General features: G+C 61.9%; 34 protein-coding genes and 3 tRNA genes (1 of these 37 cut by a window edge). 12 read left to right on the top strand and 25 right to left on the bottom strand.

Annotated elements, in window-relative coordinates; genetic code table 11:
- The 4 genes from EBS11_RS10525 to EBS11_RS10510 all read right to left on the bottom strand — a co-directional run bounded on the left by EBS11_RS10525 (position 1) and on the right by EBS11_RS10510 (position 2,843).
- Positions 1-76 (bottom strand) — tRNA-Val (locus tag EBS11_RS10525).
- Positions 77-279: 203 nt separating this feature from the next.
- A tRNA-Asp gene (locus EBS11_RS10520) sits at positions 280-356 on the bottom strand.
- A 54-nt stretch (positions 357-410) separates the two neighbouring features.
- A tRNA-Val gene (locus EBS11_RS10515) sits at positions 411-486 on the bottom strand.
- A gap of 182 nt (positions 487-668) precedes the next feature.
- Positions 669-2,843, bottom strand: coding sequence for a S9 family peptidase (locus EBS11_RS10510; protein WP_290602586.1), 2,175 nt, complete (start codon positions 2,841-2,843; stop codon positions 669-671).
- 128 nt (positions 2,844-2,971) lie between these two features.
- On the opposite strand from EBS11_RS10510, the gene dinB reads away from it, so the two are divergent.
- Positions 2,972-4,198: a DNA polymerase IV gene (gene dinB / locus EBS11_RS10505; protein WP_290602585.1), complete on the top strand. Its 1,227-nt coding sequence runs from the start codon at positions 2,972-2,974 to the stop codon at positions 4,196-4,198.
- Between the two features lie 116 nt (positions 4,199-4,314).
- On the top strand, positions 4,315-5,211 hold the full coding sequence (locus EBS11_RS10500; RefSeq protein ID WP_290602584.1) for a recombination-associated protein RdgC: 897 nt from the start codon (positions 4,315-4,317) through the stop codon (positions 5,209-5,211).
- Between the two features lie 135 nt (positions 5,212-5,346).
- Here the strand turns inward: EBS11_RS10500 and EBS11_RS10495 are convergent, their stop codons facing one another.
- The 3 genes from EBS11_RS10495 to EBS11_RS10485 form a co-directional block, all read right to left on the bottom strand.
- The gene (locus tag EBS11_RS10495) at positions 5,347-7,998 is read right to left on the bottom strand and encodes a TonB-dependent receptor (RefSeq protein WP_290602582.1); all 2,652 of its coding nucleotides are present in this window, start codon (positions 7,996-7,998) and stop codon (positions 5,347-5,349) included.
- A gap of 563 nt (positions 7,999-8,561) precedes the next feature.
- Positions 8,562-9,239: an FxDxF family PEP-CTERM protein gene (locus EBS11_RS10490; protein WP_290602580.1), complete on the bottom strand. Its 678-nt coding sequence runs from the start codon at positions 9,237-9,239 to the stop codon at positions 8,562-8,564.
- Positions 9,240-9,451: 212 nt separating this feature from the next.
- Positions 9,452-9,937: an asparaginase domain-containing protein gene (locus EBS11_RS10485; RefSeq protein WP_076569350.1), complete on the bottom strand. Its 486-nt coding sequence runs from the start codon at positions 9,935-9,937 to the stop codon at positions 9,452-9,454.
- A gap of 155 nt (positions 9,938-10,092) precedes the next feature.
- Between EBS11_RS10485 and EBS11_RS10480 the strand changes: the two genes are divergently transcribed.
- Positions 10,093-10,866, top strand: coding sequence for an L-asparaginase (locus tag EBS11_RS10480; protein WP_290602578.1), 774 nt, complete (start codon positions 10,093-10,095; stop codon positions 10,864-10,866).
- Here the strand turns inward: EBS11_RS10480 and EBS11_RS10475 are convergent.
- Complete coding sequence (locus EBS11_RS10475) at positions 10,854-11,867, bottom strand: D-2-hydroxyacid dehydrogenase family protein (RefSeq protein ID WP_290602576.1); 1,014 nt, start codon at positions 11,865-11,867, stop codon at positions 10,854-10,856. The genes EBS11_RS10480 and EBS11_RS10475 overlap by 13 nt on opposite strands.
- A gap of 367 nt (positions 11,868-12,234) precedes the next feature.
- Between EBS11_RS10475 and EBS11_RS10470 the strand changes: the two genes are divergently transcribed.
- On the top strand, positions 12,235-14,106 hold the full coding sequence (locus EBS11_RS10470) for a phosphoenolpyruvate carboxykinase (GTP) (protein WP_290602575.1): 1,872 nt from the start codon (positions 12,235-12,237) through the stop codon (positions 14,104-14,106).
- A 210-nt stretch (positions 14,107-14,316) separates the two neighbouring features.
- Here the strand turns inward: EBS11_RS10470 and EBS11_RS10465 are convergent, their stop codons facing one another.
- From EBS11_RS10465 to uvrA, 3 genes are all read right to left on the bottom strand, one after another.
- Positions 14,317-15,495 (bottom strand): hypothetical protein, encoded by a 1,179-nt coding sequence (locus EBS11_RS10465; RefSeq protein WP_290602573.1) that lies wholly within the window; start codon positions 15,493-15,495, stop codon positions 14,317-14,319.
- Positions 15,496-15,909: 414 nt separating this feature from the next.
- The gene (locus EBS11_RS10460; protein ID WP_290602571.1) at positions 15,910-17,124 is read right to left on the bottom strand and encodes a hypothetical protein; all 1,215 of its coding nucleotides are present in this window, start codon (positions 17,122-17,124) and stop codon (positions 15,910-15,912) included.
- Positions 17,125-17,192: 68 nt separating this feature from the next.
- A complete protein-coding gene (gene uvrA / locus EBS11_RS10455) occupies positions 17,193-20,042 on the bottom strand; it encodes an excinuclease ABC subunit UvrA (RefSeq protein WP_290602569.1) in 2,850 nt (949 codons plus the stop codon).
- A 381-nt stretch (positions 20,043-20,423) separates the two neighbouring features.
- Here uvrA and ssb point away from each other — a divergent pair, with 381 nt between their 5' ends.
- On the top strand, positions 20,424-20,933 hold the full coding sequence (ssb, locus tag EBS11_RS10450) for a single-stranded DNA-binding protein (protein ID WP_076569341.1): 510 nt from the start codon (positions 20,424-20,426) through the stop codon (positions 20,931-20,933).
- 82 nt (positions 20,934-21,015) lie between these two features.
- Here ssb and EBS11_RS10445 read toward each other — a convergent pair whose 3' ends face one another.
- Positions 21,016-21,321: a hypothetical protein gene (locus EBS11_RS10445; protein ID WP_290602567.1), complete on the bottom strand. Its 306-nt coding sequence runs from the start codon at positions 21,319-21,321 to the stop codon at positions 21,016-21,018.
- A 114-nt stretch (positions 21,322-21,435) separates the two neighbouring features.
- Positions 21,436-21,852 carry a hypothetical protein gene (locus tag EBS11_RS10440; protein WP_290602565.1) on the bottom strand — a complete coding sequence of 139 codons (417 nt, stop codon included), beginning with the start codon at positions 21,850-21,852 and terminating at the stop codon, positions 21,436-21,438.
- A 184-nt stretch (positions 21,853-22,036) separates the two neighbouring features.
- On the opposite strand from EBS11_RS10440, the gene EBS11_RS10435 reads away from it, so the two are divergent.
- Entirely contained in the window at positions 22,037-22,522 is a 486-nt protein-coding gene (locus EBS11_RS10435) for a hypothetical protein (protein ID WP_290602563.1), read from the top strand.
- Positions 22,523-22,540: 18 nt separating this feature from the next.
- On the opposite strand, the gene EBS11_RS10430 is transcribed toward EBS11_RS10435, so the two are convergent.
- From EBS11_RS10430 to EBS11_RS10420, 3 genes are read right to left on the bottom strand one after another with little or no spacing between them, the layout of a single operon-like run.
- Entirely contained in the window at positions 22,541-23,782 is a 1,242-nt protein-coding gene (locus EBS11_RS10430; protein ID WP_290602562.1) for an MFS transporter, read from the bottom strand.
- Complete coding sequence (locus EBS11_RS10425; RefSeq protein WP_290602560.1) at positions 23,779-24,114, bottom strand: hypothetical protein; 336 nt, start codon at positions 24,112-24,114, stop codon at positions 23,779-23,781. The genes EBS11_RS10430 and EBS11_RS10425 overlap by 4 nt, the downstream gene beginning before the upstream one ends.
- A 15-nt stretch (positions 24,115-24,129) precedes the next feature.
- Positions 24,130-24,696, bottom strand: a complete 567-nt coding sequence (locus EBS11_RS10420) for a sigma-70 family RNA polymerase sigma factor (protein WP_290602558.1) — start codon at positions 24,694-24,696, stop codon at positions 24,130-24,132.
- Between the two features lie 242 nt (positions 24,697-24,938).
- On the opposite strand from EBS11_RS10420, the gene EBS11_RS10415 reads away from it, so the two are divergent.
- A complete protein-coding gene (locus tag EBS11_RS10415) occupies positions 24,939-25,718 on the top strand; it encodes an acetoin reductase (RefSeq protein ID WP_290602556.1) in 780 nt (259 codons plus the stop codon).
- A gap of 72 nt (positions 25,719-25,790) precedes the next feature.
- Here the strand turns inward: EBS11_RS10415 and EBS11_RS10410 are convergent, their stop codons facing one another.
- Positions 25,791-29,372 carry a M1 family aminopeptidase gene (locus EBS11_RS10410; RefSeq protein ID WP_290602554.1) on the bottom strand — a complete coding sequence of 1,194 codons (3,582 nt, stop codon included), beginning with the start codon at positions 29,370-29,372 and terminating at the stop codon, positions 25,791-25,793.
- 9 nt (positions 29,373-29,381) lie between these two features.
- Positions 29,382-30,299 carry an ABC transporter ATP-binding protein gene (locus tag EBS11_RS10405; protein WP_290602553.1) on the bottom strand — a complete coding sequence of 306 codons (918 nt, stop codon included), beginning with the start codon at positions 30,297-30,299 and terminating at the stop codon, positions 29,382-29,384.
- 261 nt (positions 30,300-30,560) lie between these two features.
- Between EBS11_RS10405 and EBS11_RS10400 the strand changes: the two genes are divergently transcribed.
- Positions 30,561-31,118 carry a hypothetical protein gene (locus EBS11_RS10400; RefSeq protein ID WP_290602551.1) on the top strand — a complete coding sequence of 186 codons (558 nt, stop codon included), beginning with the start codon at positions 30,561-30,563 and terminating at the stop codon, positions 31,116-31,118.
- Positions 31,119-31,256: 138 nt separating this feature from the next.
- Here EBS11_RS10400 and EBS11_RS10395 read toward each other — a convergent pair whose 3' ends face one another.
- Positions 31,257-32,105, bottom strand: a complete 849-nt coding sequence (locus tag EBS11_RS10395; protein ID WP_290602549.1) for a hypothetical protein — start codon at positions 32,103-32,105, stop codon at positions 31,257-31,259.
- Positions 32,106-32,278: 173 nt separating this feature from the next.
- Here EBS11_RS10395 and EBS11_RS10390 point away from each other — a divergent pair, with 173 nt between their 5' ends.
- Complete coding sequence (locus tag EBS11_RS10390) at positions 32,279-32,854, top strand: GNAT family N-acetyltransferase (RefSeq protein ID WP_290602548.1); 576 nt, start codon at positions 32,279-32,281, stop codon at positions 32,852-32,854.
- The gene (locus tag EBS11_RS10385; RefSeq protein ID WP_290602547.1) at positions 32,851-33,588 is read left to right on the top strand and encodes a metallophosphoesterase family protein; all 738 of its coding nucleotides are present in this window, start codon (positions 32,851-32,853) and stop codon (positions 33,586-33,588) included. The genes EBS11_RS10390 and EBS11_RS10385 overlap by 4 nt, the downstream gene beginning before the upstream one ends.
- Here EBS11_RS10385 and EBS11_RS10380 read toward each other — a convergent pair whose 3' ends face one another.
- The 5 genes from EBS11_RS10380 to EBS11_RS10360 all read right to left on the bottom strand — a co-directional run bounded on the left by EBS11_RS10380 (position 33,589) and on the right by EBS11_RS10360 (position 42,223).
- Positions 33,589-34,932 (bottom strand): sigma-54 dependent transcriptional regulator, encoded by a 1,344-nt coding sequence (locus EBS11_RS10380; RefSeq protein WP_290602545.1) that lies wholly within the window; start codon positions 34,930-34,932, stop codon positions 33,589-33,591.
- On the bottom strand, positions 34,925-36,832 hold the full coding sequence (locus tag EBS11_RS10375; RefSeq protein WP_290602544.1) for an ATP-binding protein: 1,908 nt from the start codon (positions 36,830-36,832) through the stop codon (positions 34,925-34,927). The genes EBS11_RS10380 and EBS11_RS10375 overlap by 8 nt, the downstream gene beginning before the upstream one ends.
- Before the next feature lie 261 nt (positions 36,833-37,093).
- Positions 37,094-38,086, bottom strand: coding sequence for a porin (locus EBS11_RS10370; protein ID WP_290602542.1), 993 nt, complete (start codon positions 38,084-38,086; stop codon positions 37,094-37,096).
- A gap of 106 nt (positions 38,087-38,192) precedes the next feature.
- Positions 38,193-39,506 carry a dicarboxylate/amino acid:cation symporter gene (locus EBS11_RS10365; protein WP_290602541.1) on the bottom strand — a complete coding sequence of 438 codons (1,314 nt, stop codon included), beginning with the start codon at positions 39,504-39,506 and terminating at the stop codon, positions 38,193-38,195.
- Between the two features lie 386 nt (positions 39,507-39,892).
- Positions 39,893-42,223, bottom strand: coding sequence for a catecholate siderophore receptor Fiu (locus EBS11_RS10360; protein ID WP_290602539.1), 2,331 nt, complete (start codon positions 42,221-42,223; stop codon positions 39,893-39,895).
- Between the two features lie 292 nt (positions 42,224-42,515).
- Between EBS11_RS10360 and nudC the strand changes: the two genes are divergently transcribed.
- The gene (gene nudC / locus EBS11_RS10355; RefSeq protein ID WP_290602538.1) at positions 42,516-43,352 is read left to right on the top strand and encodes an NAD(+) diphosphatase; all 837 of its coding nucleotides are present in this window, start codon (positions 42,516-42,518) and stop codon (positions 43,350-43,352) included.
- 78 nt (positions 43,353-43,430) lie between these two features.
- Entirely contained in the window at positions 43,431-43,997 is a 567-nt protein-coding gene (gene folE, locus EBS11_RS10350) for a GTP cyclohydrolase I FolE (RefSeq protein ID WP_290602537.1), read from the top strand.
- Positions 43,998-44,051: 54 nt separating this feature from the next.
- On the opposite strand, the gene EBS11_RS10345 is transcribed toward folE, so the two are convergent.
- Positions 44,052-44,152: the final stretch of a helix-turn-helix transcriptional regulator gene (locus EBS11_RS10345; protein ID WP_290602536.1), read on the bottom strand. Its footprint extends 742 nt past the window's final position; the window shows 101 of its 843 coding nt (coding positions 743-843); its start codon lies off the right edge, out of view; it ends in the stop codon at positions 44,052-44,054.

Here is a 44,152-nt window from a genome sequence, read left to right as displayed (position 1 = left end):
TGGTGGGTGCTGAGAGGCTCGAACTCCCGACCTACGCCTTGTAAGGGCGCCGCTCTACCAACTGAGCTAAGCACCCGCATACCCAGAAAACTATCCCGACGTTTGTCACCACGTCTGGAAGAGGCACTATTATAGGGGGCGCTCTGCCGCTTGTGCAACTATTCTTGGCGATAAAAGCGGTTTTTTTGCTGAAAAGCGCAAAAATGTTCATGCGGGGGAGGGGCGACGTGTTTTTCGACGCTGAAATGGGAAAAGCCCTTCGGTTCAGAGAACCTTTATTGGCGGAGCGGACGGGACTCGAACCCGCGACCCCCGACGTGACAGGCCGGTATTCTAACCAACTGAACTACCACTCCAAGCTCGTATGATCTGTATTGCTGATCCATGAAGCACTGGACAGTTTTCTGATTTGGTGGGTGCTGAGAGGCTCGAACTCCCGACCTACGCCTTGTAAGGGCGCCGCTCTACCAACTGAGCTAAGCACCCATTGCTTGTCTCAGAAAACCATCCCGACGTTTGTCACCACGTCTGGAAGAGGCGCTATTATAGGACGGGAAAAATCCTTCTGCAAGCGCTTTTTTCACATTATTGCCTGAACGCGGTCGGGAGCGTCTGCAAAAAGGCCAGGGCGAGGCACGGTCACGCTGCCCTGGGGTGTCTTCGGACGCCTATTCCGTGATATTCCACTGCGACAACATCCACGCCAGATTGAAGGCATTCTCGGCGATGGCGTTGTAGCGGCCCGAGGCGCCGCCGTGGCCGGCGCCCATATTCGTTTTCAGCAGCAGGGGATTGCTGTCCGTCTTGTAGGCGCGCAGCTTGGCCACATATTTCGCCGGTTCCCAGTACATGACCTGGCTGTCGTTGAGGCCCGTCGTCACCAGCATGGCAGGATAATTCTTGCGCGCAATGTTGTCGTAGGGCGAGTAGCTGAGCATGTAGTCGTAGGCCGCCTTCTGGTTCGGGTCGCCCCATTCCAGGTATTCGCCCGTCGTCAGCGGCAGGCTGGCGTCCATCATGGTATTCATCACGTCGACGAAGGGCACGGCCGCGTGCACGGCGTGAAACAGCTCGGGACGCATGTTGACGACGGCGCCCATCAGCAGGCCGCCGGCGCTGCCGCCCTGGATGATGAGGCGGTTCGGGCTCGTCCATTTTTCGCGCACCAGGTAGTCGGCGCTGTCGATGAAGTCATTGAAGGTGTTTTTCTTCTTCATCAGCATGCCGTCTTCATGCCACGCTTCGCCCATGTCCGTGCCGCCGCGGATGTGCGCCTGGGCATAGATGACGCCCCGGTCCAGCAGGCTCAGGCGGGCCAGGCCAAAGCTCGCTTCCGTCGAGATGCCGTACGAGCCATACGAGTACAGCAGCAGCGGCGCGGAGCCGTCCAGCTTGACGCCTTTCTTGTAGACGACCCACAGCGGCACCTGCACGCCGTCGCGCGCCTTCACCCACAGGCGCTGCGTCGTGTAGCGGCTGCCGTCGAAGCCGCCGACGATTTCCTGCTGTTTCAGCACCGTGCGCTTGCCATCTTGCATGTTGACGTCGATGACGGTGGGCGGCGTGACGGGCGACTGGTAGGACATGCGAAATTGCGTGGCGGAATACTCCGGTGTGCCGGCCGCCGTGGCCAGGTAGACGGCATCGTCGAACTGCACGGTTTTCCAGTTCTTGTGCGCAAAATCAAAGATGCGCGCGCGGTTCAGGGCGCGCGTCTTTTCCATCACCACCAGGTAGCCCTGGAAGAGATCGATGGACTGGATGACGGCATCCTTGTTGTGCGGCACGACGCTCTTCCAGTGCTTCGGCTGGGGCGTGGACAGGGGTGCGCTGACGATGCGGAAATTCTTCGCGTCCTTGTTGGTGACGATGTACAGCAGGCCGTCGCGGTGCTCGACGCTGTAGCGGTGGCCTTTTTCGCGCGGCAGCACGCTGCGGAAACTGCCTTCGGGCGTACTGGTCGGCAACAGCAGCACTTCGCTCGTATCCGTGCTGCCCGAGGTGAGCACGAAGAAGCGCTTGTCCTGCGTGCGGCCCACGTTGATGGCGAACTGCTCCACCGGCTCGTGGTACACCTGTTGCGGCGTGCCGCCCAGGGCCAGGCGGAACAGGCGGTCCGAGCGCTTGGTGGTGGCGTCTTCCTGGGCCAGCATCAGGGTGGCGTTGTCCGCCGCCCAGGCAAGCGACGTGACGCGCGGCATGGCATCGGCGAGCAGCTTGCCCGTCTTCAGATCCTTGACATGCAGCTCGTACTGGCGGAAACCCGTCGTGTCGGTGGTGTAGGCCAGCAGCTGCTCGTTCGGGCTGACGCTGAAGGCGCGCACGGCAAAGAACTTGTGGCCGTCGGCCAGCTGGTTCTGGTCCAGCAGGATTTCCTCGGCGGCGCCGGCATCATAGGCGCCGTTCGCGCCGACGGGGCGGCGGCAGTTGAGCGGGTACTGCTTGCCCGCTTCCGTGCGCGTGTAATAGTAAAAGTTGCCTATGCGCACAGGCACGGACAGGTCCACTTCCTGCATGCGGCCCTTGATTTCCGCAGTCAGCTTGTCGGCCAGCGGCTGGATCGGGGCCGTGACGGCCGCCGTGTAGGCGTTTTCCGCATTCAGGTAGTCGATCACGGCAGGATCGGTCTTTTTTTGCAGCCAGCGGTAGTCGTCCGTGACGACCGTGCCATGGCGGGTTTCCTGCCAGGCGGTCCTGGCGGCCACCGGCGCGACGGGCGCGGTGGCGAGGGTGGTGGCGGCGTCGGCGGCCAGCGCGGATGGCGCCAGCGTGGGCAGCAGCAGGGCCGGCAGGATGGATGAGCAGACGGCCAGGCGGCGCAAGGCATGATGTGCTGTAGACAAGGCAACTCCTTTGAATAGTTGTGTCAGGATTGTAATCTTGCTATTGAGAAAAGCAACCGCCGTGTCCCATCACGGCAGCCCATGCGTTTCACCTTGCATCCGGGCGCATTTCCGGTAATACTGTATGCATGCACAGTATCTTGCCCAATCCAGGCAAGCCGACCCGCCGCGAGGTGTTTTTGACTCCATCTGCCCCTACCCCCACTGAAGCGCGCCGCTGGATTGCGCACCTGGACATGGATGCCTTTTTTGCCTCGGTGGAGCTGCTGAAATATCCGGAATTGCGCGGCGAAGCCGTCGTCATCGGCGGCGGCCGCCTGCAGCAGCCCGTGCTGCAGATGGACGGCACGCGGCAGTTTGCGCGCATGCGCGACTACGTGGGACGCGGCGTCGTCACCACGTCCACCTACGCGGCGCGCGCCTTCGGCGTGTTTTCCGCCATGGGCATCATGAAGGCGGCGAAACTGGCGCCGGACAGCATCTTGCTGCCCGCCGATTTCGAGGCGTACCGCGAGTATTCGGCCCGCTTCAAGCAAGCCGTGGCCCATCTGTGCCCCATCATCCAGAACGTCGGCATCGACGAGATCTATGTCGACCTGACGGAACACGGCGAGCAGGCGCCGGCCATGGCGGCGCGCCTGAAGGCGGCCGTGTTCGAGGCGACGGGCCTGTCGTGCTCGATCGGCCTGGCGCCCAACAAATTGCTGGCGAAAATCTGTTCCGACCTGGAAAAGCCGGACGGCCTGACCATTTTGTCGCCCGAGGATATCGCCACGCGCGTGTGGCCCTTGCCGGCCAAAAAGATCAACGGCATCGGCCCGAAGGCGACGGCCAAGCTGGAAGCCTTGGGCATCATCACCATCGGCGAACTGGCGCAAGCCGACCCGGCCATGCTGCGCACGCAGTTCGGCGACCTGTACACGGGCTGGCTGCGCCAGGCGGCGCTGGGCATTGACGAGCGTCCCGTGCAGACGAGCCGGGAAACCAAGTCCGTCAGCCGCGAAACGACGTTCGAGCGCGACTTGCAGGTGGTGCGCGACCGCGCCACCCTGTCGGAAAAGCTGGAAAGCCTGTGCACGCGCGTGGCGGGCGACCTGGATAAACAGTCGCTGGCGGGGCGCACGGTGGGCATCAAGTTGCGCTTCGAGGATTTCAGCACCGTCACGCGCGACGTCACCCTGCCCAGCGCCACGGCGGATGCGGCCGCCATCCTGCGCGCCAGCCGCGACTGCCTGCGTCGCGTGCCGTTCGAGAAAAAAATCCGCCTGCTGGGCGTGCGCATCTCGACCTTGTCCGACCCGGCCGTCGTCACGCGGCAGCCACCGGCCCAGGCGGAGCTGTTCCCCGCCCTGTAGCTTCACCCCTTGCAAGACACACACCGCGCCAGAGCGCGCTTTTGACGGCAATTGCATGTCGAAAGTGTAGAATGGCGTTCCCCTGGCACTACTGAAACAAACGGAAGACAAAAACTATGTGGTTCAAGAATCTTCAGATTTACCGCCTGCCCGCACCGTGGGCTTACACGCCAGAACAACTGGAAGAGGCCTTGTCCTCGAACAAATTTACGCCGGCGACCAGCATGGATCTGATGCGCCAGGGCTGGGATACGCCACGCCCGAACGGCGGCCTGGTCCACGTGGTCAACAAGCAGATGCTGATCCTGCTGGGCACGGAAAAGAAATTGCTGCCAGCCACCGTCATCAACCAGGTGGCCAAGGCCCGCGCGGCCGAGATGGAAGAAGCGCAAGGCTTTGCGCCCGGCAAGAAAGCCATGAAGGAATTGAAGGAGCGCGTGGCCGACGAGCTGCTGCCGCGCGCCTTCAGTATCCGCAGCAACGTCTGGACGTGGATCGACCCCGTCAATGGCTGGCTGGTGATCGATGCGGCCAGCCCTGCGAAAGCCGATGAAGTCATCAAGCTGCTGTTGAAAGCCGTGGACAAGCTGCCGCTGGAAAGCCTGCGCGTGCAGCGCTCGCCCGTGGCGGTGATGACGGAGTGGCTGCAGGCGGACGACGCGCCGGCCGGCTTCACGGTCGACATGGACACGGAATTGCGCGCCACGGGCGAGAGCAAGGCCACCGTGCGCTACGTGCGCCACACCCTGGAAGCGGACGACGTGCGCCGCCACATCGCGGCCGGCAAGCAGTGCACGCGCCTGGCCATGACGTGGAACGATAAAATTTCCTTCGTGCTGACGGAGTCGCTGGCCATCAAGAGCGTCAAGCCGCTGGACGTGATCAAGGAAACGGAATCGAGCACGAAGAACGACGAAGAGCGTTTCGACGGCGACCTGATGCTGATGACGGGCGAGCTGAGCAAGCTGATGGCCGACGTGGTGGAAGCGCTGGGCGGCGAAGCGACTGCGTAAACGTAGTCATATCGGTACGAAAAAGGAGCTTCGGCTCCTTTTTTTTCGCCTACCGCCTGGCGAGAGGCAGAAAAAAAGCGCCTTGCACGGTGAAGTGCAAGGCGCTTTCAGGACAAGCTAATTTATGACGTCAAATTAGAACTTGTAGCTGCCGGTGAAGTAAACCGAACGCATCATTGGATCTGCGTAGCGTGGATCGAAGCCGACCTGGTGGCCCGACGAAGCGCGCAGCGACAGCGGCGGTTCACGGTCAAACAGGTTCTTGATGCCAGCGCGCAGGGTCAGCGCCGAGCTGAAGGCATAGCGGCCTTGCAGGTCGACGGTGGTGTACGACGGCACTTGCAGGCGGATCGTTTCCAGTTTCTTGGTATCGACGTTCAGTACCGACGCGGCTGCATCGGTGTAGCCGTTGCGATAGCTGACAACCATGGTGCTGGTCAGTTTGCCCGATTCCAGGCTCATGTTCAGCTTGATCAAGTTACGGAACGTGACGGCATCGGTGATGCCGAAGTAGTTCATGTTGGTCGTCCACTGATTCTTGGTGCCTGGCACGGTGTAGTCAGCCTTGAGCATGTGGGTGCCGCTCAGGTTGGCCGTGAAGTTACCGAAGTCAAAGCGGTGGCGACCCGTCATGTCCCAGTCGATACCACGGTTATGCGTCTGGCCGATGTTCATCGACAGCGACTTGAACGCAAAGTAGGTATTGCCGGTCGATGGCTCGGTGTAGGTGCCGAACAGGTCTTTGTACAGCGTCGGGTTGCCGAACGCCTGGGTTTCGCTCACTGCCGAAACCGCGTCGGTGATCTTCACGTCCCACAGGTCGGCGCCGAACGAGAATGCCGAGCTAGGTTCGATACGGAAACCAACGGTGTACTGCTTCGATTTTTCCGGTTTCAGGTTTTCGTTACCGCCTGCCAACTGGTTGTACTGCTGGGCTTTGCCGCGGCACAGATCGCTGCCTGGGAATGGGCAATCCCATGGTTTGGCCGTGAAGCCGTTGTTAACCAGGGGCTGGCCGATGTCCAGCATGCTCGGTGCCTTGAAGCCCGTGCCGTAGGAACCGCGCAGCAGTACTTGCTGCACTGGCTGCCAGCGTGCCGTCACTTTGTAGGTGCTGGCGCTCTGGTCCTTGCCGATGGTCTTGTTCACAACACCATTGTCGATCTTGGTGATGGTGTCGTAACGGCCGGCCAGGCTAACTTCCACGGTTTTGGTGATCGGTGCCAGCAACTCGGCGAAGACGCCGTAGGTTTCGCGGCTCAGATCGTAGCGTGCAGCCGTGTTGTAGTTGTAGATCGTGTCGCTGGTCGCGCCGTTCGATGGCGTTTGCTCATATTTGTATTCGCGGTAGTCGCCGCCGATACCGATATTGGCCTTGCCGCCTGGCAGGGTGAACAGTTCACGCGAACCGTGCGCATCGATACCGCGCATGGTGGTCGATGCCGTGCGGATCGAACCGTTGAATTGCGAATTGTTGATCAGGTTCTGCAGTGCTGGCGAAGCGTTGCCAGCCGGTACGAACGGGTTGAACAATGGGTTGTTTTGCATGGCCTTGAACTCGGCGTTCTTGGCATAGCCGCCCACATAGCGCTCGTCGATCGCGTTTTGCGACCAGGTCAGGGCCGATTCCACGTTCCAGTCGCCCACTTCGCCTTCCACGCCGACGACGAAATGCTTGGTGTCGGTGATGGTGTTGCTGGCGCGGGTGCCCCAGTCGACCATGCGGTAGTTGGCGGTGACGGTTTTCACATCGTCATGCTGTGCTTGCGTCAGGCCTGGGCGTACGTACTGGTTGTACAGCGCGCTATCCTTGGCGATGCTGATCGGCACCGGGTTGGCGGCGATACGTGCCGTCAGGTCGTAGCGCGACAGGGCAACTTCGGCAAACGCATTCAGGTTTTCCGTCAGTTTGTAGGTACCGCGCGAGAACAGGCTGTCGCGTTTCGATTCCGGAACGATTTCAACGGTCGAGCCGCCATCGAAGCCGCATACCGCAGCGTTGGTGGCCGTGACGTAGTTGGTCGGGCCGCAATTGCCGTTGGCCGCCAGGAAGGGGTTGAACTGCAGTTGCGGGTTGGCGGTGCTGTTCTTGAAGGCGACGGTGGCGTTGCCAGGTGCTGTCGACGGGCTGGTGCGGTCATAGATGTAGTTCTTGCCGCCGTAGCTGACAGGAATGTACGACGAACGGGCGAACGAGCGGTCCGTTGCCTTCAGTTTCGATTGCTCGTCGTGGCGGTACGATACCAGCACGTTGAAGCGGTCTTCGTCCAGGTCGCCGAAGCCGTAGGTCACGTTGGTGTTCCAGGCGTTGCCGCCCTTGTCTTCCGGACCGCCGTAGGTGGCTTCCAGGGTGCCGCCTTGGACGTTTTTCTTCAGGATGAAGTTGATGACGCCGGCAATGGCGTCCGAGCCGTACAGGGCCGAAGCGCCGTCGGTCAGGATCTCGACACGTTCAACCGCGCTCATCGGAATGGCGTTCAGGTTGACGGAGGTGCCCGAGCCTTGTGGCGCGATGCGGCGGCCGTTCAGCAGGACCAGGGTGTAGCTTTCGCCGATGTCATGGATCGACGCGCTGGTGCGGCCACCCGAGTTGGAACCGGCAGCAACGGCGCCGATGGTGAAACCTTGCATGGCTGGCAGGCTTTGTACCAGGTCAGCCACGGTATTGGCGCCCGTGCGGGCGATGGCTTCTTGCGTCAGGCGTTGCACAGGCAATGCGCCTTCCACAGCGATACGCTTGATGCTGGAACCGGTAATTTCCACTTTTTGAATTGCTTCTTCTGCCATGGATTGGCCAGAGAACAAGACGCTGCCTGCCAGTACGGTCAGGGCCAGGCGCACGCTACGCACGCCAATTTTTTCTTTGAATGCCATTGTAACAATTACTCCGTAGTAGTTTTAATAACGACAAGCGGTACACGAGCATCAGCATCGCCATCGGATAAATGACGTGCGGAGCTGTGTACGGTAGGCGGGACCACGTCTGGGGGAGGTGGAAGACTACTTAGCGCAATATTGTTATAAATGCACTTTTTACTTGTCGAGGCAAACATTATGTCGTCTCAGCAAGAAAAAATGGACGACAACCGTGTCGTATTTGGCAATAAATTGAAGATACTGAAGAATATTTATTTTAATTGTCAAATGACGATTTTTAATTTCTAAAAATCATCGTTTTTAAAAATGATTACTGGTGTTTTTTTACAACATAAAATTATTATGTTGGCAATTTCATGTTTTACCAATAATAATTTGCCGCAAAGAGTGGCCGTGCAGAATTTGTGCGACGTAAAAAAATGTAAAAAAAAGCCCGCTGAACGCGGGCTTGTCGAGGTGCTACAGAGTGGAAATCAGGCGGCGTGCTTGCCTGACTTTCTGCGGCGGGCCATGAAGCCGACCAGGCCGAGGCCGGCCAGCAGCATGGCGTATGTTTCCGGTTCAGGCACTGCGGCCACCGGTGAAGCGAAAGTACCGGTAAAGGTAGAGTAATTGCCATACTGGTTGCTGGCAGATTGGGCAGTAGCGGCGCCGTAGCCGAAGTAGGTGCTGACACCGACCGTATTGCTACCGACGGCAACATTGCTCAAGGTAATGCTGAAGTTGGCGGTCGAACCCGGGGTGTACACGGATTGCGTGTTCTGGCCCCACCAGGTGTAGGCGGCATAGCCTGCGGGCGCGACCAGGTTTTGCGAGCCGTTGCCGCCCAGGTCCAGCTGGCTGCTGCTGCCTTGCGACCAGAAGCCGGGTGCTCCGTTGAAGGGGGCGGGCGCGGTGGAGGCGACCAGGGTAGCGGACACGGGAACGAAAATCGTGAAGCCGTCGAGGCCGGTCTGGCCGCCGATGCCCTGATTATTGTTCAGGACGCTGTAATCGAAGGTCCACGTATTCGCGCCGGCAGCGGTGGTCGTGGCCGTGACCGTGTATTCATTTGTCAGGTCGGTCGTTGCGTGGGCAGCGCCGCTCAGGGCAAACGCGGCGGCAATGGCGCCCAGTTGGAACAGTGGTACAGCCGGTTTGCGCATGGTCATGATGGAATCCCAGGTGGGGTTGGTCGATGAGTCAAATATAGCATTGAAGCGCAGGAAAAAATTGCAATTATGAACAAATATATTGTTTTTTTACTTTTATAATTTCCACATGGAAATTAAGCGCCGGATTCTTGATCTTTCTATAAATATTGCCGCGCTCTTCTGTTGTAGCGCTGCGACATTGCCGCAGCGCAATTGCATTCTGACGGCCTTTACAGCGGCTGGAATACGCCGGCGGCGCGGTTCTTCTGCACATTGTCCCAGGCAAAGATCTGGCCATTCATGGCCACGTACACGCCGGCCGGCAAGGTTTGCGCCACGCCGCAGGCGAAGCCCAGGTTGAACAGGGCGTCGGAATTGTCGATTTCGTAGGGGATCATGGCGCCCGTCAGGATCACCGTCTGCTGCAGGTTGGCCGCGCCCAGCACTTGCGCCGTTTCGCGCATGGTGTCGGTGCCGTGGATGATGACGATGGCTTTTTCCTGCGCCGCGCGGCACGAGGCCAGCACGCGCTGGCGGTCGCCGTCCTGCATGTCGAGCGAGTCGAGCAGCGGCAATTGCTCCAGCGCCACGGGTGCCGTCATGCGTGCACGGGCGATGGCGGCCGGCAAATGACTGTCGGAAAAGCCCAGGGTGCCGTTCAATTCGTTGTAGTGTTTGTCGAAGGTGCCGCCGGTGGCGAGTATGCGCAAAGTCATGATGTGGTCACGATGTCAGTGGAGAATGACGGGCATGATATCGTGGATTGGCACAATTGCGTGAATGGCGGACCCGATGCGATCCGCGTCTGGAAAATTCTGCCATCTGTGAGTACACTAGTTTCTTTGTTCGCCCACCGGCCCGACATTCCCGTATGAAAGCGCTCGCTCCCGGCACCGTCATTTTTCACCGCCACCGCGGTTACGGGGTGATCACGTCCGTCAATCTGCTGACGGGCTGGATCGCGGCCCGTTTCGGCAGCGAGGCGCGCACCCTGGACCTGAACCTGTCCACGGACGACGTGCAGTTCGCCGATGGCGAGGCGATCCTGTTTCGCCGCGCGCCGCCCGACCGCATGCCGCACGCGCGCCTGATGGCCATGGTGCGCGAACTGCACCAGGCGGGCTACCAAAAGCTGTATCTGTATTCCTGGCCGAAACCGTCGGGCCTGCACTGGCGCTGGCATCTGTTCACGGGGCCGCGCGACTGGATGCAGCGGCCCTGGCGCGAAGGCTGGTATGGCTCGGGCGCCGACTACAACGTCAATCCCGTGATGGGCTGGGGCGACTCGCCCGGCGCTTCCACCGGCGAGCTGATCGACGCGCTGGCCCGTTTCGACCCGCAGGGGCTGGCGCAGGCGCTGGGGCGCGACGACGACCACACCGAGTGGTTTGGCCGCGTCTGCGATGCGCTGCTGCCCGACTATATGTACAGCCTGGACATGCAGGGCAACGAGGGCGAACCCTTGCCCGACATGCCGCCCGTGCCCGTGGTCGCCGTGCGCGCCGGCGTGGCGCCGTACGGCGGGCCCGCCATCGCCTGGCCGCCCGGCTGGGCCGGCCTGTGGCGCGGCCGGCACGTGCTGCCCGCGCCCGCCATCCGCATCACGGGCGAACCCGACCTGATCAAGGGCTTTCAGCGCTCCTGAGCGCCTTGCCGCGCATGCGCCAGCACCTCGGGATTGAGCAGGCGCGTGCATTGCCCCCGCTCGAAATCGACGATGTTTTGCAGGGCGTAGCGGAAATACAGTTCATAGCTGTCACGCTCGACGTAGCCCAGGTGTGGCGTGGCCAGCACGTTCGGCAACAGCAACAGCGGCGAGGTGGGCGGCAACGGTTCCTCCATGAACACGTCCAGCGCGGCCGCGCCCGGACGCCCCGCCTGCAGCGCCGCTTCCAGCGCCCCTTCCTGCACCAGTTCGGCGCGGCTGGTGTTGACGAACAGGGCGCCCGGCCGCATGCGCGCCAGGTCCTCGGCCGTCACCAGGCCCCGTGTCTTGTCGGACAGGCGCAGGTGCAGGCTCAGCACATCTGCCTGCTCGAAGAACGCTACGCGCGATGCCGCCGCCGTGTCGCCGGCCGCCACGGCCGCCGCGCGGCTCGCTTCGCTGCCCCACACGAGGATGTTCATGCCGAAGGCGCGGCCGTAGCCGGCGATCAATTGGCCGATCTTGCCATAGCCCCAGATCGCCAGGGTGCGCCCTTTCAACACCGTGCCCAAGGTGTTGCGGGCCGGCTCCAGCGACGACGTCTGCCACAGCCCTTCCTGTAAATGTTGCGCATACGGCACGATCTTGCGCTGCGCCGCCATGATCAGCGCCCATGTCAGCTCGGCCGGTGCCGTCGGCGAGCCGACGCCTTCCGCGATGGCGATGCCCAGTTCCGTGGCGGCCGCCACGTCGATGTGCCCGCTGACCTTGCCTGTCTGCGAAAGAAGTTTCAGATTTGGCAATTTCGACAGCAACGCCCGGTTAAAGCTGCTGCGTTCGCGGATCAGCACCAGTGCGTCGAACGGCGCCAGGCGGATGGCCAGCTGGCCCAGGCCCCGCGCCGTATTGCTGAACACTTTGACCTCATGTCCATCGAGCAATGTGAAACAGTCGAGGTTGCGCACGGCATCCTGGTAATCATCGAGTATGGCAATTTTCATGGTAGATGGCCGATTTTAATGAAGATTTGGTAGGGAAATAACAGGATACGGCAAATGCTGAATAGCCTACTACATTAGTCAAGCTATTCTCCTACATTTTTGCGAGAATAGCTGTTTTGCGGGTGTACAATCGCCGGCACTTTTGACACTTCCTGCTGAACGAAGTGCAAATAAAGCGCACACTGTTCCTGCAACCTGGGAGCATGCTCCAGATGAAATGCCGCCGGCGCGAACGCCGCGGCGGACACGACACCAGAGTCCTGCCAGCGTGATGATTGCCGCTGGCCGTGGACCGCAGCCACCTCTCAACGATGCTGCCTGTCTTGCCGGAACGACCAGAATTTCTTTTATTGGTATTGGAGGTAATATGAATCAGCCCGTCATGGGTGGCGTCGCCGCACTCAACGTCCCAGCTTATATTAAACAACAGAAACTGATCAACTGGGTGGCCGACATTGCCGCGCTGACCAAGCCGGACCGCATCTACTGGTGCGACGGCTCGCAGGAAGAGTACGAGCGCCTGTGCGCGGAGATGGTTGCCAGCGGCACCATGAAAAAGCTCAACGCGGAAAAGCGCCCGAATTCCTACCTGGCCTGCTCCGACCCGAGCGACGTGGCCCGCGTCGAAGACCGCACGTATATCTGCTCGGCAACGAAAGAAGCGGCCGGCCCGACGAACAACTGGACCGACCCGGGCGAAATGCGCCACACCCTGAACGGCCTGTTCGACGGCTGCATGCGCGGCCGCACCATGTACGTCGTGCCCTTCTCGATGGGCCCGCTGGGCTCGCCGATCGCGCACATCGGCGTGGAACTGTCCGATTCGCCGTATGTCGCCGTCAACATGAAGATCATGACCCGCATGGGCCGCGCCGTCTATGACGTGCTGGGCACCGATGGCGACTTCGTGCCGTGCGTGCACAGCGTGGGCGCGCCGCTGGCCGCCGGCCAGGCCGACGTGAAATGGCCGTGCAACAGCACCAAGTACATCGTGCATTTCCCGGAAACGCGCGAAATCTGGTCCTTCGGTTCCGGCTACGGCGGCAACGCCTTGCTGGGCAAGAAGTGCTTCGCCCTGCGCATCGCCTCGAACATGGGCTACCAGGAAGCGCAAGCGGCCGACAACAACCCGGGCTGGCTGGCCGAACACATGCTGATCCTCGGCGTGGAATCGCCGGAAGGCAAGAAGCATTACGTCGCGGCAGCGTTCCCGTCGGCCTGCGGCAAGACCAACTTCGCCATGTTGATCCCGCCGGCAAGTTTTAACGGCTGGAAAGTGACGACCATCGGCGACGATATCGCCTGGATCAAGCCGGGTGCCGACGGCCGTTTGTACGCCATCAACCCGGAAGCGGGCTACTTCGGCGTGGCGCCGGGCACCAACGAAAAAACCAATTACAACTGCATGGCCTCCATGCGCGACAACACCATCTTCACCAACGTGGCCCTGACGGACGATGGCGACGTGTGGTGGGAAGGCTTGACGAAGGAAGCGCCTAGCCACCTGATCGACTGGCAGGGCAAGGACTGGACGCCGGCGTCCGGCACCAAGGCCGCGCATCCGAACGCGCGCTTCACTGTTGCTGCTACGCAAAACCCCGTCATCGACGCGGCTTGGGACGATCCGGCCGGCGTGCCGATCTCGGCCTTCATCTTCGGCGGCCGCCGCTCGACCACCGTGCCGCTCGTCACCGAAGCGCGCAACTGGGTCGAAGGCGTCTACATGGCTGCCACAATGGGGTCCGAAACGACGGCCGCTGCCGTGGGCCAGATGGGCGTCGTGCGCCGCGATCCATTTGCCATGTTGCCGTTTATCGGCTATAACATGAGCGATTACTTCCAGCACTGGCTGGACATGGGCGTCAAGGTAGGCAAAGTCAACCCGGCGGCCCTGCCGAAGATCTACTGCGTCAACTGGTTCCGTACGGACGAGGCTGGCAAGTTCGTCTGGCCTGGCTTCGGCGACAATATGCGCGTGCTGAAGTGGATGCTGGACCGCATCGAAGGCAAGGCAGGCGGCGTGGAAAACCTGTTCGGCACGACGCCGCAGTATGGCGACCTGAACTGGGATGGCTTGCCATTCACGCAAGAACAGTTCGACACCATCACCTCGATCGACAAGGCTGCGTGGGTGGAAGAATTGAAATTGCATACGGAATTGTTTGAAAAACTCGCGTATCATCTGCCGCAAGAATTAGCAGACAACAAGGCTGCGCTGGAAAAGCGGCTGAGTGCATAAGTAAGTTAGCGTCAAGCAGCACCTGACCAGCGTAGCGCATCGCGCAGCAGCTTGTCAGGTGGGAGAGTTGTAGTGGGGGGAGAAACACGCCGGCAAAGACTGGCGTGCGATAAATGACACGCCGGCAATGACTGGGGTGCTAGCAAAAGGAGAAACGGCGCGGATTGCATGAGCAATCCGCGCCGTTTTTTTATGGCGTGCCCGATGCGTCTAGCCGGCCTTGGCCGGCACGACATAAATAGGGTAGACCGGGTCCAGCATTTTGGGACATTGCCCAGGCTTTTCTGCGGGAAAGGTAATGGCCAACGGCGCCGTCTCATGCAGGCTGTCCTCCACTTCCAGTACGCCCGCGTAGGCCTTGACCTGGCGTGGCGCAGGCGCCTGGCATTCACCGATCGCCAGTTCGCGTCCCTGTCCATGGAAACTGCTGCCATAAGCGATCTTGGTGCAGACCGTGGGCCAATATCGAAATGCCGTGAAACGTCCCGCCGCAGAGAATTGCTGCCGGTCCCGCTGCTCCAGTTTTTCCTGCATGAAGTACATCAGCAGTGCTGGATAGGCCTCGTACGCCGGTGGCAGCGCCAGGCGCAATGGCTGGCTGGCCAGCGTCACCAGCATGTCGCAACTACCGCCGCGGGCCATGCGGATCTTTTCTCGCCTGGCTGCACCGTCCACGCCTACAGTGAACGGTGTCTGGCCGTCCATATTCAGTGGCGTTTTTGCCATGCGCAGCTCGGCCGTCAGGCGCCGTCGGCCGTCGCGATAGACAATATCGTAGACCTTGCCAGGCTTGAACCCTTCACCTGCCTCGACCCGGTACAGGCCGTAGGCTGCATTGACCTCGTCACTGACCTCGCGTAAACCATGCTGTAGGGCAAATCGCTTCACCTTGTCGCTGGGGCCGTCCTGTTCCTGTTTCGACCAGTCCCAAGTCAACGATGCCAGAGTGCTGCAGAGTGGCGTGAGCGGCTGTTCTTGCTTTGCGCATTGCTGCATTCCGGTATTGGCCAGAAAGCTGCCCTTATCTTGCGAGCCCATCTGCTTTTCCACATGCAGCCGCACCAGTACCGGAGTCAGCTTGCGGCCCGTGCCGCGTTCCCGGAGTTGGAAGCGCGTTGCGGAGAGGGGGACCGGCGGAGCGACGATGGAATAGCCGTCCTCATCGCTGGCCAGCGTATCGGGATACTGCCCGGGAAGAAACAGGATGCCGCGGGCATTGGCGGGCAAGGTGACGGACGGCGGACGTTTGCCCTTGGCCGGCGCCAGGTGCAGGAATTGCCCAGGTTCGTCTAGCGGGCAAGAACAGGCCCATGCGGGCAGTGCGGCGCCAGCCAATGCCAGAGCGATGCCTTGGCGCGCCAATGTTACAAGCGATGATGCGATCGACAAACGGCCCTCGGGATGAAATGGCCGCAGGGCCGGGAAAACAGTTTCCCATAGAAAAATCCGCCGGGCAAGATTCTGGACCGGGGGATGTGGCGGGACGTGTTGTTTATTGCTTCAGCAGCGCTCCCAGGTATTTACCCGTCACGCTGGCCGGATTGATGGCCACGTCTTCCGTCATCTGCCGCAAGAATTGGCAGGCAACAAGGCTGCGCTGGAAAAGCGGCAGAGGCTGAGTGCATAAGTAAGTTAGCGTCAAGCAGTACCTGACCAGCGTAGCGCGCCGCGCAGCAGCTTGTCAGGTGGGGAGAGTTGTAGTGGGGGGAGAAACACGCTGGCAACGACTGGCGTGCTGGCAAAAAGAGAAACGGCGCGGATTGCATGAGCAATCCGCGCCGTTTTTTTTGTGGCTTTCTGGGTTCAGCGAAACATGGCCGGCACAAAGTAGCGCAGATTTGCGTCATCTTTCACTTTCGGGCATTGGCCAGGTTTTGCTGCCGGAAAGGATACCGGCAGTAACGTCGTTTCGTGCAGGCGGTCCTCTACTTCCAGCACGCCGGCAAACGCTTTCACCTGGCGTGGCGCGGGCGACTGGCAATCACCGATCGCCAGTTCGCGTCCTTCGCCATGAAAGCTGCCACCGTAGGCAATACTGGTGCACAGGGCCGGCCAATAATGAAATGGAGTAAATTGTCCTGTCGCCGCCATGTGTTGTTGATCTGCCTGCTGCAATTTTTGTTGCATGAAATATAAGAGCAGTGAGGCATGCCGCTCGTAGGACGGCGGCAGTGCCAGGCGCAATGGCTGGGTTGCTACCTTGATCCGCCTGCCGCAGCTGCCGTCGTTGCTCGCCATGGGCAGGACTTCACGCCCCGGTGGCCCCTGCGGATGGATCGCAAACGGGGCGGGCTGGTTCAGGCTCAACGGTAGCGATTCCATACGCAATGCAAGTTTCAGGCGCCGTGCGCCGTCGTGGTATTCAATATCATATTGTTTGCCGGGCTTGAAGCCCTCGCGGGCCTCGATCCGATACAAGCCGTAGGCTGCATCGACTTCTTCGCTGATGTCGCGCAAGCCTTGCTGCAGGGCGAAGCGCTTGATCTTGTCGCCAGTTCGTTGTTGCTCCGGTTCGCTCCAATCCTCGGTCGCGGCGTTCAAGCTGCGGCATATCGGCAGGGAAGCGTTTTTCTGTCCGGTGCATTGCTGCATTTCCGGGCTCGCCAGGTAATAGCCTTGCAGTTGTTGCCCCATTTGCTTTTCCACGCGCAGCCGTACCACGACCGGTGTCAGTTTTCGACCCACACCACGCTCCTGGATACGAAAATTCTTCGTGGACAGGGCGATGGGTTGCCTGACTATGCTATACCTTCCTTCATCTCTGAGCACGTAGTCGGGATAGGTTTCAGGGAGAAACAGGACACCGCGCGCATTGGCAGGCAAGCTGATGGTGGCGGAACTGGTGCTTGTTGCCTCTGATACATGCAGGAATTTTCCTCGCTCATCCTCCATGCAGGAACAGGCCAGTGCAGCGCCCGGCAGCAGCAAACACGTCAGCGCCACGCAGCGGGTCCAGGTACATGACGATGGTCGGGTTGACATGGTCTCTCTCGAAGAAATGGCTTGATTGCCGAGCAAGATAGTTTCCCATAGAAAAATCCCCCGGGCAAGACAACTGGCCGGGGGATCGTGGGGGAAATTGGAACTTACTGCTTCAGCAGCGGCCCCAGATATTTACCCGTCACGCTGGCTGGATTGATAGCCACGTCTTCCGGCGTGCCCGTGGCGATGATTTGTCCGCCGCCCGCGCCGCCCTCGGGGCCCAGGTCGACGATCCAGTCGGCCGTCTTGATGACGTCCAGGTTGTGCTCGATGATGACGAGGGTGTTGCCCTGGTCGCGCAGGCGGTGGATGACTTTCAGCAGCAAGTCGATGTCGTGGAAGTGCAGGCCCGTCGTCGGTTCATCGAGGATGTACAGGGTGCGGCCCGTGTCGCGCTTGGACAGTTCCAGCGACAGTTTCACGCGCTGCGCCTCGCCGCCAGACAGGGTGGTGGCGCTCTGGCCCAGCTTGATGTAGCCCAGGCCCACGTCGAGCAGGGTTTGCAGCTTGCGCGCGATCAAGGGGACCGGTTTGAAGAATTCATGCGCTTCCTCCACCGTCATGCCCAGCACTTCCGTGATGTTCTTGCCCTTGTATTGCACTTCCAGCGTTTCGCGGTTGTAGCGCTTGCCGTGGCACACGTCGCATGGCACGTAGACGTCGGGCAGGAAATGCATCTCGACCTTGATCACGCCATCGCCCTGGCACGCTTCGCAGCGTCCGCCCTTCACGTTGAACGAGAAGCGGCCCGCGCTGTAGCCCCGTTCCTTGGCCGTCGGCACGGTGGAGAACAGGTCGCGGATGGGCGTAAACAAGCCCGTGTAGGTGGCGGGGTTCGAGCGCGGCGTGCGGCCGATCGGCGCCTGGTCGACGGAAATGACCTTGTCGAAGTGTTCCAGGCCGCTGATCGAATCGTGCGGCGCCGGTTCCGTCTGCGAACCGTACAGATGGCGCGACAGGGCCGGATACAGGGTATCGTTGACGAGCGACGACTTGCCCGAGCCGGACACGCCCGTCACGCACGTCATCAGGCCCACCGGCAAGCTCAGCGACACTTTTTTCAGGTTGTTGCCCGTCGCGCCCGTGATCACCAGCTGCTTTTCCGGATTGCTGGCGTGGCGCTTGGCCGGCACGGCGATCTTCAGCTTGCCGTTCAGGTACTGCGCCGTCAGCGATTTCTTGTTTTTCAGGATGTCTTGCAGGGTGCCTTCGGCGATGATTTCACCGCCATGCACGCCCGCACCGATACCCATGTCGACGATGTAGTCGGCCGTGCGGATGGCGTCTTCATCGTGCTCGACCACCAGCACGCTGTTGCCGATGTCGCGCAAGTGTTTTAACGTTTCGATCAGGCGGTCATTATCGCGCTGGTGCAAGCCGATAGACGGTTCATCGAGCACATACATGACGCCCGTCAAACCGGAGCCGATTTGCGATGCCAGGCGGATGCGCTGTGCTTCGCCGCCGGACAGCGTGTCGGCGCTGCGGTCCAGCGACAGGTAGTCGAGGCCCACGTTGTTGAGGAATTTCAGGCGCGAAATGATTTCCTTGACGACGCGGTCGGCGATTTCCTTCTTGGCGCCCGTCAGCTTCAGCTTTTCAAAGAATTCCAGCGTCTCGCGCAGCGGTTTTTCCGCCACTTCATAGATGGCGCGCTGCTGCTTGCCCGTGCCCACCTTGACGAAGCGCGCCTCCACGCGCAGGCGTGCGCCATCGCAGGAGGGACAGCATTTTTCATTGATGAACTTGGCCAGTTCTTCCTTGACGGCCATCGAATCCGTTTCGCGGTAGCGGCGCTGCAGATTGTTGACCACGCCTTCGAAGGTGTGTTCCTTGATGACGGTGCGGCCCCGTTCGTTCACATAGCTGAAGGGAATGACTTGCTTGCCGGAGCCGTACAGCACGGCTTGCTGGGAATTCAGGTCCAGCTGCTCGAACGGCGTGTCGAGGTCGAATTCGTAAAAGGCGGCCAAGTTCGTGAGCATCTGGAAATAAAACTGGTTGCGGCGGTCCCAGCCCTTGACGGCGCCCGAGGCCAGCGACAGGTTCGGGAACGCGACGATGCGTTTCGGGTCAAAGAATTCTATGTGTCCCAGGCCGTCGCACTCGGGGCAGGCGCCCATGGGGTTGTTGAACGAGAACAGACGCGGTTCCAGTTCCTGCAGGGAATAGCCGCACACATTGCAGGCGAACTTGTTGGAGTACACGTGTTCCTGGGCGGTATCCATTTCATAGGCGATGGCGCGGCCGTCGGCCAGGCGCAGGGCCGTCTCGAAACTTTCCGCCAGGCGCTGCTTGATGTCCTGGTTCACTTTCACCCGGTCGATGACGACGTCGATCGTGTGTTTTTCCGTTTTCTTTAATTTCGGGAGGTCATCGACTTCATAGATCTTGGCCGCATGCGTGCCGCTCTGCACGCGAAAGCGCACGAAGCCCTGCGCCTGCATCTGCTCGAACAGGTCCACGTGTTCGCCCTTGCGGTTGGCAACGACGGGCGCGAGTATCATCAGCTTGGTGTCTTCCGGCATGGCCAGCACGGCATCGACCATTTGCGACACGGACTGGGCCGCCAGCGCGTTTTCCGGGTGGTCGGGGCAGTACGGCGTGCCCACGCGCGCATACAGCAGGCGCAGATAATCGTGGATTTCCGTCACGGTGCCCACGGTCGAGCGGGGATTGTGCGAGGTCGCCTTCTGTTCGATGGAGATGGCGGGAGATAGCCCCTCGATCAGGTCGACGTCCGGCTTTTCCATCAGCTGCAGGAACTGGCGCGCGTAGGCCGACAGCGACTCGACGTAGCGGCGCTGGCCTTCTGCGTACAGCGTATCGAAGGCCAGCGAGGATTTGCCGGAGCCGGACAAGCCGGTAATCACGATCAGCTTGTTGCGCGGCAAATCGAGACTGATATTCTTGAGGTTATGCGTGCGAGCACCGCGAATGCGGATCTGTTCCATGTGATTGCCTTGCTTTCAGTGAATGTGCGACCGGCGTATCGGGCCAGGATACGGATGAGTGGCCACAACGGGTCAACCTGTTACTATAGCCGGGTTTTGATCTGCATGCCTGGGGCGGTCACGGGCGGATTGCGCCGCCGCGCGAGCGTGCCCCGCGAAAGATTGATACAGATGCGTGCAGACGTTTAAACACTGTATATAATACCAGTATTCAAGTTTCTTGTTTTCACCTGCCGTGAAAAAAACCTGCTGCCGCACGGCAGATGGCGATCCCAGAAAGCGCATGCTTTGCGCCGCCTGGTCGCTTATAATCCTCGTTTAGCAAAAAAATCCAACGCGCGCGAGTTTTTGGCTCCCGCCGCAGTTCATCAGGAGTTATTCATGGCATCAGTCAACAAAGTCATCATCGTCGGCAATCTGGGCCGTGACCCGGAAATCCGCTACATGCCTAGCGGCGACGCGATCGCCAACATCGCCGTGGCCACTTCGTACAAGTCGAAGGACCGCAACACGGGCGAACAAAAAGAATTGACAGAGTGGCACCGTATCTCGTTCTTCGGCCGCCTGGCGGAAATCGTCGGCCAGTACCTGAAAAAAGGCTCGTCCGTCTACGTCGAAGGCCGTTTGCAAACCCGTAAATACACGGACAAGGACGGCGTCGAGAAGTACGCAACCGACATCATCGCGGAACAGATGCAAATGCTGGGCGGCCGTTCCGGCATGGGCGGCGGCGACGCCGGCGGCGATGACAGCTACGGCGGTGGCGGCGGCTACGAAGCCCCGGCCCCGCGCCAGGCACCAGCCCCACGTCCAGCCCCGGCACCGGCCCCACGCCCGGCACCGAAGCCAGCGCCGAACTTCTCGGACATGGACGACGATATCCCGTTCTAAGTCGGACAAAGCCGTTTTTTGTTGCTGGAAGCCTGTTTTCTGAGAGGAAAACAGGCTTTTTGTTTTATGGAAAGAACATTGCCTACCTTGCAAGCGCTTCCAGACGGGGCATGCCGACCCATCCAGTCTGGCCCTGGCAGTGCCCGCTCATCACGCGTACATGAGCAAGGGCTGTGCCTGTGGATCCTGGTGGATCATTTTTGATTTCAAGGATGGCGACCGTGTCCCCTTTCAGCGGCTGGCAGGCATGCATGGCGCTGCTTTCGAAGCTTGCATCCTTCAATAGCACGTTGCTGTCGGTGAGCCTTGCCATGCGTTCGGGCGCTTGTGCTCCTGCCAGGGGGCAGCTGAATGCCAGGACGATGGCAATGAAATGGGCTTGTTGCATATCTCCTCCATTGCGTCAGTCAGAAAGACCATCCATGGTTAAGATCATCGGCAGGCTTGAAAATTCCATGCCGCTGGCCTGGAGGACAGGTGCGCATGCCGCATCACGCCAGCCTTAATCGCGCAACGCCATCGTCAGGCTGTAGCTGGCCACCGCATGCCGGCGCGCCGCATTGCGCATCAGATACACCTGCACCGTGTACGCGCCGTCGGCCGGCAGCTTCGCCTGAAAGGTGTTGCCGCCGGACGCGCCGGTGAACAGGGCTTCGTCCTGGCCGGCCTGGCGGATGTTGAAGTAATTCGACGCTTGATTGGTTTTCAGCTTGACGCTGAGGGTCTGGCCGGCCTTGCCTGTCAGCGTGTATTCTGCCGTGGCATAGCCCTGGATCTTGCCTTGGATGCTGAGCGCGGGTTTGCCTGCCGTCAATGTCACGGTCTCCTTGTGGACAGGGTCGGCGCTCCAGGCGGGCGTCGCCAGCACGAGGGCGGCCAGGAGCAGGCTGGTGCGGATGGGGGTATGGATGGCTGGCATGGTGTCGCTCCCTGGGTGGCAATCGCGCGGGCTGCTTGCCCATCGCTTGCCGATACTACCGCAAAGCGGCCGCGGCGATGTGCGAAGCTGTCGTTGGGCGTGCCGCAGGCATGGTTGAGACAGCTCAACACGCGGGCGGTAGAATGACGCCCATCCTGACCACGTTGAGATTCCTGCCTGCACCATGAAAATAATCCCCTTGCTCCTGCCTTTCCTGCTGGCCTTCCCGGCCGTTGCCGGTGCCGCCAATTATTGCGACTCCCCCGCCCGGTCGATTGTCCACAACAAGAGCTATGACGAGGTCATGAAGATCGCCAAGGCGCGCGACCGCAAGATTATCGATGCAGAGTGCAGTTTTACCGATGCCATCGTGAACATCCAGGAAGAGCAGACGGGGATCGAGCGCTATCCGGGGCGTCTGCTGATCGCCGATGCCCGCGATGAAAACTTCATCGCCACGCGGCGCGTGGGCGAGTACACGATTTTCACGTATCGCCTGGACCCGCGCCGCGTGCTGCAGTTTGCCCTGAAGGACACCAGCTGGGCCGAAGGCGAGGAATTCCAGGCGGGCGCCTACAAGATCATCGGCGTGCGGGAATTCAAGACGCCGACGGGCTTCCCCGTCAAATTGCTGGTGGCGCAGGGCTTCCAGTTCTACGGCGCTCCCTGAGGCCGCCGCTAGCCTACTCTACTTCGCCACGGGCACGCCGGCGCCGCCGCGCTGCAGCGCCCACAGCAGGGCCAGGGCCAGCAGCGCCGTGCCGACCATCACGTCGCCGATCACGTCGAAATGCTGCAGCTTGCCGTCGGCGCCGAAGGTGACGAGGTGGCCGGCGATGACGGAGGCGATGCCGCCGGCCAGTTGCTGGATCGAGGCGCTGATGGCGTTGAAGGAGCCGCGCTGGCTCGCCGCCGGCACGGACGAGACGAGGGCCTGGAACGGGATCATGCGGGAAAAGATGCCGACGAACATCAGCGAGTTGATGAAGATCAGCATCGGCAGGCTGATGCTACCCAGGCGCGTGTAGACCAGTACCATGATGATGGACACCACCGTGCCGAAGGTGAAGACCCTGAACTTGCCGTAGGTGTCGGCGGCCTTGCCGATCAGCGGGCCGAAGAAGATCGTGCACACGCCCGTGATCAGGTAGACCGTGGGCAACTGGTGCATGTCGATGCCCAGGTTGTTGACGATGTAGGCGCTGCTGAAGGGCATCAGCATGAAGCCGCCCGTCGTCAGGACGGCCGTGATGGCAAACGCCAGCAGGTAGCGCCGCTCCGTGACGGTGTGGTACAGGTGCATCCACGGGCTGTGTTCCTGCGGCAATGCCAGGTGGGCGTTGACGGGTTGCAGTTTGCGCAGCATGAGCAGGCCGCCGGCCAGGCCGAAGCCGGCCATCGCCAGGAAGGGCATATGCCAGTCCCACCGGTTCGCCAGGTACAGGCCGATGGGGATGCCCAGCACCTGGCTGGCGGCAAACGCCGTCTGGATCAGGCCCATGACCCTGCCGCGCATGTGGGGTGGGAACAGGTCGGTGGAAATGGCCAGCACGATGGAGCCGATGACGCCGCCGAACAGGCCCGTGACGATGCGCGCCAGCAGCAGCATGGCATAGCTGTTGGCCAGGCCGCACCACAGGGTGCCGAGAATAAAGCCCGTGTAGAAGAACAGCAGCAGTTTCTTGCGGTCGTAGCGGTCGGCCAGGCCCGCCGTCAGCAAGCCCGCGATGCCGGCGCTGAAGGCATAGGCCGAGACCACGAGCCCGAATTGCGCCGTATCAATGCCGAGTTCGGGAATGATCATCGCGCCCAGCGGCGACATCAGCATGAAGTCGACGATGACGGCAAACTGCAGGAAGGCCAGGATCGCGACGACGAATTTCTGGTAGGGGGAAAAGGTCCCCGGTGTGGCTTGCTTGATGGAAGTCATGTCTGTTTTTCATGGTGATGTGGTGCGGGACGGCCGCGCTGCGCGCACTGCTGCAGGACTTGTTCGCGTTCTTCCGGCGTCATTTTCTGCCAGCGCTGCCATTGGCCATGGCCGTCGCCACGCCCGCGGCCGCGAAAGCCGCCGAAGAGGATACGGCTCAGTACCAGCAGGCCCAGCGCGCGCCAGTAATCGATGTGCGCGACGCCGTCCACCAGCCCCGGCATGATCCAGTTCCACAGCAGCATGACCACGCCGCCCAGGAGCGCCGCACCGGCCAGCAGCAGGCCCACCTTGGCCAGTTTTCCTGCTCGTATTTTCGTTCTCAATCGCATGATATTCCTCCCTTCTTAGTCGTGATAAAAATCTTGCAGCCGCAGACGCAGAGACAAGACCGCATAGCGCTTGCGCGCCAGTAAAGTGTTGACGGCAACACCACTTTGCGCCGCCATTTCCTTGAAGCTCAGGCCTTCCAGTTCGTGCGCGACAAATACGTCGCGCTGGCTGGCCGGCAAGGCGTCCAGGGCGCTCTGCAATGCCTGCAGCAGCAGCGTCCTGGCATAGGCCGCCTCCGGACCCGCATCGCCCGAAGGCAGCATCAGGTCGAGGCGGCAGGCATCGTCCTCGTCCCCATCGCCAAGCTCGTCCAGCGCGGCTTCCTTCTTCTTGCGGAAGCGGTCGATGATGCGGTTGCGCGCCACGCGGAACAGCCAGGCGCTGGCTTGCTCGATCGGCGCCGGCAGCCGGCACGCTTCGATGAATTCCTGGAAGACGTCTTGCAGGATGTCATCGGCATCGGTGGGATCGGGCACGCGGCGGCGAATGAAATTGCCGAGTTTCAACTGCTCGCGCTCGACGGTGTCGGCGATGCTTTGCTCTTGCGCAAGGCTGGAGGGCGAAGTGTGGGGCGGGTTCATGTCATTGAAGACGTTTCAGCAGCGGGAATATTGTGGCGCGACACATTTATATTGTGCGCCTGCCGCGGCAGCGCGCCTTTTTTCATCTTTCTTGACCTCGGTGTTTTTAAATCGCCGCGCACGTTTCAAGGCAGGGGAGCGGGGCTGTTTCACGAGCGCTGCCGTGTATGGTGGAGGCCGGGCGGGTTCCTGGCGCTGCCGCGCAGGGCCTGTGCTTATCGTCCACACTGAAAGGAACGCAGATGGGTATTTCCGGAAAAGTCGCGCTGGTCACGGGGGCCGCGCAAGGCATCGGCAAGGCCATTGCCTTGCGCCTGGCCAAGGATGGCGCCGATATCGCGCTCGTCGATCTGAACCAGGAAAAGCTGGACGCTGCCGCCACCGAGGTGCGCGCGCTGGGGCGCCGCGCCGTCACGTTTATTGCCGACGTGTCGCAATTGCAGCAAGTCACCGCAGCGGTGGCGTTTGCCGAGAAGGAACTGGGCGGTTTCGACATCATCGTCAACAACGCGGGCATCGCGCAGGTGCAGCCGCTGCTCGACGTGACGCCGGACGAAGTCGAGCGCATCATGCGCATCAATGTGCAGGGGACGCTGTGGGGCATCCAGGCGGCCGCCAAGACGTTCAAGCGGCGCCAGCACAAGGGCAAGATCATCAATGCCTGCTCCATTGCCGGGCATGACGGCTTCGCCCTGCTGGGCGTATATTCGGCCACCAAGTTTGCCGTGCGCGCGCTGACGCAGGCGGCGGCCAAGGAATTGGCGGCCGACGGCATCACCGTCAACGCGTATTGCCCCGGCGTCGTCGGTACGGACATGTGGGTGGAGATCGACAAGCGCATGGCCGACGTGACGGGCGCCGCGCCGGGCGCGACGTACAAGCAATACGTGGACGGCATCGCGCTGGGACGCGCCGAGACGCCCGAGGACGTGGCGGGACTCGTTTCCTTCCTGGCGGGGCCGGACGCGGACTATATGACGGGCCAGGCACCGCTGATCGATGGTGGGCTCGTCTACCGCTGATGGCTTGAGCGCGCACAAAAAAACAGGCCGCGCATGCCTGGAATACGCGGCCTGTTTGTGCGGCATCAAGGGTTAGTTGAAGCTCACTTCCTTGCGGTTATCGCGCGAGACGCGGTCGATCATCTTGTTGTAGGGATCGACGCCCACTTCGAACGGCTTGTCCTTCACCGTGATGGTGATCACCGGATCGCTGCCGGACAGGACGCGCTTGTCCGTGAACAAGACTTTTTCATCCTTTTCCTTGGCGCCCGGGGCGCGCGCGAAGATGGCGATCTCCACCGGCTCGTCATAGGCGCGCGGGCTTTCCTTGCCCTTGCCGTCCGACTCCAGCTTGGCCAGGTGCAGCTTCATGGTGACATCCCACTGGCCATCCTTGCGCTGCACGGCGCTCGCCTCCGTCACGCGGTTGTCGTAGAAGACGATCTTCTCGAACAGGTCCGTGATCAGGGCCTGCTTGTCCTGCGGCGCTTCGGCGCGGATGTAGGCCAGCAGTTCCAGGGTGGTGGTGAACGGCGCCTGCTGGAAGCCCTTGTCCTGCAGGTAGCGTTTCAGGGCACGGTTCAGGGCTTCCTCGCCGATTTCATCGCGCAGGCGGTAGAACACCAGGCTGCCTTTGTTGTAGTGGATGTATTGCTGCCCTTCCACGCGCGCCAGCGGCTGTTCCTCGATGGCTTCGCCGCCGCGTCCGCTCAAGTAACGGTCCAGCTCGTAGCGCAGGAAGCGGCGCATCTTTTCGCGGCCGTATTCCTTTTCCATCACCATCAGCGCCGAGTACTGCGACAGCGACTCCATCAGCATGGTGGCGCCCTGCACGTTGGCGCCGATCACCTGGTGGCCCCACCACTGGTGCGCCATCTCATGCGCCGTGACGTAAAACACGTAGTCGATGTCATCGTTGTTGCGCAGGTCGGCGATGAAGCCGATGCCTTCCGAGTACGGAATCGTGTTGGCAAACGACTGCGCGAAGCTCTGGTAGCCCGGAAATTCCAGGATGCGCACCTGCTTGTGCTGGTAGGGCGTGAACTCGGTGGTGTAGTAATCGAGTGACTTTTGCACGGAGGTAATCATGCGCTGCGTGTTGTAGCCATGCTTCCTGTCGAAGTAAATCTCGATCGGCACGCCGTGCCAGTCGCCCTTCTTGACGTCCCAGCGGGCCGACAGGTAGGCAAAGAACGGCATCATCGGCTGGTCCATCTTGTAGCGGTAATAGCGGCGGCCATCCTTTTCCCAGCTGGCCTGCAGGTAGCCGGGCGCCAGGGCGATCTGCTCGCCGCTGGTGGAGACGGTGGTATCGAAATGGATCCAGTCCGCTTCATTGCCAAAGACGGTGTTGCCGTAGGCGGACTTGTCTTCCAGCTTGGCCATGCGCTGCGGTTCGCCCAGGCCGCGCTTGCGCCGTTCATTGCGATCCGTCAATTCCATGTGCTGCGCATAACCGAAGTGGGGGAAGTAGCTCTGGTTGTTGAAGAAGGTGCCGTTCAGGTTGACCTGGTCCGGGGTGCCGTCGTTGGTGAAGCCCTGGTGCGTGACGGCCACCGTGAAGTCCAGCGGCAGGGTGGCGCCCGGCGCCAGGGGCTGGGCCAGCTTGAGGATGCTGAAGCCGAGTTCCTTGTCATCGAGCGCGCCCGTGTGCTCAGGCAAGTTCAGCCACTGCGTGTCCAGGTCGGGGTTGCGCTGGATGCGCAGGGTGTCGAGCGGCTGCTGCGTCTTGTTCTGCAGCAGGTAGTGGCCCTTGATCAAGACTTTGCGTTGCTCAGGATAAATATCCACGCTGGCCTGGACGTCGGTGATCTTCAGCTGCGGCAAGTCCTTGTATTGCTTGTACAATTTCTCGTAGCGGGCCTGCTTGTCCATGCCGATGTTCGACGTCTCGTACTTGTTCAGCACGTTCGTGTTGTAGAAAATCCAGCCGCCCGTGCCTGCCCAGCACAGCACGACCACGGCCAGGGCGGCGCCGGCACCGCCTTGCAGGCGCTGGCGGGCCAGGCGCACGCGCGCGCGCCAGTCGGCGGACAGGCCGCGCACCCAGAACGCATGGGCCAGTATGACGAGGGCTACGGTAAACAGGCTCCAGTACAGGGCAAACCAGGCCCAGCCCGTCAGGAAGTGGCCATAGCCATTCATGTCCGAATACTTGATGGCCGGCGTGCCGCCGAAGGCGTACAGATTGTGTTCCAGGTGCAGCATGCCCAGCACGGCTTGCGCCACCATCAGCAGGATCACCAGCAGATAGCCGATGAACTTGTTATTCGACAACACCTGCAGCGTGAGGGCGCACAAGCCCATCAGCACGAAGAACAGGGAAGCGAGCAAGGTGCCTTGCAGGTACAGGCCCAGTTCCACGGGCGCGCCGCCCTTGTAGAGCTGGAAGCCGATGGCCGTGACGACGCCCACCAGCAGGTAGCCGGCGATGACGCCGACCAGGGCCGTGCACTTGGCCAGCAGCGGTACCCAGCCGGGCACGGGCATGGCATCGCTGACGTCGGCGATCTTGACTTGCCGTTCCTTGAAGATCAGTTCGCCCGCGTAAAACGTGACGATGATGATCAGGAGGAAGCTGAAGCTGTTGCTGATATTTTGAAGCATCAGGTGCGTCATCGGATACACGGCCGTGCCATACATGTTCTTGGCCACGCTGGCGCCGGCGATCAGGTTGATGACGCCGAACAGCAGCATGACGAGGAAGGGCAGGCTGCGGAAGACGCCGGCCGCGTCGAAGCGCAGGATCTGCCACCACTGGCGCCAGGCCGTGGCGGGGGTAAAGGTGGGGATGCTGCGCGGCAAGTGCAGCGGCGCGGCGACGGCGGGCGCTGCTGCCTGCGCCTTGTGCTTGCCGAACAGGCGCTTGCCCGTGCCCGTGCGCTGCGGCTTGAAGAGGAGCACGGTGGCGGCAAACAGCACGACGGTGATGCCCAGCCACAGGGCGCGGTTGGCCAGCAGGTAGCCGGACAGGGGCGGCAGGCTGGCATTCGACTCGGCTGCCGTGAAGTAGCGCGTCATGCGGCCGAAGGCGCGCACGCCGAAGGGGTCGAGCAGCACGGCATACCACTCATTGTTGATGTCGCGCGTAAACACGCCGGCCATGGCCCACAGCACGAAAAAGCCCAGCACGCCCACGTACACGAGCATCATCGAGCGCGTGGTGGCCGCCAGCAGCATCAGCAGGGCGCCGATGAACAGCAGGTTGGGGATGACGATGACGGCAAAGCTCCAGGCATAGGCATGCAGCGAGAAGGCACCCACGCGCTGGGCATCGACCCATGGCATGACGGGGCCGAGCATGGTGGCCAGGGCGATGGCGACAAAGATCACCAGGCAGGCGGCAAAGCCGGCGGCGAAGCGGCCGAACAGGTAGTCCCACTTGCGCATGGGCGTGGCGAACAGCATGTCGGCCATGCCCACTTCGCTGTCGCGCAGCACGGCGCCGGCGATGAAGACGGTGACGAGAAACATCGCCAGCAGGCTGAAGATGCCCAGCATCTGCGCCACCACGGTGGGCGCGTTGCGGTTGATGTTGCCGATGGCGCCGCCGATCTGCACGGAGTCGCTGGTGGTCGCGCCAAAGGCCATCAGGGCCATGATGACGGCAAACACCCACAGCAGCGGCTGTTTCAGCTGGTAGGCGAGGTCAAACTTGAAAAATTCCTTCCACATGGCGGCCCCTTACGCTGCGACGGCGGCTGGTGCGGCGGCGGGCGCGGGCGCACCGTTGCGGGCGGCGTTGCGCACATGCAAGAAATACACGTCTTCCAGGTCCGGTGCGATCTGCACGAAGCCGCTGTCGGGCTGGCTGTCGGCGTACACATTGATCTGCGGCTTGCCGCCCACCAGGCGCGTCGACAGCACCTGGTGCGACTGCTGGTACTGCGCCAGCTCCTCGGCGGTGACGCTGCGGCGCCAGACCTTGCCGAGCAGGGTGTCGATGGCGGCCTGCGGCTTGCCCTGCACCAGCACTTCGCCCTTGACGATCATGGCCATGCGCGGGCACAGGTCCGTCACGTCGTCGACGATGTGGGTCGACAGGATCACCACCACCTGCTCGCCGATCTTGGCCAGCAGGTTCAGGAAGCGGTTGCGCTCGTCCGGGTCCAGGCCGGCCGTCGGTTCATCGACGATCACCAGGCGCGGCGCGCCCAGCAGCGCCTGGGCGATGCCGAAGCGCTGGCGCATGCCGCCCGAATACGTGCCCAGGTTGCGTTTGCGCGCTTCCCACAGATTGGTTTGCTGCAGCAGGGCTTCCACGGCTTCCTTGCGCGGGCCCTTCTCCGTCAAGCCCTTGAGCACCGCAAAGTGGTTGAGCAGGGTTTCCGCGCTCACCTTCGGGTAGACGCCGAAATCCTGCGGCAGGTAGCCCAGCTGGCGGCGCAGGCCTTCCTTGTCCTGCAGCACGTCCACGCCATGGAAATGGATGCTGCCGCTATCGGGGTCTTGCAAAGTTGCAATAGTACGCATCAGCGACGACTTGCCCGCGCCATTCGGCCCCAGCAAGCCGAACATTCCGTTGGGAATGTCCAGGCTGACATTGTTGATGGCCTTGACGCCATTGGCATACGTTTTGTTCAGCTGTTTGATCGATAGCATGTGCAGCACTCTCCAGAGCTTGAGTATGAAAGCCGGCAGATGCGTGTCTGCCGGTCTGTGCAAGGGGATCACCCTTATTTCCTGTCAGCCGCGATGGCGGATGTTACTTAAAAACAATAATATATAGCCAATAGGCATAAAAGAATTATTTTTGCGACAAGGGGCGAAAATACAGGGATGAAAGGTCGCCAGGGTGGCATGAATGACGCAGTGCTACACTCGCCAGCTTCAGCAATGCCTGCGGGCAGGGGGGGCGGGAGCATGCCGGCAGTACCGAACATGAGTTTGCGCGCCATCGCGCCCGGCGAGGAAGGGGCGCTGGCGCGGCTGTTCCAGCTGTATTGCTACGACAATAGCGGCTGGAGCGGCGAAGACGTGCTGGCCGACGGCCGCTACGATGCATGCGATGCCGGGCTGGCCGAGTATGTGCACGCTCCTGGCCACGGGGCGGTGTGGATCGAGGTCGATGGTGCGCTGGCCGGCTTTTACCTCACGGAAGCGGGCATGGCGGGCGCCATGCCGGTGCAGGAATTCAGCGACTTTTTCATCTTGAAGAAATACCGGCGCCGGGGGCTGGCGCTGGAAGTCGTGCGGCGCGTGCTGCTGGGCAGCGACACGACGTGGCTGGTGGCCATGTTCCGCACCGATGCCGCCGCCAACGCCTTTTGGCAGCAGGCGTTTGCGCGCCTGCCGTTTGCCGAGGTTGCTCCTTGGGAAGATCCCGGCTTGCCGCAGTTTCAGCTGTATCTGCTGAAGCCGTCCGCTGAAGCCGGCGGCGCGCGGGCTAAGCAGGTCGCAATGAATTATTGTGATTTCTGACTTCCATGACCGGCGCCCTGCAAGGTGGCCGACGAGGCTTGCCCGCTGCTGGCAGTGCCCGCGCTGCGTCGCAACGGGCGCCTTGCGGCGCATCCGGCGCTGTTCGTCATAACTTCACAATCATATCCCACGACCTGCTTAGAAGCGCATCTTGACGTAGGCTGACGGTCCCGTCAGGCGTACGTTCAGGTCCGCATCGCGCTCGCTGTCGCGGTGCAGCTTGATTTTCGAGATGCCATAGTCGGCCACGAAGCCGACGTTCTTGAAGGGAAACCATTCCACGCCGATATTGCCGCCGTAGATGTGGCCGTTGATGCGGCCGCCATTTTTCCTGATGCCGGACGCTTCCGCATATATGCGCAGGTCCGGCGTGAAGGCGTGGCGCCAGCCCACTTCCAGCAGCGGCGCGAATGCGTGCTCGCCGATGGAGTCGCGCGCCGTCGCCGTTTCGCCATTGACGACGCCCGTGGCCGTGCCGTTCAGGTTGGCATTGTAGTAGGCGGCGCCCAGGCCGATGCCGAAGGTGTCGTTGCCGCTGCCCAGCCACCAGCGGTAGGACATCTTGGCCAGGTCCAGTTTCAGGTCGGCGTCAGCGGTGGCCGTGCCCGTGACGGGCTGGCCGTTGATGATGGTCTGGCCGGTCAGCGTCGGCGTGTAGGATTTGTCGTAGCGGTAGTAGTCGAATGCCAGGCCATGGTGGTCGCCGATCAGCAATTCGGCCTTGATGCGGGGAATGGTCGTGCGGCTGGGATTCGATTCGGGCGCGTCGATGCGGCCAAACTGCGTGTCGGCGCCGACATTGATGCGCGGATCGGCGGCGAAGGCGCCCACGGAAATGCTGACGCGGTCCAGGGTGGGCGACGGCTCCGCCCGCGCCGTGGCGGCGGCCGTGGCGACACCCAGCACGCCCAGCATCATGGCGCTGCGCAAGGCGAGATGGCGCAAACGGGGGGGCGACAGGCGGGCGGGGACGGGCGTGGCAAACATGGGGCAACTCCTCAAAATAAAGTGAACACTGCCGCGGCATCGGGGCGGCATGGTTTATGCGTTAATGCAATGAGGAAATGGTAGCAATGCTGTCTTGGGGATGACGTAGCCGCACGGCGCAAGTCGTCGTCGGATTTGTCCTACTGTATGGGCTTCGTGGAGAGAGGAAGATTATGTTGCAAACCATCATGGAACTGCACACCCCGCGCCTGCTGCTGCGGCAATGGCGTGACAGCGACCTGGCGCCGTTCGCCGCCCTGCATGCCGATCCGCGCGTCATGGCGTGCTTTCCCGCCACCCTGTCGCGCGAAGCGAGCGACGCCCTGGCGCAGCGCTGCCGCGATCTGATCGCCGCGCGGGGCTGGGGCTTGTGGGCCGTGACCCTGCGCGACAACGGTGCCTTCATCGGCATGACGGGGCTGCATGTGCCCGACGCGCAGCTGCCGTGTTCGCCGTGCGTGGAAATCGGCTGGCGCCTGGCCTTCGACTACTGGGGCCAAGGCTACGCGCAGGAAGCGGCGCAGGCGGCCCTGCGGGACGGCTTTACCCGCCTGCGGCTGCCCGAGATCGTCTCGTTCACGGCCTTGCCCAACGTGCGCTCGAGCACCCTGATGGCGCGCCTGGGCATGCGCCGCGAGCACGCCACGTTCGAGCATCCGGCCCTGCCGCCCGGCCACCGTTTGCGCACGCATTGCCTGTATCGCCTGACGCGCGCAGAATGGTGCGCACGGGAGGGAATCACACCATGAAAATTGCCGCCATTTCCGATATCCACGGCAACCTCGACGCGCTCGATGCCGTGCTGGCCGACATCGCCCTGCGGGGCGTGGACATGATCGTCAACCTGGGCGATATCGTCTCGGGCCATTTGCAGCCGCGCGCCACGGCGGCGCGCCTGATGGCGCTGGACTTGCCCACCATCCGCGGCAACCATGAGCGGCAGTTGTTCGGCGACCCCGCCCGCATGGGCGAGTCGGATGCCTTTGCGCGCGCGCAACTGTTGCCCGAGCAACTCGCATGGATAGCCGCGCTGCCCGCCACCTTGCGCTTGCGCAAGGACGTGCTGCTCGTGCATGGCACGCCGCAAAGCGACCTCGTCTATTTTCTCGACAGCGTCACGCCGCAAGGCAGCCGCGCCGCCACGCCGGCCGAGGTGGCCGAACGGGCCGGGTCGACCGATGCGGCGCTGATCCTGTGCGGCCACACGCACATGCCGCGCAGCATGCGGCTGGACGACGGGCGCCTGGTCGTCAACCCGGGCAGCGTGGGCTTGCAAGCGTATGACGACGACCATGGCCATCCGCACGTGATGGAAAACGGCACGCCCCATGCGCGCTACGCCATCGCCGAGCAGGGGGCGGACGGTGCCTGGACGGCGCACTTCCACGCCGTCGCGTACGACTGGGAGCAGGCGGCCCGGCTGGCGCTGGCCAACGGCCGGCCCGACTGGGTGACGCCGCTGCGCACGGGCCGCGTCGCTTGATTAGCGGAACTCCTCGGCCACCAGGTTGTACTTCTGCATCTTGTGGTACAGGGTCTGTTTCGGCAGGCCCAGCACGGTGCTCACGTCGCTGACGTTGCCGGAATAGGCGCGCAGTTCCTGTTCGATCAATGCACGTTCGAAGCCGTTCACCTGTTCCGCCAGCGACAGCGGGCTGGACTGGCTGCCCGCCAGCAGGCTCGACGTGCCGCCGGCGATGCCCAGCACGAAGCGGTCGGCGATATTGCGCAGCTCGCGCACGTTGCCGGGCCAGGAATGGGCCATCAGGTTGCGCATCTGGGCGCTGGAGACGACGGGGGCGGCGCGGTTGTAGCGGGCGGCGGCGGCCAGCACGAAGTGCTCGAACAGGATGGGGATGTCTTCGCGCCGTTCGCGCAGGGGCGGCAGGTGCAGCACGATCAGGTTCAGGCGGTAGTACAGGTCGCTGCGGAACTTCTGCTGCTGCGACAAGTCTTCCAGGTCCAGCTTGGCCGCGGCGATGACGCGCACGTCGACGGGCGTGGGCACGTTGGAACCGAGGCGTTCGATATAGCGCTCCTGCAGCACGCGCAGCAGTTTGACTTGCAGCGACAGGGGCAGCGATTCGATCTCGTCGAGGAAGAAGGTGCCGTGGTCCGCATGTTCGATCTTGCCCACTTGCCGCTTGGCTGCGCCCGTGAACGCGCCCGGCTCGTGGCCGAAGACTTCGCTTTCGAAGATGCTTTCGGGAATCGCGCCGCAGTTGACGGCGACGAAGTTGTGCTTGCGGCGGTGGCTGAAGTCATGCAGGCAGCGGGCCACCATTTCCTTGCCCGTGCCCGTGTCGCCATAGATCAGCACGTCGGCCGGTTCGTCGGCAACGTCGAGGATCAGGCGCCGTATGTCGCGCATCGCCACGGAATTTCCTAGTAAGCGCGACTCGATGCCGCCGCCGTCCTCGAGCTGGCGGCGCAGGCTGTGCACTTCCAGCATGAGGCGCCGCGTTTCCAGCGCGCGCAGGATGACGTCGACCAGCTGGTCGGACGAGTACGGCTTTTCGATGAAATCGTAGGCGCCCGTGCGCATGGCGTGCACGGCCATGGTGATGTCGCCGTGGCCCGTGACGAGGATCACGGGCAGGTGCGGGTCCAGGGTTTTCACGGCTTGCAGCAGTTCCAGGCCGCTCATGCCGGGCAGGCGCACGTCGCTGACGACGATGCCGGGGAAATCCGGCGTCAGCAGCTTGTAGGCCAGCTCGGCCGAGTGGAAGGCCAGCACGTCCAGGCCCGCCAGCTGCAATGCCTGTTCGCTGCCCTCGCGTACGGTGGGGTCGTCTTCGACCAGCAAGACCTTCAAGCCCTCAAACATGTTTTTCCTCCTGCGTTGCAATCTGTAGTTCGATGGTGAAGATGGCGCCGCCGCCGGGGGCGTTGTCGGCGCGCAGCACGCCGCCGAACTGGCGCGTGATCTGTTCGGAAATGGCCAGTCCCAGGCCCAGGCCCAGGCCTTGCGGCTTGGTCGTGAAGAACGGCTCGAACAGGTGTTCGTAGACTTCCGTCGACAGTCCCGGCCCCGTGTCGGCCACGTGGATCAGCACGTGTTCCGGCGTGCATTCGACGGACACGCGCAAGCTGCGCACATCGCTGCCATTCATGGCGTCGAGCGCATTGGCGTACAGGTTGACCAGCACCTGTTCCAGACGGTTGCTTTCGCACATGGCGAAGATGTCTTCGGGCGGCAGATGCAGGCTGAAACGCACATTTTCAACCTGCAGGCGCCGTTCGACCAGGAACAGGGCGTTGCTGATCGCCGTGGGAATCGAGACAGAGGTCAGGCTGGTCGTCGATTTGCGCGCAAAGATCTTCAATTGTCCGGTAATGGTCCCCATCCTGGCCGCAATTTGCGAGATCTTCGCCAGGTTGCGCCGCGCGTCGTCGAGCCGGCCCCGTTCCAGCAGGATGACGGCATTGTCGGACATGGTGCGCAGCGCCGTCAGTGGCTGGTTCAGCTCATGCGTGATGCTGGCCGACATTTGCCCCAGCACAGCCATCTTGCCAGCCTGAAATAGTTCATTTTGCGTGATGTGCAGCTTTTGCTCGGCCTTGCTGCGCACCTCGATTTCCTGGCTCAGGCTTTGCGTCATGGCATTGAGTTCCGACGTGCGTTCCTCGACCATGGTTTCCAGGTTGTCATACGCATGTTGCAAGTCTTCGCGGGCGCGCAGTTTTTGCGCCACGGCTGCGCGCCGCTGGCGCAGATAGAAGAACAGCAGCATGAAAAAGCCCAGCAGCACGCACGAGAAGGCGGCCGCCGCGCGCGCGCTGGCCTTCGCCTGCGCCAGGTCGGACAGATAGATGAAGGTCCAGTCGCGCGGCGACTTGAGCTTGATTTGCGTCATGACGCTGGAGCTGGTCTTGGGCGGCGCATCGGCCCGTTCCTGCTCGCGCACGCTGATCACGCGGGCGCCATTGCCCAGCTGGCGGTCGGAGACGAAGGGAATCGGTTCGAGCTGCTTCGAGTAGTACTGGCGCGTGCGGTTGAGTTCTTCGACGATGGCCGGCGAGAGGGGCGCCAGGGTGCGGTATTTCCAGTCCGGCATGGAGCTGAGGAAGATCACGCCGTGTTCATCGGCCAGCATGACCTTGTCCGCGCCTTGCACCCAGCGCTTTTCCAGGTTTTCCAGGTTCACCTTCACCGTTGCCAGGCCCAGCATGCGGCCATTCTGATAGATGCCGTGGGCAAAAAAGTAACCGGGCTCCAGCCGCGTCGTGCCGACGCCATAAAAGCGTCCCGGCGTGCCGCGCAGGGCATCCTGGGCGTAGGGACGGAACGAGATATTGTCGCCAATAAAACTGTCCGGCTGCTGCCAGTTGCTGGCGGCCCGCGTGTTGCCGTCCAGGTTGCTGATGAAGATGGTCGACGACTTTGCCTGGGCATTCATCTGTTCCAGGTAATGGTTGACCGTGTCGACCAGCACCGGGTCTTCCGGGTGCTGCAGCAGGCGGATGACGTCGCGGTTCAGTTCCAGCGTCTTGGGCAGGAAATCGTATTTTTCCAGCGCGTTTTCCAGGCTGCTGACGTACACCTCCAGGCGCTGCGCACCGCTGGCCTGCAGCTTGCCGATGGCGATGCGTTCCGTCCAGAAATACACGAGCCACACGGTGGCCAGGCAGGCGGCCAGCACCACGCCCCAGGCCAGCGCTTCGCGGCCCGACCGTTGCGACAGGCGCTGGCGCCAGGAAAGAGGTGATTTGCTGCTGGTATTCATAATCAGGTGCGAACTTGCAAGAGCCCACAGTATCGCATCAAGGTGCGTTGCCATATAAAAAAAGCCGCCGGACATGCATCCGGCGGCTCATGCTTTTATTTCACGGACGCCTCGACGTCCGACAAAATCGTAGCGAGCGGCAGTGAGGCTCGGCGCCCCCTTGTGGTCGAGAGGCGCAACCGTACTTTAGTACGGGGGCGCCGAGCCGGTGAGCATCGCCGGCCGCAAAGCGCGCCGCGCAGTAGGTTTTGGCCGACGTCCTTAGAAAGTATGACGCATGCCCAGGTTGAAGCCGCTGTTGCCCGTGCCATTGTCCGTCGCATTGCCGACGACGAAGGTGGCGCCGTTCTTGTTGCTGATGTGGCCATAACCCGTGTACAGGTCGCTGCGCTTGGACAGGGAATAGAACGCGCCGATGGCCCATTGCTGGGCGTCACGGTTCAGGCTGCTCTTGTCGTTGTGGCGGATGTAGGAGGCGACCAGCTTGGTGGCGCCGAACGGGGCGCTGAAGCCCACGAGCACGTCATTGCTCTTGCTGTTGTCCAGGGCGCGGTTGTCGGCGTAGCCGAAGTTGCCTTGCAGCACGCCAAAGTCGTAGCGGGCGGCCAGCAGGGTGTTGCGCGTCTGCTGCGTCGCCAGGGCATTTTCCTTGCGGTGGTGCGTCAGGGTCACGTTCAGGGGGCCGTCGATGTAGTGCACGGCGCCGCCCACGCTGCGGTTTTTCGCATTGTCATCGGCCACTTCGCCGAAGCCATATGCGAAGTCGGCCGACAGGTGGCTGTACGTCGGCGTGGTGTATTGCACCATGTTGTCGACGCGGATATTCGTCACCATCAGGTTCGAGGCCGTACCGGCCAGGCCGATGACGAAGGGGTCGGCCACGTCGCGCAGGGCCAGGTAGTAGGGCGAGTACTGGCGGCCCAGGGTGACGGCGCCGGCGCTGCCGGACAGGCCCACGTAGGCCTGGCGGCCGAACAGCAGGCCGCCCTGGCCCGACGTGCCGGTATCGATATTGAAACCGCTTTCCAGCACGAAATTGGCGGACAGGCCGCCGCCCAGGTCTTCCTTGCCCTTGAAGCCGATGCGCGAGCCGGAGGCGACGCCCGAGGCGACGCGGTTGAGGCGGTCGCCCGCCGCATCCTTGTCGAGCACCAGGCCGGCATCGGCCACGCCATAGATGGTCACGCTGGATTGCGCCAGGGCGCCGCCGGAGGCTGCGCCGAGGGCCAGCAGGGTAAACAGGACTTTTTTCATGAGAATCTCTCTAGTAAGGGGGATAACTACTGATCGCACTACCTGACTGCTTGTTACTCAACATGGAAAACAAATAAATGGCCCGCTCGTGGCGGGCCATGGCGCCTTAGGCCTTGCTAGCGTGGTCCGCTTCGCCCCAGTGGCTTTCTGTGTTCTGGTTGGCTGCGTTGGCCGCAGCTGCTTCTTCTTCCGTGGCCAGGCCGCCTTCCCACTTGGCGACGACGGCCGTGGCGACGGCATTGCCGACCGCGTTGGTGGCCGAGCGGCCCATGTCGAGGAACTGGTCGACGCCCATCAGCAGCAGCAGGCCCGCTTCCGGGATGTTGAACTGGTTCAGGGTAGCGGCGATCACCACCAGCGAGGCGCGCGGCACGCCGGCCATGCCCTTCGAGGTCAGCATCAGCAGCAGCAGCATGGTGATCTGCGTGCCGATCGACAGGTCGATGCCGTAGGCTTGCGCGATGAACAGCACGGCGAAGGTGCAGTACATCATCGAGCCATCGAGGTTGAAGGAGTAGCCCATCGGCAGCACGAAGCTGGAAATCTTGCGGTCCACGCCGAACTGGTCCAGTGCCACCAGCAGTTTCGGATACGCCGCTTCCGAGCTGGCCGTCGAGAAGGCCAGCAGGAACGGTTCGCGGATCAGGGAAACGAGCGTGAAGACGCGCTTGCCGATGACGACGAAGCCGGCGGCGATCAGGAGTGCCCACAGGCACACCAGGCCCAGGTAGAAGCCGCCCATGAACTTGGCGAACGTGACGAGCACGCCCAGGCCGTGGGTGGTGATGACGGATGCCATGGCGGCAAACACGGCCAGCGGCGCCATGTTCATGATGGTGCCGGTGATGCGCAGCATGACCTGCGCCAGCTGGTCGACGACGGCCGTCAGGGTCTTGCCCGATTCGCCCAGGCCGGCCAGTGCGCCGCCGAAGAAGATGGAGAAGACCAGTACTTGCAGGATTTCATTGTTGGCCATCGCCTCGATCGGCGATTTCGGCACCAGGTGCGTGAAGAAGTCTTTCAGCGTGAACGCGGCCGTCTTCAGGTTGGTCGAGGCGTGTACGTCCGGCAATGGCAAGCCCAGGTTGGTACCCAGCTGCATCAGGTTCGACAGCACCATGCCCAGCGCCAGCGACACCAGCGAGGCGACGACGAACCAGCACATGGCTTTCAGGCCGATGCGGCCCGCCGTCTTGCCGTCGCCCATGTGGGCGATGCCGACCGTCAGGGTGGAGAACACCAGCAGCGCGATGATCATCTTGATCAGGCGCAAGAAGACGTCGGTGACGATGGAAATATTGCCAGCGATCTGAGCGCTGACTTTGGCATCAGGGAAGGCGGTGTTGCATCCATACCCCACGATGATGCCGAGAATCATGGCAATCAGGATGTACAGGGTTAATGGCCGTTTCTTTTTCATTTTGACTCCTCCAAATGAAGCGCCGCTGTGAGCGGATTATTGATAGCGAGCAACTCAAGCTTGGAGTCAATATTTCTCAAAAACAAGCCCTTGCATGCTAGCGATTATTTGCAGCAAAACCTGTACATAGCAAAGGATATGCCTGAAATGGATTTTCAGCAGAACCTTTCCTAACCTATTGATTTAAGGCACTTATTTAATTTCAAAAATGTTGTTAGATTGCATCGCTGCGCGAAATATTGGACGGGGGCGGCCATCGCTGTATGACTTTTCATACGCTAGTCGCGGCGGCGCGGCCGGGGACGAAAAAGGCAAGATTATCAGGACAATAAAAAAGCCCCTCCGAAGAGGGGCCGCTGGCGTGCGCGAGGCGTGTTCTTTTGACTTCAGAACTTGATATTGGCCGTCAGGCTGAAGGAACGGGGCTGGCCGGGCGTGTAGCGGTAGCCGGATTTGTTGATGGCCGCCACGTAAGCCTTGTCGGCCAGGTTGTAGGCGTTCAGCTGCAGGTCGAGGTTCTTGTTGACCGGATACGTCGCCATGGCATCGAAGACCCAGTAGGCATCGATGCGGGCCGGCGTGCCGACGGCGCCGTCGGTGCCGCGCAGCATTTCGCCCACGTAGCGGGCACCGCCGCCGAGCTTCAGGCCGAAGGGCAGGGTGTACGACGTCCAGCCCGTGAAGGCCTGCTTCGGCGTGTAGCTGAGGTTATTGATGCCGCTGGCCGTGACGACCTTGCCCGACTCGACACTGGTATTCATGCGCGTATAGCCGGCGCTGACGAGCCAGTTGGGCATGATTTCGCCCACCATGCCGATTTCCACGCCCTGCACGCGCTTCTTGCCGTTCTGGTAATAGATCAGGTCGACGGGGTCCTGTTCCACTTCGTTTTTCACTTCCGTCTGGTACAGGGCGGCCGAGAACGACAGTTTCTGCTTCAGGAAGTCCCACTTGGTGCCGATTTCCTTGGTGGTGGTTTCCTGCGGGTCGTAGATCGGGTTTTGCGCGCTGCTGGCGCCCGTGCTCAGGGTGAAGTTGGTGCCGGGCGGCGCTTTCGACGTGGCCCACAGCGCATACACGCTGCTGTCCGGCGTCGGCTTGTACAGGGCCGAGATCTTGCCGTTGGTCAAAGTGTCGCTGAGGGTGATGTGCGCGGGAATCGGCGTGCCCACGGGCAATGGCTGCACGGCGGGCGGCGTCACGGCCGCCTGCAGGGTGACGGCGTCATAGCTGGTGTTGAAATGGTCGAAGCGCACGCCGCCGTTGAAGATCCACTTGTCGCCGAACTTGATGGTATCGAAGACATACGCGCTTTGCGTGTTGACTTCGCCTTCGCTGTAGGCGCCGTTGCGCACGGGATTGAAGCCGGTGACGGGGTCGCGCGGGTTCGGATGGTACAGGTTGGCTGCGGGCAGGGTACCCATGCTGGCGGCCACATAGCTGTAGTTGGTCTGCTTTTCGCTGGTGAACTCGGCGCCGGCCACGATGGAATGCTTCAGCGCGCCCGTGTCGAACTGCGCGCTGAGGATGCTCTGGTTGGTGAGGATGGTGTTTTCCTGGTCCTTCACCGTGCGCGTGGAGCGCGCCAGGGTCCAGGTCGACGGATCGGTGGCCACGGGCGTCTTCAGGTTGGCCGTGGTGCCCATGAAGGCCGTCAGCAGGTAGTCCTGCTTGGTCTTGCCATAGCGCGTCGTGTTCTGGAATTGCACGGTGGGCGAGAAGTCATGGTCGATGCGCAAGGTGCCCATGTCGGCCTTGACCTTGTCGTAGTCCGAAGTGGAGCCGTAGAAATTCTTTGGATCGACCCGGGCGGCGTCGTTCAGGAAGGTACGGATGACCTTGTTCGTTGCCGTGATGGTGTCCGGCGTCGTGTAGCCGGGCAGGCCGATGGTGGGCACGCCGCCGTCGGGCACGTTGTTCTGGTCCACGTGCAGGTAGCTGGCCGTGATGCGCGTCGGCTTGCCGATGCCGAAGGTGACGGTGGGCGCGACGGCCCAGCGCTTGTTCTTGATTTCGTCGCGCGCCGGGTTGCCGCTGTCCTGCGTCATCAGGTTCAGGCGGAAGGCCGTGCCCGTGTCCGTGTCGAGGACGCGGTTCCAGTCGGCCGTGGCGCGCTTCTGCTTGCCGCTGCCGGCCGTCAGCAGGGAGTTGAACTTGTTTTCCATGGTCGCCGTCTTGCTGACCAGGTTGATCGAGCCCGTCGGCGAACCGCGGCCGCTGTCCGTGCCCGCCGGGCCTTTCAGCACGTCGATCTGCTCGATGTTGAAGATGTCGCGCGAGATGGAACCGACGTCGCGCACGCCATCGACATAGATGCTGCCCGACGCATCGAAGCCGCGCATGTAGACGGCGTCGCCCGTGTTCGTGTTGCCGTTTTCACCGAGGAAGAAGGTGCCCACGCCCGGCGTGTTGCGCAGCGCGTCCGTCAGGGTCAGCGCGCCTTGCTGTTCGATCAATTCCTTCTTGATCACGACGATGGTTTGCGGCGTGTTGACCAGTTCTTCCGTGTATTTCGGCGACGACGCCTTCTCGGCCTTGAAGTCATTTTCCTTGGAGCCCACGACCTTGATTTCGTTCAGGGTTTGCTGCGATGCGGGGGCGCTCTGGCCGGCAGGGTCGGCCGCCTGGGCGGCGACGGGCAGCAGCATCACGGCCAGGGCGGCGCCGACGTGCTGGTTGAAACGGGATGGGGCGTGTTTGCGGCTCTTGATTGCCATCTTGCTCTCTCGATAGGGTCAGGGGAGGGCTCCTGGCTGGCGCTGCCGGATCGGTGCAATCGCACGCAGGCAAGTGGCTGGCGGTGGGGCGGGTTGAGCGACATTGTAATAATCGGACACTATTTCGTAAATGAGAATCGTTATCAGTCTCGTTTACGCAACGCTTTCTCCGTGCTGGGAAAAAAACACTGTCATGCCGCATGAATGCTTGCTTTGCCCGCCCGCCGCTGCTACGCGCGCAGGCGCCGCGCGGCGGGAGTATGATGAGCAACCTTTACAATTTCCTTCCAGCATGCTCCACACTCCTGACGCCTTTACTCCCCTCATCGATGCGCCTGAACCGGCGCCGGCCGCCGCCGACACCCTCACGTTTGTCTTCCACCGGGGACGCCTGCTGCTGCGCACGCCCGAACTGGCCCTGCCCACCGCAGCCGAGGTGGCCGCGCTCGACATCGACCTGGGCCGCGCCCAGCCCGTGGGCTTGTGGCAGGGCCGTTATTGCCAGACCGTCTGGCGCGATGAAGAGTCCTTGCCGGCCGACAGCGGCCTGGCCTGGCACGGCCTGCGCTCGCTGTTCAACGCCGTCGACGACGGCTTCCTGGGCCTGGCCAGCCGTGCCGTGCAGCTGGCCGAATGGGCGCGCACGCACCGTTATTGCGGCGTCTGCGCCACGCCCATGCAGCGCGCGCGCGGCGAGCGCTGCTTCACCTGCGCCGCCTGCGGCATGCTCGCGTATCCGCGCATCTCGCCGGCCATGATGGTGCTCATCCGCAAGGGCGAGCAGGTGCTGCTGGCCATGCACAAGCATTCCCCGTCGCAGCGCTTCAGTCCGCTGGCCGGTTTCCTGGAAGCGGGCGAGTCGATCGAGGAAGCCGTGCACCGTGAAGTGATGGAAGAGGTGGGCTTGCGTGTGCACAATCTGCAGTACTTCATGAGCCAGTCGTGGCCGTTTCCCCATTCGCTGATGATCGCGTTTACGGCCGATTACCTCGATGGTGAAATCCGCCTGGACGAGAACGAAATCGCCGAGGCGCGCTGGTTCGGTCCCGGCGATGCGTGGCCGGAGGCGACGTCGAGCGTCTCGATTTCCGCCCTGCTGGTGCGCGCGCACCGGCCGCCGGCCGTATAGACAAAGCAAGGTCTGCCGGGGCAGGCGGTCACATTTTCTATATACTGGCGGCAATTGCAAATTTTAGGGTGGTTTAGCATGTCTCAAGAAGAATTCTCCGAAAACGACTGGCGCCGGCTGATCAGCAGCCTGGGCGAAGATCCGCAGCGTCCTGGCCTGCTGGAAACGCCGGCGCGCGTGGCGAAAGCCTGGAAACACTGGACCTCCGGCTATGGCCAGGACCCGGTCGACCTGCTGAAAGCCTTCGAAGATGGGGCGGAACAGTACAACGAGCTGATCGTCGTGCGCGGCATTCCCGTCTACAGCCATTGCGAACACCACCTGGCGCCGTTCTTCGGCAAGGCCACCATCGGCTACGTGCCCAATGGCAAAATCGTCGGCCTGTCGAAACTGACGCGCCTCGTCGATTGCTTCTCCAAGCGCCTGCAAGTGCAGGAACGCATGACGATGCAGATCGCCAATGCGCTGATGGAAGTGCTGGAACCGAAGTCGGTGGGCGTGGTCGTACGCTGCCGCCACCTGTGCATGGAAAGCCGCGGCATCCGCACGCCGGGCGAGGAAACCATTACCTCGGCCATGCTGGGCGAGATGCAGCCGAACCTGGCGCTGCGCACGGAATTCCTGGCCCTGGCGCGCGAAAGCTGATTTTCGGCGACGATGCAGGACGAAGGCGGCATATGCCGCCTTTTTTTATGCGTTTTATATTTTCTTGGATTCCCGTTCGGCCAGGTAGCGGGCCGGCGGCTTGCCCACGGCCTTGCGGAACATGGTGACAAAGCCACTCGTGTTTTCATACCCGA

It is taken from the genome of Janthinobacterium sp. (genome assembly GCF_009923995.1).
GTDB lineage: Bacteria > Pseudomonadota > Gammaproteobacteria > Burkholderiales > Burkholderiaceae_D > Janthinobacterium.
This window is presented reverse-complemented; position numbering and strand designations above follow the sequence as displayed.

Bases quoted from the DNA above. Each gene is read 5' to 3' on its own strand.
- dinB (WP_290602585.1), top strand. From the start codon at position 2,972: ATGCACAGTATCTTGCCCAATCCAGGCAAGCCGACCCGCCGCGAGGTG.
- EBS11_RS10500 (WP_290602584.1), top strand. From the start codon at position 4,315: ATGTGGTTCAAGAATCTTCAGATTTACCGCCTGCCCGCACCGTGGGCT.
- EBS11_RS10495 (WP_290602582.1), bottom strand. From the start codon at position 7,998: ATGGCAGAAGAAGCAATTCAAAAAGTGGAAATTACCGGTTCCAGCATC.
- EBS11_RS10490 (WP_290602580.1), bottom strand. From the start codon at position 9,239: ATGACCATGCGCAAACCGGCTGTACCACTGTTCCAACTGGGCGCCATT.
- EBS11_RS10485 (WP_076569350.1), bottom strand. From the start codon at position 9,937: ATGACTTTGCGCATACTCGCCACCGGCGGCACCTTCGACAAACACTAC.
- EBS11_RS10480 (WP_290602578.1), top strand. From the start codon at position 10,093: ATGAAAGCGCTCGCTCCCGGCACCGTCATTTTTCACCGCCACCGCGGT.
- EBS11_RS10475 (WP_290602576.1), bottom strand. From the start codon at position 11,867: ATGAAAATTGCCATACTCGATGATTACCAGGATGCCGTGCGCAACCTC.
- EBS11_RS10470 (WP_290602575.1), top strand. From the start codon at position 12,235: ATGAATCAGCCCGTCATGGGTGGCGTCGCCGCACTCAACGTCCCAGCT.
- uvrA (WP_290602569.1), bottom strand. From the start codon at position 20,042: ATGGAACAGATCCGCATTCGCGGTGCTCGCACGCATAACCTCAAGAAT.
- ssb (WP_076569341.1), top strand. From the start codon at position 20,424: ATGGCATCAGTCAACAAAGTCATCATCGTCGGCAATCTGGGCCGTGAC.
- EBS11_RS10445 (WP_290602567.1), bottom strand. From the start codon at position 21,321: ATGCAACAAGCCCATTTCATTGCCATCGTCCTGGCATTCAGCTGCCCC.
- EBS11_RS10440 (WP_290602565.1), bottom strand. From the start codon at position 21,852: ATGCCAGCCATCCATACCCCCATCCGCACCAGCCTGCTCCTGGCCGCC.
- EBS11_RS10435 (WP_290602563.1), top strand. From the start codon at position 22,037: ATGAAAATAATCCCCTTGCTCCTGCCTTTCCTGCTGGCCTTCCCGGCC.
- EBS11_RS10430 (WP_290602562.1), bottom strand. From the start codon at position 23,782: ATGACTTCCATCAAGCAAGCCACACCGGGGACCTTTTCCCCCTACCAG.
- EBS11_RS10425 (WP_290602560.1), bottom strand. From the start codon at position 24,114: ATGCGATTGAGAACGAAAATACGAGCAGGAAAACTGGCCAAGGTGGGC.
- EBS11_RS10420 (WP_290602558.1), bottom strand. From the start codon at position 24,696: ATGAACCCGCCCCACACTTCGCCCTCCAGCCTTGCGCAAGAGCAAAGC.
- EBS11_RS10415 (WP_290602556.1), top strand. From the start codon at position 24,939: ATGGGTATTTCCGGAAAAGTCGCGCTGGTCACGGGGGCCGCGCAAGGC.
- EBS11_RS10410 (WP_290602554.1), bottom strand. From the start codon at position 29,372: ATGTGGAAGGAATTTTTCAAGTTTGACCTCGCCTACCAGCTGAAACAG.
- EBS11_RS10405 (WP_290602553.1), bottom strand. From the start codon at position 30,299: ATGCTATCGATCAAACAGCTGAACAAAACGTATGCCAATGGCGTCAAG.
- EBS11_RS10400 (WP_290602551.1), top strand. From the start codon at position 30,561: ATGCCGGCAGTACCGAACATGAGTTTGCGCGCCATCGCGCCCGGCGAG.
- EBS11_RS10395 (WP_290602549.1), bottom strand. From the start codon at position 32,105: ATGTTTGCCACGCCCGTCCCCGCCCGCCTGTCGCCCCCCCGTTTGCGC.
- EBS11_RS10390 (WP_290602548.1), top strand. From the start codon at position 32,279: ATGTTGCAAACCATCATGGAACTGCACACCCCGCGCCTGCTGCTGCGG.
- EBS11_RS10385 (WP_290602547.1), top strand. From the start codon at position 32,851: ATGAAAATTGCCGCCATTTCCGATATCCACGGCAACCTCGACGCGCTC.
- EBS11_RS10380 (WP_290602545.1), bottom strand. From the start codon at position 34,932: ATGTTTGAGGGCTTGAAGGTCTTGCTGGTCGAAGACGACCCCACCGTA.
- EBS11_RS10375 (WP_290602544.1), bottom strand. From the start codon at position 36,832: ATGAATACCAGCAGCAAATCACCTCTTTCCTGGCGCCAGCGCCTGTCG.
- EBS11_RS10370 (WP_290602542.1), bottom strand. From the start codon at position 38,086: ATGAAAAAAGTCCTGTTTACCCTGCTGGCCCTCGGCGCAGCCTCCGGC.
- EBS11_RS10365 (WP_290602541.1), bottom strand. From the start codon at position 39,506: ATGAAAAAGAAACGGCCATTAACCCTGTACATCCTGATTGCCATGATT.
- EBS11_RS10360 (WP_290602539.1), bottom strand. From the start codon at position 42,223: ATGGCAATCAAGAGCCGCAAACACGCCCCATCCCGTTTCAACCAGCAC.
- nudC (WP_290602538.1), top strand. From the start codon at position 42,516: ATGCTCCACACTCCTGACGCCTTTACTCCCCTCATCGATGCGCCTGAA.
- folE (WP_290602537.1), top strand. From the start codon at position 43,431: ATGTCTCAAGAAGAATTCTCCGAAAACGACTGGCGCCGGCTGATCAGC.